At 45.9% G+C, this 57,671-nt stretch carries 42 protein-coding genes (2 of these 42 only partly in view); 16 read left to right on the plus strand and 26 right to left on the minus strand.

Annotation, left to right across the window (positions count from 1 at the left end; all coding sequences use genetic code 11):
• From SDE_RS09120 to SDE_RS09145, 6 genes are all read right to left on the minus strand, one after another.
• On the minus strand, positions 1–1,439 hold the 5' portion of the coding sequence (locus SDE_RS09120; protein ID WP_083762983.1) for a BatD family protein. The gene continues 334 nt to the left of window position 1, outside the view; the window shows 1,439 of its 1,773 coding nt (coding positions 1–1,439); it begins with the start codon at positions 1,437–1,439; its stop codon lies off the left edge, out of view.
• 7 nt (positions 1,440–1,446) lie between these two features.
• Positions 1,447–3,423, minus strand: a complete 1,977-nt coding sequence (locus SDE_RS09125) for a VWA domain-containing protein (protein ID WP_011468223.1) — start codon at positions 3,421–3,423, stop codon at positions 1,447–1,449.
• Positions 3,423–4,448, minus strand: coding sequence for a vWA domain-containing protein (locus tag SDE_RS09130; RefSeq protein WP_011468224.1), 1,026 nt, complete (start codon positions 4,446–4,448; stop codon positions 3,423–3,425). Before SDE_RS09130 ends, SDE_RS09125 begins: the two co-directional genes overlap by 1 nt.
• Positions 4,441–5,157, minus strand: coding sequence for a DUF4381 domain-containing protein (locus SDE_RS21285; protein WP_011468225.1), 717 nt, complete (start codon positions 5,155–5,157; stop codon positions 4,441–4,443). Before SDE_RS21285 ends, SDE_RS09130 begins: the two co-directional genes overlap by 8 nt.
• The gene (locus SDE_RS09140; RefSeq protein ID WP_011468226.1) at positions 5,154–6,140 is read right to left on the minus strand and encodes a DUF58 domain-containing protein; all 987 of its coding nucleotides are present in this window, start codon (positions 6,138–6,140) and stop codon (positions 5,154–5,156) included. Before SDE_RS09140 ends, SDE_RS21285 begins: the two co-directional genes overlap by 4 nt.
• A gap of 87 nt (positions 6,141–6,227) precedes the next feature.
• Complete coding sequence (locus tag SDE_RS09145; RefSeq protein WP_011468227.1) at positions 6,228–7,193, minus strand: AAA family ATPase; 966 nt, start codon at positions 7,191–7,193, stop codon at positions 6,228–6,230.
• A gap of 326 nt (positions 7,194–7,519) precedes the next feature.
• On the opposite strand from SDE_RS09145, the gene SDE_RS09150 reads away from it, so the two are divergent.
• The 3 genes from SDE_RS09150 (at position 7,520) to SDE_RS09160 (ending at position 13,852) form a co-directional block, all read left to right on the plus strand.
• Entirely contained in the window at positions 7,520–12,403 is a 4,884-nt protein-coding gene (locus SDE_RS09150) for an NAD-glutamate dehydrogenase (RefSeq protein ID WP_011468228.1), read from the plus strand.
• 103 nt (positions 12,404–12,506) lie between these two features.
• Entirely contained in the window at positions 12,507–12,740 is a 234-nt protein-coding gene (locus tag SDE_RS09155; RefSeq protein ID WP_011468229.1) for a DUF2835 domain-containing protein, read from the plus strand.
• Between the two features lie 92 nt (positions 12,741–12,832).
• The gene (locus tag SDE_RS09160) at positions 12,833–13,852 is read left to right on the plus strand and encodes a quinone-dependent dihydroorotate dehydrogenase (protein WP_011468230.1); all 1,020 of its coding nucleotides are present in this window, start codon (positions 12,833–12,835) and stop codon (positions 13,850–13,852) included.
• Between the two features lie 304 nt (positions 13,853–14,156).
• Here the strand turns inward: SDE_RS09160 and rmf are convergent, their stop codons facing one another.
• Positions 14,157–14,363 (minus strand): ribosome modulation factor, encoded by a 207-nt coding sequence (rmf, locus tag SDE_RS09165; RefSeq protein ID WP_011468231.1) that lies wholly within the window; start codon positions 14,361–14,363, stop codon positions 14,157–14,159.
• 1,033 nt (positions 14,364–15,396) lie between these two features.
• Between rmf and rlmKL the strand changes: the two genes are divergently transcribed.
• A complete protein-coding gene (gene rlmKL / locus SDE_RS09170) occupies positions 15,397–17,655 on the plus strand; it encodes a bifunctional 23S rRNA (guanine(2069)-N(7))-methyltransferase RlmK/23S rRNA (guanine(2445)-N(2))-methyltransferase RlmL (RefSeq protein ID WP_011468232.1) in 2,259 nt (752 codons plus the stop codon).
• A gap of 122 nt (positions 17,656–17,777) precedes the next feature.
• The gene (gene uvrB / locus SDE_RS09175; RefSeq protein ID WP_011468233.1) at positions 17,778–19,778 is read left to right on the plus strand and encodes an excinuclease ABC subunit UvrB; all 2,001 of its coding nucleotides are present in this window, start codon (positions 17,778–17,780) and stop codon (positions 19,776–19,778) included.
• A 63-nt stretch (positions 19,779–19,841) separates the two neighbouring features.
• Here uvrB and SDE_RS09180 read toward each other — a convergent pair whose 3' ends face one another.
• A complete protein-coding gene (locus tag SDE_RS09180) occupies positions 19,842–20,372 on the minus strand; it encodes a hypothetical protein (RefSeq protein WP_011468234.1) in 531 nt (176 codons plus the stop codon).
• A 255-nt stretch (positions 20,373–20,627) separates the two neighbouring features.
• Between SDE_RS09180 and SDE_RS09185 the strand changes: the two genes are divergently transcribed.
• From SDE_RS09185 to SDE_RS09205, 5 genes are all read left to right on the plus strand, one after another.
• On the plus strand, positions 20,628–23,501 hold the full coding sequence (locus tag SDE_RS09185) for a glycosyl hydrolase 115 family protein (protein ID WP_143710869.1): 2,874 nt from the start codon (positions 20,628–20,630) through the stop codon (positions 23,499–23,501).
• A gap of 281 nt (positions 23,502–23,782) precedes the next feature.
• Positions 23,783–24,874 carry an efflux RND transporter periplasmic adaptor subunit gene (locus SDE_RS09190; protein ID WP_011468236.1) on the plus strand — a complete coding sequence of 364 codons (1,092 nt, stop codon included), beginning with the start codon at positions 23,783–23,785 and terminating at the stop codon, positions 24,872–24,874.
• A 43-nt stretch (positions 24,875–24,917) separates the two neighbouring features.
• Positions 24,918–25,625, plus strand: a complete 708-nt coding sequence (locus SDE_RS09195) for an ABC transporter ATP-binding protein (protein WP_011468237.1) — start codon at positions 24,918–24,920, stop codon at positions 25,623–25,625.
• Between the two features lie 11 nt (positions 25,626–25,636).
• Positions 25,637–26,800, plus strand: a complete 1,164-nt coding sequence (locus tag SDE_RS09200; RefSeq protein WP_011468238.1) for an FtsX-like permease family protein — start codon at positions 25,637–25,639, stop codon at positions 26,798–26,800.
• Between the two features lie 3 nt (positions 26,801–26,803).
• Entirely contained in the window at positions 26,804–27,994 is a 1,191-nt protein-coding gene (locus SDE_RS09205) for an ABC transporter permease (protein WP_011468239.1), read from the plus strand.
• Positions 27,995–28,060: 66 nt separating this feature from the next.
• On the opposite strand, the gene SDE_RS09210 is transcribed toward SDE_RS09205, so the two are convergent.
• From SDE_RS09210 to SDE_RS09280, 15 genes are all read right to left on the minus strand, one after another.
• Positions 28,061–28,795, minus strand: coding sequence for a TerC family protein (locus tag SDE_RS09210; protein WP_011468240.1), 735 nt, complete (start codon positions 28,793–28,795; stop codon positions 28,061–28,063).
• Between the two features lie 113 nt (positions 28,796–28,908).
• Positions 28,909–29,778: an ion transporter gene (locus tag SDE_RS09215; RefSeq protein WP_011468241.1), complete on the minus strand. Its 870-nt coding sequence runs from the start codon at positions 29,776–29,778 to the stop codon at positions 28,909–28,911.
• On the minus strand, positions 29,775–31,169 hold the full coding sequence (nhaA, locus tag SDE_RS09220; protein WP_011468242.1) for a Na+/H+ antiporter NhaA: 1,395 nt from the start codon (positions 31,167–31,169) through the stop codon (positions 29,775–29,777). The genes SDE_RS09215 and nhaA overlap by 4 nt, the downstream gene beginning before the upstream one ends.
• Before the next feature lie 427 nt (positions 31,170–31,596).
• A complete protein-coding gene (locus SDE_RS09225) occupies positions 31,597–31,923 on the minus strand; it encodes a Dabb family protein (protein ID WP_011468243.1) in 327 nt (108 codons plus the stop codon).
• 100 nt (positions 31,924–32,023) lie between these two features.
• A complete protein-coding gene (locus SDE_RS09230; RefSeq protein ID WP_011468244.1) occupies positions 32,024–33,013 on the minus strand; it encodes an MBL fold metallo-hydrolase in 990 nt (329 codons plus the stop codon).
• Between the two features lie 101 nt (positions 33,014–33,114).
• A complete protein-coding gene (locus SDE_RS09235; RefSeq protein ID WP_011468245.1) occupies positions 33,115–33,747 on the minus strand; it encodes a DUF1287 domain-containing protein in 633 nt (210 codons plus the stop codon).
• Positions 33,748–34,010: 263 nt separating this feature from the next.
• Entirely contained in the window at positions 34,011–34,811 is an 801-nt protein-coding gene (locus SDE_RS09240; protein ID WP_011468246.1) for an arylamine N-acetyltransferase family protein, read from the minus strand.
• 145 nt (positions 34,812–34,956) lie between these two features.
• Positions 34,957–36,561, minus strand: coding sequence for an alpha-N-arabinofuranosidase (locus SDE_RS09245; RefSeq protein ID WP_011468247.1), 1,605 nt, complete (start codon positions 36,559–36,561; stop codon positions 34,957–34,959).
• Positions 36,562–36,686: 125 nt separating this feature from the next.
• Positions 36,687–37,370 carry a GntR family transcriptional regulator gene (locus SDE_RS09250; protein ID WP_011468248.1) on the minus strand — a complete coding sequence of 228 codons (684 nt, stop codon included), beginning with the start codon at positions 37,368–37,370 and terminating at the stop codon, positions 36,687–36,689.
• 315 nt (positions 37,371–37,685) lie between these two features.
• A complete protein-coding gene (locus SDE_RS09255; protein WP_226986483.1) occupies positions 37,686–38,372 on the minus strand; it encodes a phosphatase PAP2 family protein in 687 nt (228 codons plus the stop codon).
• Positions 38,359–40,797 (minus strand): glycosyltransferase family 39 protein, encoded by a 2,439-nt coding sequence (locus SDE_RS09260; protein WP_011468250.1) that lies wholly within the window; start codon positions 40,795–40,797, stop codon positions 38,359–38,361. Before SDE_RS09260 ends, SDE_RS09255 begins: the two co-directional genes overlap by 14 nt.
• 132 nt (positions 40,798–40,929) lie before the next feature.
• A complete protein-coding gene (locus SDE_RS09265) occupies positions 40,930–42,507 on the minus strand; it encodes an ArnT family glycosyltransferase (protein ID WP_011468251.1) in 1,578 nt (525 codons plus the stop codon).
• 2 nt (positions 42,508–42,509) lie between these two features.
• A complete protein-coding gene (locus tag SDE_RS09270) occupies positions 42,510–43,553 on the minus strand; it encodes a glycosyltransferase family 2 protein (protein ID WP_011468252.1) in 1,044 nt (347 codons plus the stop codon).
• Between the two features lie 20 nt (positions 43,554–43,573).
• The gene (locus SDE_RS09275; RefSeq protein WP_011468253.1) at positions 43,574–44,485 is read right to left on the minus strand and encodes a lysylphosphatidylglycerol synthase transmembrane domain-containing protein; all 912 of its coding nucleotides are present in this window, start codon (positions 44,483–44,485) and stop codon (positions 43,574–43,576) included.
• Between the two features lie 111 nt (positions 44,486–44,596).
• Positions 44,597–45,391, minus strand: coding sequence for a PP2C family protein-serine/threonine phosphatase (locus tag SDE_RS09280; RefSeq protein WP_011468254.1), 795 nt, complete (start codon positions 45,389–45,391; stop codon positions 44,597–44,599).
• A gap of 120 nt (positions 45,392–45,511) precedes the next feature.
• On the opposite strand from SDE_RS09280, the gene SDE_RS09285 reads away from it, so the two are divergent.
• From SDE_RS09285 to SDE_RS09295, 3 genes are all read left to right on the plus strand, one after another.
• Entirely contained in the window at positions 45,512–46,420 is a 909-nt protein-coding gene (locus SDE_RS09285; protein WP_011468255.1) for an FHA domain-containing protein, read from the plus strand.
• A 195-nt stretch (positions 46,421–46,615) separates the two neighbouring features.
• On the plus strand, positions 46,616–47,866 hold the full coding sequence (locus SDE_RS09290; RefSeq protein WP_011468256.1) for a DUF5610 domain-containing protein: 1,251 nt from the start codon (positions 46,616–46,618) through the stop codon (positions 47,864–47,866).
• A gap of 84 nt (positions 47,867–47,950) precedes the next feature.
• Positions 47,951–48,223 carry a glutaredoxin family protein gene (locus SDE_RS09295; RefSeq protein ID WP_011468257.1) on the plus strand — a complete coding sequence of 91 codons (273 nt, stop codon included), beginning with the start codon at positions 47,951–47,953 and terminating at the stop codon, positions 48,221–48,223.
• Position 48,224: 1 nt separating this feature from the next.
• Here SDE_RS09295 and SDE_RS09300 read toward each other — a convergent pair whose 3' ends face one another.
• Entirely contained in the window at positions 48,225–50,219 is a 1,995-nt protein-coding gene (locus SDE_RS09300; RefSeq protein ID WP_417750316.1) for a transglycosylase SLT domain-containing protein, read from the minus strand.
• Between the two features lie 198 nt (positions 50,220–50,417).
• Here SDE_RS09300 and SDE_RS09305 point away from each other — a divergent pair, with 198 nt between their 5' ends.
• Entirely contained in the window at positions 50,418–52,331 is a 1,914-nt protein-coding gene (locus SDE_RS09305; protein ID WP_011468259.1) for an ATP-binding cassette domain-containing protein, read from the plus strand.
• A 76-nt stretch (positions 52,332–52,407) separates the two neighbouring features.
• On the opposite strand, the gene SDE_RS09310 is transcribed toward SDE_RS09305, so the two are convergent.
• Entirely contained in the window at positions 52,408–52,857 is a 450-nt protein-coding gene (locus tag SDE_RS09310; RefSeq protein WP_011468260.1) for a universal stress protein, read from the minus strand.
• Positions 52,858–53,041: 184 nt separating this feature from the next.
• Between SDE_RS09310 and SDE_RS21290 the strand changes: the two genes are divergently transcribed.
• On the plus strand, positions 53,042–53,536 hold the full coding sequence (locus SDE_RS21290) for a hypothetical protein (RefSeq protein WP_011468261.1): 495 nt from the start codon (positions 53,042–53,044) through the stop codon (positions 53,534–53,536).
• Here SDE_RS21290 and SDE_RS09320 read toward each other — a convergent pair.
• Positions 53,526–54,320 (minus strand): hypothetical protein, encoded by a 795-nt coding sequence (locus SDE_RS09320; protein ID WP_049762611.1) that lies wholly within the window; start codon positions 54,318–54,320, stop codon positions 53,526–53,528. The two genes, SDE_RS21290 and SDE_RS09320, sit on opposite strands and share 11 nt — an antisense overlap.
• A gap of 647 nt (positions 54,321–54,967) precedes the next feature.
• Here SDE_RS09320 and topA point away from each other — a divergent pair.
• Positions 54,968–57,671, plus strand: the 5' portion of a protein-coding gene (gene topA / locus SDE_RS09325; RefSeq protein WP_011468263.1) for a type I DNA topoisomerase. It continues 8 nt past the right edge of the window; only the first 2,704 of its 2,712 coding nucleotides appear in the window; it begins with the start codon at positions 54,968–54,970; its stop codon lies off the right edge, out of view.

Consider the following 57,671-nt stretch of genomic DNA (forward strand, 5'->3'; position numbering starts at 1 on the left):
TTGGCTGTTGGAGTGTGTGCTGCTGGTGCTGGTGCTGTTGCCTTACGCCACAATACAAAAAATATAATGCTTACAATTGTTGCCAGTATTGCCCAGGCTTGCCAAAGGCGCAGCCACACCAAAGTTGCCCCCGTTGGCGCGCTTTGATTGGGTGTTAATAGTTCTTGCGATGCGATGGCTTTGTTGCGCTCTTCTTTTTCGAGAGCTGCTGAGCTTGCAATGGTGACTTTTTGCTCAGGTATTTCCGCATATTTTAGTTTATCTTCGTTGGTGTCCCACCAAGGGATACGCACCGCGGGTATTACTTGCTCGCCAGCTTGGTTCATAACCAAAGCCATGCTTTCAATTCTTTGGGATGTTATTCCTAATGCGCCTTTGTTTTCTGACGTGTTGGGCGCTTCGGGGTAAATGCTTATGGCGCTAGAGTTAGCGTTTTGCACAATTTGCGGTAATTGTGCGGCCATTAACCCTTTGCTTTTAAGCGCTAAGGTACGCGTGATGGGGTTGCCCGCAGTAAGATTCGAGGTGTTAGCGCTCCAGGTTTCGTCAAGTGTTAGTTCACTTGCTGGTAGCCAAGTTGCGCCAGCGGGAAAGCTTGCTGGCTGAGGTTTTACTACAATGGGCTTCTCTTCGGTGCGCAATCGCTTAAGTTCGTAGCGGCCCATGCCTTGGCTATAGCCACTTCGGGTACGTGCAGCGCGAATATTCCAATTTAATGCCGGTACACTAATCGAGCCGCTTGCTTGTGGGAATACAGCGTAATTGAATTCAACAACATTGTATGGGCGATTGTCGAGTTTAGTTTGGTATTGGGTGTTTTCAAGTTGCTCTAAAATAGCGTTTTCAATTTTCAAGTCGTCGACGTGTTGAAAGTCTATGTTGACTGAATAATATAAACGGTATTTAACAATAATTTGTTCTTGTACAAAAGCGGTTGATTTATCGACGATGGTTTCTATAAAAACGTCTTGTCCTGTTTGGCTGGGCTGATATACAGGTTTATTAACTTTTATTTCAATAGCATCGGAAATATTTCGGCCAATGCGGAAAGAGGGGATTAGTAGGGTGCCTTCACGTTTTGGCCGCATTACAAACGTCCACTCTTTGAACCCCGATAGCCGACCATTGACTATGGAATAAGAGTTATTCTCGTAATTAGAGACAATGTCGAATTCATTTCGCAATTCTGAAATATCGACATGGTCGTTGCGGTTACCCGTATAGCGGATAGTTAAGGTTAGCGTCTCGTCGGTTGATACATTGTTGCGATCAACTTCGGCGGTTAGCTCGCTAGCAAATGTGTTTATGCTGCTAAGCACTAGGGTTAACAGAGCGAATGCCTTTGTAGTTGCAGCAATAAATTTAAAAAACGTTGGCATAGTTTTACTCCAGTATGGTGCCGAAAGTACCGAGCTTAGTAAGTATATAAATGTATGCATTGCTATATCACCAGCGTTTTTTTGGATCGTCTTCAAGCGTAAATATTGACGGCTTACTATCGGCGCGGCGTTTACGGCTTTCAGAATAGAATTTATTGCGCAATAAACCCGAAGGGTCGTCGGGTACTTTGCGCAGCCATTGTTCAAGCGCTTGCTGTTCTTCACTTTGCTCTGCTGTCATTTGCATTAGCGCTTGTTGTTCTGCTTGTTGTTGTTCGTCAGTTTTTTCGCTTTGCTGCATTGCTTGCTGTTGTAGCGCTTGCTCAGCCTGTTCTTCGTTCTCAGCTTCATCACTTTCTCTGGGTTGTTGCTGAGCGTTTTGCTGCTGTTGGTTTTGCTCTTCGCTCTGTTGGCCGTACTTTTCTTCTAGGGCTTGTTGTTGCTCCTCAGAAAGGGCCTGCTCTTGTGATTGGCTAGGCTCGCCGGATTCGTCAGATTGCTGTGTGTTATCGCCGGATTGCTCACCTTGCTGATTTTCGCTTTGCTCTCCATTCTGTTCTCCGTTTTGCTCTCCTTGCTGTTGATTATCAGCGTTCTGTTGGTCTCCTTGTTCTCCGTCCTCGCCCTGTTCGCCATCCTCGCCATTTTGATTGTCTTGGCTTTGTTGTTGCTCCTTTAGCGCCTTTAATTTTTCAGCAATGGCTTTGTTGTGTTTGGCTTCGGCCAAATTCGGGTTTTGGCTTAGGGCTTCATCATAAGCGGCTATAGCTTCATCGTATTTTTCTAGCTGTGTTAACGCATTGGCGCGGTTGTATAAGTCGGTCGCTGTATTTTGGTTAAATAATTCTGCGGCTTGCTCGTAATTTTTTTGCTTGTATTCGCTTACAGCTTTCCACTGTGGGTCTTTAAACATTTTACTGGCGGTTTGAGCATCGCCATTTTCAAGCGCCCGTTGTGCTTGTTGATTTTTGTTTAACCATAAATCTTCCCAAATACCCGCTTGGGTTTGTTGAGTAGGTAGTGCAATGCATAGCAGGGCAAAGCTAAATAACCAGCCTCGTCTAAACCCCAGTGCTGCGAAGGGCAGAAGTAAAAAAACGAGGTAATAGCCACTTTCTTCCCATAGGTCGTATTCTTTAGTGGACTCTTTCGTTGCAGTGCGGTCGGCCGCGCTTAGCGAGGCTGCAATATTGTCTACATCGGCGTTGGTAGAGCTAAAGGGTATATAAATGCCCCCCATAGATATAGCTGCTTCACTCAGTTCATTATCATTGCGCTTGGTCATTATTATTTCGCCGCTGCGCGTTTTTGCAAAGCCTTGGTTACCGCTAAGCGGTATAGGCGCCCCTTGTTCAGACCCAAAGCCCCATACGGTTACGCGGTGTTGTGTAGGTTTAATTAGGTGCTCTAGGGTGTTGAACGCGGCTGGGTCTATGCCGTCGGTTACAAATATAATATCCCCTCGCGCTACGCCACCTTCTTTAAGAAGTTTAACGGCTAGTTCAAGCGCCATTTCGGGGTTGCTACCTTGTACCGGCATCATGTCTGGGGAGAGGCCGTTCAGTAGATTTTTTACTGTGCGTGCATCATCGGTAAGGGGGGTAACAATATGCGCTTCGCCTGCAAAGGCGATTAAGCCGCTCAACCCCGTTTGGCGTTTAGCAAATAAATCGATTAGTTTGTATTTTGCTCTAGCTGCGCGCGAAGGTTTCAAATCTTCAGCCAGCATAGAAGGTGATAAGTCCCACAGAATAACAACCGCAGATAAATCTTGTTTAAGCGGTTGGTTTATTTTTTTCCATGTGGGGCCTGCTAGAGCAATACTCGCTATAACCCATAAGGGGATAAGCGCAATAAGCGGATTTATGCCTCGAGTATTAGTTGGTTTATCTATAAGGTAGGGCAAAAGGTGTTGGGCTATTACGCCGTTCCAGTTGCCGCGGTTTAAGTTTGCGCGCAGCAGGTACACGCCAATCACTAGCGCTGGAATAATAGCGAGTAACCAATAGGGGCGAATAAAGTGGAAGTGCTGAAAACTATCCATTATTGGTTCACCTCGTGACGACTGGTGAAAAAAGTGGAAATCATAGGCGCTAACCCCAGTAAAAAACTAAGCAACAATGCACAAGCTAGCGGCCACATATACAGCGAGCTAATGGGCTTTAAGGTTTGCTGTTCTTGTTCTACGGGTTCTAGCTCGTCTAATAGTTGGTAGATTTGATTTAGCTCTTGCGGTGAGTGCGCTCTAAAGTAGCGGCCACCGGTTGTCTCTGCAATATAAGTAAGAGTGTCTTCATCTAAATCGCGCGATGGATTAATTTTTCGCTGGAAATTACCAAAAAAACCATCGCTTACAATCATCTCATTTGCGCCTACACCAATGGTGTAAACTTTTACGCCAGATTGCTTCGCAAGATCGGCTGCTTGCCTAGGGGATACTTCACCGGCGGTATTTTGGCCGTCTGTTAGCAGTATAACTACGCGGTTCTCGGCTGGCCTATCGCGCAGGCGTTTAATAGATAGCCCAATGGCATCGCCAATGGCTGTATTAGGGCCTGCGAAACCTATTTGCGATTCAACTAAAAGTTGCTTTACCGTTGTGCGATCAAAAGTAAGCGGGGACTGTAAGTAAGCTGAGGTGCCGAATAAAACTAAGCCAAGTCTGTCGCCAACACGGCGCTCTATAAAGTCGCCAACAATATGTTTAACCACAGCGATACGTGGAATTTGCTGGTTTTGAACAACCATGTCTTTGGTGTCCATACTGCCTGAAATATCTACAGCAACTAATAAATCTCGGCCGGTAGTTGGTAGGTGTACTTCTTCACCAATCCAAACGGGTTTTGCGGCAGCTGTTACCAACAGCAGCCATACACAAACCGCGAGTATACGAAAAAATATGTTTTGGCCTGCGCCAGGGGTGCTGGTGCCAAGCTGTAATGCCTGTACATTTTTATAAAACGGTACTTTTAGTGCACTGGTGCGTGTAGTTGCTTTTGGAATTAGCAAAGCAATTAACAAGGGGAGTGGCAGAATTAAAAATACAAGCGGATGCGCAAACTCAAACATGTTGGGCCTCCGTTGTGGTTATTGCGTTGGTTTTGGTTTGATTGTTTGAAAGTTGCTTCCAAGCGTGTGCCGTAAGCTGCGGGTGATGATTAATCCACTGCATGCAAAAATCGAATAGGTGATTTAAGTTTTTATTTGCAGCGCTGGTGCTGTTATTTTCACTTAGTGCTGAGGTGGGTTGATAACTAATTTCAAATATTGATTTATCTAACGAGGCCCATTGGTCGTGAGATTGTTTACCTAGCGTATTATTTAAGTTTTGGTACCATTTTTCGCCACACTGGCCAGAAATAGTTAAGCGGGCAATAGGGTAGGCGGCAAAATAGGCTTGCTTGGTAAGCACATTTAATTGCTGCAAAGCCTCCGAGGCTGTAATTTCACCGCGGTTATAGTCTTTTTGAAGGGCAGTTAAATAGCGTTTGGCTGTAGCCCTGTACTTGTTGCGTTTTTTCGCATTACGCCAAGCGAAAAAGCCAATAATGCCGCCGGTAATTGCGGCAAGTAAAAGCGCAATTAATAGCCACCAACCGGGTGCAAGCGGCCAGTAGCCTACCGGTTCTGGGGTGGCAACATCATGCAATTGCGACAGCAGTAGTTCTTTGGGGTTTTGCCCTTGTTGCATTGGCTGCGCGTTTTGCAGTTGAGCGGGCTGCTCAGCCGAGTTTTGTGGTACTGCCAGTTGCTTTAATGTTGGTGCTTGGTTTCTCATTTACTGCTCCGTTTACGACCAGACAGTAAAAATAAATCGTTGAGTGCGCGCTCTAGGTGGGTGGTTATATCCAGTTCCCTAAAGCTTGCGCCGCTTTGCCGCGCGCCGGTGCGCACTTGCTCTAAGTGATTGTTAAATTGCATATGGTAATGCTGAGCCGTTTGGCGATTGGTCGCGTTTAAATCTAAACGGTGCTCGCCGTCGCTTAAGGTAATGGCGCGATGGCGAGGCAAGTTCATCTCAAAAGGGTCGTACACCATACATAGGTTTACGTCTGTATGTTTAGATAAATGACGCAGTGCACGCTGCGCGGCATTGGTTGGGTCTGCCACGTTAAAATCGTGAAAATCGCTAATGACATAAATAGCGCTACCCGGCTTGGCAATTCTAGAAATATCTTCCAGTTGCTGGGTAATAGAGTGTGTAGCCCGTGTGCAAATAGGGGAGTTAAGTGCGTTGTTAAATACTTGCAGTTGATGCAAAAAGGCAAGCATGGCGTGCTTGCCGCGCTTAGGGCGTAAATCTTTTTGATCGTTATCACCAAAAATGAGTGCGCCAATTCGGTCGTTATTTGCCATGGCTCCCCAGCCAATGCAAGCGGCCAATTCTGCAGCGTATACCGATTTAAAAACAGATTGGGTGCCAAAGAACATAGAGGCGCGCTGGTCGACCACAATAAATACTGGGCGTTCACGTTCTTCTTGGAATAGTTTGGTGTGGGTTTTTTGGGTGCGCGCAGTCACTCGCCAATCTATGTTACGAATGTCGTCACCGGCGTGGTAGGGGCGAACTTCGGCAAACTCCATGCCCCTGCCGCGAAAGCGTGTGGCTAGGTCGCCATCAATGCTCGATTGTGTGCGTTTGCGAGCGTGCAGCTGTACACCGCTGCCAATGTGTCGTAATTGCAGCAGTCTATCTACGCTTACGTGTACTGCGCTGTCGCCAGCATACGTTTGTTGTTCAGTTAAATGGGGTTTAGCCATTATTTTAACCCGCTGTTTGTGCTGAATAAGTCGAAACTAAACGTGTTAACTTGCGTTAATGTGCTTAGTGTTGTTGCGTGTTGTGTCTTATGCAACGGGAACGCGTTGAAGCAGGTTGTCGATGATTTTATCTGCGTCTAAGCCTTCTGCTTCTGCTTCAAAGCTTAGTAACAAGCGGTGGCGGAATATATCGTGTAATACAGCGCGTACATCGTCTGGGCTAACATAGTCTCGGCCCGCTAACCATGCATGGGCGCGCGAACATCGATCTAAGCTGATAGTGGCGCGCGGGCTTACACCAAATTCAATCCATTTAGCTAAATCTGGGCCGTAGGCATCTGGGTTTCGCGTGGCGTTTACCAGTTGCACTATGTATTCCTCTACAGGCTCGGCCATGTGTACAGTCAATGCTGCTTGGCGCGCCTCGAAAATGGTCGCTTGCGACACTTCTGCAACAGGGGCATCTGGAATGCTGGTTGCGCTGGCTTCGTTGCGGCTTAGCCTTAATATTTCACGCTCTGCCGCTACGTCTGGGAAGCCAACTCGCACGTGCATTAGAAAACGGTCTAACTGGGCTTCAGGTAGTGGGTAAGTGCCTTCTTGTTCGATGGGGTTTTGGGTGGCCATTACTAAAAACAAGTCTGGAAGCGCATAGGTTGATTTACCCACACTTATTTGTCGCTCGGCCATGGCTTCTAACAATGCAGACTGTACCTTGGCTGGAGCACGGTTAATTTCGTCGGCAAGTACCAAATTATGGAAGATAGGCCCGCGTTGAAATTCGAAAGTGCCGTTTTCTGGGCGGTAAATATCGGTACCTGTTACATCTGAGGGGAGCAGGTCGGGCGTAAACTGAACTCGGTGGAAGTCGCCCTCCATACCTTCAGATAAGGTTTTGATTGCCTTCGTTTTAGCAAGGCCTGGTGCGCCTTCTACAAGAATATGGCCATCTGCAATTAATGCTATCAACAATCGGTCTACCAGCTCGGGTTGGCCCACAATTTGGCTGCTAAGCCATTGTTTTAATTGTTGAATTTCAGTTAATGCAGACATTCACGTATTCCTCTTTAAGGCGTTGCTAAAAAATTATTAGGGTTGAAATTATGCCAAAACCGGTGCCGAAACCGCAGATATTGGGCGGTTAAAAATTGGGCATAATTAACGTGCTGTATATTTATTGAGCTTTGCGGGCTTGCTAGCCCCTAAAAATCACCACTCGTTAAGTGATATTTGGCGCCACTATCAAGACCACAGATATTCTGTCTTAGTTCCATTTTTTTACTATGCTTATGTAAGGCCGATACTTTAAATATCAATGGCTTGCGGAGAAAAGCGTATCTAATTTCGGAACGCAGCCGCTATTCATTTTGGAAATAACTATGATTGCCAATTTTGACACGCTTGGGCTTATTGAAATCCTACAGGAAAACGCAGAGCATCACTTTAAAGATGGAGCGCCACCAGCGTTTAGAACGTTTGTTAGTTTATTTCTTAAACACTACCCACTTGATGCTTGGCAATCTAGGCCGGTTACAGATTTATTCGGTTGCTGTTTTGGCTTGTGGCACTACCTACAAACGTCGGTTGTTAACGGCGAGGCGAGGGTGGCGGTATTTAACCCAAACCTAGAAGAGCATCGCTGGGAGTGTGGCCGCACAGTCGTCATGGTTTTACAGCAAGATATGCCTTTTTTAGTGGATTCACTAAGGTTAGAGCTACAGCGTCAAGGGGCACAAATTCACACCATAAAAAGCACCGTGTTAGGTGTACATAGGTGCGAAGATGGCAGTGTTGATAAGCTAGTCGCTGATACTTCGGTAAGCTCTTCATCGAATACCCAAAATGGCGAAGTGCAATACTCCAAAGAAGCGCTTATTTACATTGAAATTAGCCTTCGCCCAACAGAGGCAGAGCACACTCGGCTTATAAATGCTTTAAATATTGTCTTACGCGATATTAAGCGAGTGGTAGACGATTACAAGCCAGTACTGGGTAAGCTCGAACAGGTTAAAGAAAACTTAACAGCCGCAAACGTACCCAATGAGAATGTGGCGTTTTTACAGTGGCTAGCGAACGGTCATTTTTCATTTTTGGGCTACCGTGAATTCGACTATGCCGCCACAGATGGCAAGTCGGGTTTGGTTGAGCGTGTGGATGAGCGCCTAGGTATATTTAAAAAAATTGCAACAGAGCAAAATTTTGTTGCTGAAGAAAACTTTGCTACGGGTACCGACCAGTTTTATACCCGCGATGATGTGATTTGTTTTTCTAAGTATTCAACGCGCTCTAATGTACATCGCGGGGTATACCCTGATTACATAGTAATTAAAAAATACAGTTCCCAGGGCGAAGTGGTGGGAGAGTACCGCTTTTTAGGTTTGTTTACCTATAGCGTATATACCTTATCGCCCTTAGAGATACCGTTAGTGCGCAACAAGGTGCAGGCGGTTGTTGAATATTCTGGGTTAGACCCTGCTAGTCATAGCGGTAAAAATCTTCGCCGTGTTATTGAAAATTTTCCGCGAGATGAGCTATTTCAAAGTGATCAAAAAACATTAAACGAAAGTATTGTTGCTGTAGCAGATATTAATGAGCGCCACGTAGTGCGTTTGCTAATGCGAAAAGACCCATTTGGGCACTTTGTGAATTGTTTGGTTTATGTGCCTAGAGAGGTATACACCACCCGTATTCGAGAAAAAATAGAAGCGATTATAGGCGAACACTTACAATCTGGCGATTGTGATTCTACGACGTATTTTTCTGAATCTGTACTGGCTCGTGCGCACATAGTGTTCAAAATTGATAAGGCGCAATGCCCGCTTCTGAATGTTGAAAAAATTGAATCCGAAATTGTAGCGATTACGCGCAATTGGGATGATGGCCTGCTATCTTTGTTAGTAGAGAAGTACGGCGAATCTAACGGTGTTGCGCTAAACCAAGTTTACAAAAATGCTTTTTCGCCTGGCTACCAAGAAAACTTCAATGCGCGGGCTGCCGCACACGATATCGACTTGGCCGAATCGTTAGAAACCTCTGCCAGTATCGCAATGAACTTTTACCAAACTGTGGGCGACGAGGAAAATACAATACGGTTTCGCGTAATGCGCATGGAAAACCCGATCGAGTTATCGGATGTGATTCCAATAATTGAAAACCTTGGCTTACGCGTGTTAGGAGAGAGGCCCTACAAAATATTACGCCAAGGCAAACCTATGGTGTGGTTGCACGATTTCGAGCTTAAGTACGGGCTGTCGAATAGCGTTGATGTACACTCGGTAAGGAATTTGTTTGAGCAAGCATTCTTGGCGGTTTGGAATAAAGCCACTGAAAGCGATGACTTTAATCGCTTAGTGTTAGGGGCGAGAATAAATTGGCGAGAAGTGAATTTATTGCGCGTATACGCCGCATATATGAAACAAACAGGGTTTAACTCAAGTCAAGACTATATAGCAAACACATTGGCCAGCCATTTAGATGTTACCCGTAATTTGGTGGCGCTGTTTAAAGCCTACTTTGACCCAAGGCTACACAAGCAAGATAAAAAAGATGATCAACGTATTAAGCGCTTAACCGACAACATTCTAGAGCAGTTAGATGCGGTGAGTAACTTAAACGAAGACCGTGTGTTGCGCAGATACTTAGAAATGTTTGAAGGGAGTTTGCGCACTAACTTCTTCCAAAAAGATGAGCAGGGCAACCCTAAGCCTTATGTTGCTGTTAAGTTTAGCCCGCGCAAAATACAGGGTATTCCCGAGCCTCGCCCTTTATACGAAATATTTATGTATTCGCCTCGCGTTGAGGGTGTACACCTGCGCGGTGGAAAAGTAGCTCGCGGTGGTTTGCGCTGGTCGGATAGGTTGCAGGATTATCGCACCGAAGTGCTGGGGCTTGTGAAGGCTCAGCAAGTTAAAAATGCAGTGATTGTACCTAATGGGGCTAAGGGCGGTTTTGTTGCTAAAAAGCTTACCTCTAGTATGTCGCGCGATGAATTTATGGCGGAGGGAATTGCCTCTTATCAAACCTTTATTCGCGCCTTGTTAGATATAACCGATAACGTACACGGTGAAGAAATTACTTCGCCAGTTAACGTCGTTAAACGCGATGAAGATGACCCTTATTTAGTGGTCGCGGCCGATAAAGGCACTGCAACGTTTTCGGATATCGCGAACGAAATATCCCTAGAGTACGGCCATTGGCTGGGCGACGCCTTTGCTTCTGGCGGCAGCCAAGGCTACGACCACAAGGGTATGGGGATAACGGCGCGCGGCGCGTGGATTTCGGTGCAGCGCCACTTTAGAGAGCGTGGTATAGATATACAAAAAGAAGATTTTACCGCAATAGGCATTGGCGATATGGCCGGCGATGTTTTCGGCAACGGCATGCTGCTGTCGGAACATATTTGCTTGGTGGCCGCATTTAACCATATGCATATATTTATCGACCCAACACCCAATGCCGCAACAAGTTTTGCCGAGCGCAAACGGTTATTCGAAACCCCTAGAACCAATTGGGCCGATTACAATACAGAGCTTATTTCTAAAGGGGGCGGGGTGTTTTCTCGCGATGCTAAATCGTTAAAAATCACCTCGGAAATGAAAAAAGTCTTCGATATAGCCGAAGATACCTTAACGCCCACAGAACTAATAACGGCTTTGTTAAAAGCGCCAGTAGATTTACTTTGGAATGGCGGCATAGGCACCTATGTTAAAGCAGCAAGCGAAAGCCATGCGCAAATTGGTGATAAAGCCAACGATGCTTTACGGGTGGATGGAGCGCAGCTGCGCTGTAAAGTGTTTGGCGAGGGCGGTAACTTAGGTATGTCGCAGCTGGGCAGGGTGGAGTTTTGCTTAAATGGTGGAGCTTGTAATACCGATTTTATTGATAATGCAGCAGGCGTTGATTGCTCTGACCACGAAGTTAATATCAAAATATTGCTAGATAAATTAGTGCGCGAGGGCGACCTCACTCAAAAACAACGCAATGCTACACTCGAATCCATGACCGATCAGGTGGCGGATCTTGTATTACAAAACAACTATCGGCAAACGCAGGCCATAAGTCTTGCGCGTTTTCAGGTTGGCAACCGCGTAAATGAATATCGCCGCTTTATTACTTATTTAGAGGCAAAAGGTAAGTTAAATAGAAAGTTAGAGTTTTTGCCAACTGATGAGCAAATAGTTGAACGCCACGGGCATAACCAGCAACTTACGCGGCCAGAGCTAAGTGTGCTTATCTCGTACGCCAAAGTAGTATTAAAAGAGGCGTTGATAGCAACAGATATATCCAAAGATGAATACGTTGCAGCAGAGGTAGAAACAGCCTTTCCACAGTTGCTACGCGAAAAATATAAGCAGGAAGTGTATCAGCACAAGTTATTACCTGAAATTGTAGGTACCCAAATAGCGAACGATCTTATTAATAATTTGGGTATAACTGCAGGTCACAGGCTGCTAGAAACAACAGGCGCAAATATTTCGGAAATTGCCAAGGCGTATATTGTGTCTCGCGATGTGTTTCAGTTTAACGCTTTTCTTGAATATATTAAGTCGTTAGATAATAAGGTAACGGCTGAATTTCAAGCGGAACTGTTAGGTAAAATGGTGCGCAGGGTACGCCGCGGTACGCGCTGGTTTTTACGCAACCGCAGGGCGGGCATTAACGCACGCAAAGAAATAGAAATATTTAAAACGGGAATAGAAGCAATAAACGATTTAACCGAAGATGTTGTAGATGGCCGAGCAAGGGCGGATTGGGCTGCTCGCTACCAACGTTTGGTAGATAGAGATGTGCCAGCAGTGTGGGCCAAGCGTTTAGCTATGCCAGATAACTTGTTTTCTGGCTTAGGTGTTGTGGAGGCTACTATCGTTGCGAATGTAGATAACCAGCAGGTGACAGAAGTATTTTATTTATTGCTCGATCGGCTCAGTCTAAACTGGTTTGCATCACAGCTGTCAGATGTAAAAGTGGAAACCTATTGGCAGGCGCTGGCTAGGGAATCGTATATAGATGATTTAGAAGCCCAGTTGCGCAAGCTAATAATAAGCCTTGTGCGCCTTAAAGAGTCGCGAAGCTGGGACGAAACAATCAGCCTTTGGGAAGTTGCAAACAAGGACTTGATCGAAAGGTGGCGCTCTATGGTTACAGAGGTGGAGGGCACATCATCCACCGATTACGCCATGTTTGCCGTGGCGCTGCGCGAATTAATTGATTTAGCGCAGGCTACAGATCACTGCCAAAAGCTGGAATCAATTGCTAATGGCTAGTTTCTAGTTACCAGTGGCCTAGAAGCTAAGGGGCAGAGGAGCTAGGGCTTAGATCATATGGCCGCCAAGGCCAATTGGTGGGCGTTTTAGGGTGTAATGACCTTTGAATACACAAAATAATAGTCGATTAATTGTAGATTTAACCCTATCGGCAGAGAAGTACCAGCTAATGTACGCCGGTGCGGCCAAACATGTTTTGGCCTACACCCGCGATGGCCGCTCTATTCGGTTTCCTGCTCACATACTGCGCCCCTTTGTTACTCGCGATGGGGTGCAGGGTTCGTTTGTAATCGAATTTGACCAAAACAACCGGTTTGTGGGCATAAATCGTCTCTAGTTTGGGTTTTAAGCCAATACCGCCGTGAACTCACACAAGGCTTTCGGTATACTTCGCGCCATTCTTTTCTCTCCCTACTATAGCGAGATGCCATGTATTCCTTTATTCGAAACTGCTTATTCAAACTAGACGCTGAAGTCTCCCACGAATTGTCTCTAGATTGGCTTGGGGCTTTCGAACGGCTGCATATGCTAAAGCCGTTTGCCCTCAAAGTGACGCCTAGCCCCATTAACGTAATGGGTATCGATTTTCCAAACCGTGTGGGTTTAGCTGCAGGGTTAGATAAAAACGGCGATTTTGTGAATGCCCTAGGCCAGTTGGGGTTTGGTTTTGTTGAAATTGGTACAATTACCCCATTAGCTCAGTCCGGTAACCCTAAGCCTCGCTTATTTAGGCTACCCGAGCACCAAGCCATTATTAATCGCATGGGGTTTAACAATAAAGGGGTGGATCACCTAGTCGCGCAGGTGCAAAAACGCCGTTATCCAGGCGTGCTGGGCATTAATATTGGTAAAAACAAGATTACCCCAGAAGAAAACGCGCTAGACGATTACGTAAAGTGTATGGATAAAGTGTATGCACACGCCGATTACATCACGGTAAACATCTCATCTCCAAACACTCCAGGGCTTAGAAACTTGCAGTTTGGCGAAACACTTGCCAATTTGATTGCAGGCATAAAGCAGGCGCAAGATCGCTTAGCGCAAACCCACGACAAATATGTGCCAGTAGCTGTAAAAATTGCGCCAGATATGACTGCAGAAGAAATTCATTCTGTGGCAGATACCCTAGTAAACGGCAACATTGATGGCGTAATTGCCACAAACACTACCATTAGCCGCGAGGCGGTACAAGGGCATATTAATGCCGATGAGGCAGGTGGTTTAAGTGGTTTACCTGTGCGGGATAAATCTACCGAAGTTATCGCAACGCTGTCGGCCCATTTGCAGGGTGCAATGCCGATTATCGGCGTAGGTGGCATAGTAGAAGGTGCAGATGCGCAGGCTAAAATAGCGGCAGGCGCCAGCTTAGTACAAATATACAGTGGGTTTATTTACAAGGGGCCAAAATTAATAGCGGAGGCGGCCGACGCCATAGCGTCGGCGGGTTAGAACGCCTCCTGACTGGCTCGTAGATTGCGAGCCTTTTGCCCTCGTTACCGAGGATTGGGTCGATTCCATTCACGGCCTTGTACCATTAAAAGCTTGTGTGTTTACCGCAAACACTCGCAAAGCTTTACTTTAAGTTGAGCACCAGCAGCTTGGCTTTAGCCAAGTGGGATGTCAGCTTTTAGTACAGCGGAGAATGTGTCTCCAACCGTAGTCTCGTCCCTGGGTTAAGGGTTGCGCCGCTTGAGAGGAGAGACAGGCAAGCTGGCGCTGGCCAACGAGTTGGCCAATAGGTGTTGGTAGGCTACTAAGAAATATTGGAGATTCTCTGGACTTGCGCCAGTGTATTAAAGCCGTTCCAGTGATCTTCGCGGCCTTCACGCCATCCGGTTAACCATGATTGTTTAATCTCACCTGTTGAGTGAGGGCACAAGCTGCGCGATCTACCCTCTACACCGGCTTGGTAGCCGCGGGTAAAAGCTCTGCTTGTATGGTCTCGTTTTTGGCGTTTCATAGATGTGGTACCTCGCGATTAAGCGTCTTAATGTAAAAATGATTTTGGTCAAATTAGCACAGCGTTCTACCGGCTCCTTTAAACATGTAGGTTCCAAATTGATAGCAGCTGTATAAATACACGATGAATACATGCTAAATACACGGCGCTTATCAATTAACGTTAAATCGAATTTACTTTTGGGTTTAAAGTTTATCTACGCCTGTAACTTGTACCTTGTAACTTAACTGTAACCGTTACATTAGCACGTGGTTAAAAGCGGTAAATAGGTCTTAAACGTATAGCGCTTGCCTCCATAAGTGAATGTAAAAAATAATTGCTCGGTAACCAGCTAAAAGTTAGCGGTTAAGTAGCAATAAATTTAAAAAGCAAATATTTTGGTATTTGATTAGCAACTTTAAATTACTCAGATATTGGTTTTGAATTACAAACGAATTAAAACCAGTAGCAATAAGTAAGGCACCTCCAGCTTGTTAATTAGCCATAAAGGCTGAATGTGATGAGTTGATTTTATCCGCCACCGCGCCACCGCAAACAGCAGGTGCTGAATGCGGGGCGAAATGGTTTAAAGTTACAAAGTGGCGCTTAACATAAAAAACCAACTATAGTTTTCTACTGTTAACCGCGGGTTTACACATGCACAAAGTAATGCAAGTACTAAATTGAGTATTGATGTAAAGTAAGCCTTCACAGGCTGGTTATACACACGTTCTAAGATTTTAAAGTGGGTACGGGCGAAATGCCCAATATAGCCTCCAGTTTAAAACTTTAATCTTAGAACCCCACATGCAAAAGATGTTAAAACGAAAAAACGTTTAATATTAAGTGCTTGGGGCCGCCTGCGTGCCGCCGGACTAAGCCGGTAAACCCGAAGGAACCGTCACCCCAAGTAAAGAGCTACATGGCTCTTTTTAAAAGCGCTGAACACTCAGCGGACTTTCAGTGTCCCAGAGCTGAACCAAAAAGTGAAACAATTAATATTTATAGCCAGTCGGCTGTATATGCGATCAGAGAATATAGCGTGCAATCAGTTATGCCTACAGAAACAAACCAAAACACAACCCAATACGACCTTTTTGTAAGTTGCTCACAAGGGTGGGAAGGCCTGCTGCAAACCGAGCTAGAACAACTAGCCGTAGGCGACGTTAAACCAGGCCATGCGGGTGTATATGTAAGCGCTACGTTAGAGCAAATGTATAAAATATGTTTGTGGACGCGTCTGGCTACCAAAGTGTTGCTGCCTTTAGATTCTGGCCCAATCGAAACGGGTGACGATGTGCACACCGTTGCCTCTAAAGTTGACTGGCCAAGCCTAATGAAACCCGGTGCAAGTTTAAAAGTAGATTTTATTGGCACTAACGATGCGGTAAGAAATACGCAGTTTGGTGCGCAACGGGTAAAAGATGCAGTAGTAGATAGCATTCGCCATGCTGGTGGTGAACGGCCCAATGTAGAAAAAATGCAACCAGATGTGCGAATACATGCACGGCTGCATCGCGACGAACTGCATATTAGTATCGATCTTTCTGGCGATAGTTTGCATCGTCGTGGGTATCGCCAAAAACAGGGCGGTGCACCGTTAAAAGAAAATCTTGCCGCGGCTTTATTGTTGCGCGCTGGTTGGCCAACAATTGCAGAGCAGGGTGGTGCACTGCTAGACCCTATGTGCGGGTCTGGTACGTTGCTAATAGAAGGCGCGCTTATTGCGTATAGCATTGCGCCAGGCCTTAGCCGAGATAAGTTCGGTTTTGAATGTTGGACGGGGCACAATGCAGATACATGGGCCCAGGTAGTAAACGATGCAAAAGCTATTCGCGATAAAAACTTGCAAGAAAAAAGCTTCGATATTTTTGGTTACGACAGCGACTACTATGTTACCAAAGCGGCAGAAATGAACTGCGAAGCGCTAGGCCTGCAAAACGTCATACATATTGCGAATAAACCTGTAGAGGAATTAAAACAACCCACACATAAAGTATTGGTACCAGGCTTGGTTATTGTTAACCCCCCTTATGGTGAGCGCTTAGGCGAAGTGAACGAGTTGCGTACAACTTACCAAATACTCGCACACCAAGTTAAGCAACAATTTGAAGGCTGGACATTCGCCGTATTTACCAGTAACCCAGAGCTTGCCAAAGAAACCCGTTTGCGAGCCAACAAGAAAAACAAATTTAAAAACGGAGCATTACCTGCCGAATTGTTTGTTTACAGCGTGTTGTCTGCAGATGATGCCAAACTGCGTAAAGATAAACTTACTCAAGCAGTACAAACCGACGAAGATGGGCAAGTAGAAAACGCAAGTGGGGCGTGGGTGCGCAAAAACCTTTGCGATAAGCCTTTAACCGAAGCGGCTACTATGGTTGCCAATCGTATTAAAAAGAATTTAAAACGATTAAAGAAAAGTGTGAAGCAAAATGATTGGCATGGTTACCGCGTGTACGATGCCGATATGCCTGAGTATTCCGCCGCGATAGACCTGTATAACGATCAGGTGCATATACAAGAATACGCCGCGCCGAAAACTATCGATGCAGATAAAGCCGAAGCGCGATTCGAAACCTTAAAACATGGTGCCGCTGTTGCATTGCAGGCGCCCGATAACAAACTGTTTGTAAAAACAAGAAAGCGCAACAAAGGCAAAGCTCAATACGAAAAGCAAACCGATACTCAAGGGTTTGATGCCGAGCGCTGCATTCAAGTGCAAGAGGGTAATGCAAAACTGTGGGTAAACCTGCAAGATTATTTAGATACCGGCCTGTTTTTAGATCACCGCCCGCTGCGCATGCGTATACATAAAGAGGCTACCGGTAAGCGCTTTTTAAACTTGTTTTGCTACACCGCCACTGCCAGCGTGCAGGCGGCACTGGGTGGCGCAACCGAGTCGGTAAGCGTGGATATGTCCAACACCTATTTAGAGTGGGCGGACAACAATTTTAGATTGAATAATGTACATTTAGCGCGACACCGTTTGGTGCGAGCAGATTGCTTTGATTGGTTAAATAAATGTCGCGAAGGGTTCGACCTAATAATGTTAGACCCCCCTACATTTTCTAACTCGAAAAAAATGAGTGATGTGCTCGATATTCAAAAAGATCAAGTGCGTTTAATTTCGCGTTGTATGGATATTTTAAACCCCGGTGGTACCTTGTATTTTTCTACCAACTTTAGGCAGTTTAAACTAGATGAACAAATAAGCACGCGTTACGTGGTAGAAAACATTTCGGCTGCAACCATCGATGAAGACTTTAAGGGCAACCCTAAAATCCATTACTGCTGGAAAATACAACATTAGCGATTTATAGCTGCTAATCGCTAGCGACTAACTGCCAGTTGGAACTAGCTGGCGATCAGCGCTTAGCTATTCGAACTTAGTTATTAGCCGTTGATATTTAGTAATTAAAAAACTGAAAAAATATGTCAAAACTTTTTAAAGTTAAAAGTAAGTACACTCCCGCAGGCGATCAGCCCACAGCGATTGAGGGCTTGGTTAAAGGTATAGAAGCGGGGCTAGCGCACCAAACATTACTTGGTGTAACAGGCTCAGGTAAAACTTTTACTATTGCCAATGTTATAGAGCGCATAGATAGGCCCACGCTTGTTATGGCGCACAACAAAACCTTGGCGGCACAGTTATACGGGGAGTTTAAAGACTTCTTCCCAGATAATGCTGTTGAATATTTTGTATCTTATTACGACTACTACCAGCCAGAGGCTTATGTTCCGTCTTCGGATACATTTATCGATAAAGATGCCTCGGTTAACGATCATATAGAACAAATGCGCTTATCGGCTACCAAAGCCTTAATGGAGCGTAAAGATGCCATTGTAGTGGCCACTGTGTCTGCCATTTACGGTTTGGGCGACCCAGAATCGTATTTGAAAATGATTTTGCATTTAAATCGTGGCGATACCATTGATCAGCGCCAAATTTTGCGTCGGTTAGCCGAAATGCAATACACCCGCAATGATATCGACTTTCAGCGCGGTACGTATCGTGTGCGCGGTGATGTAATTGATATTTTTCCCGCAGATTCAGAGCTAGAAGCGTTAAGAGTAGAGCTGTTCGATGAAGAAGTGGATAACCTTTCTATATTCGACCCCCTTACCGGTGAAGTTTTCCGCAAGGTGCCGCGTTTTACGGTATACCCCAAAAGCCATTACGTGACGCCGCGCAATAAAATTATCGACGCTATTGATGAAATAAAAGAAGAGTTAGCCGAGCGCTTACAGCAGTTGCGCGAAAACGATAAATTGGTGGAGGCGCAGCGCTTAGAGCAGCGTACCCGCTACGATTTAGAAATGATGCAAGAACTGGGTTACTGCAATGGCATAGAAAACTATTCCCGTTATTTGTCGGGTCGTGACTCTGGTGAGCCGCCACCCACTTTATTCGATTACCTACCTGCAGAAGCCTTATTGGTAATTGATGAATCTCACGTAACCGTGCCGCAAATTGGCGCCATGTACAAAGGCGACCGCTCGCGTAAAGAAACCTTGGTGGAATATGGGTTTAGATTGCCCTCGGCGCTAGATAACCGCCCAATGCGTTTTGATGAGTGGGAAGCGCGTGCACCACAAATGATTTTTGTGTCGGCCACACCCGGCAAGTACGAAGCAGAGCATCAAGGCCAAGTGGTGGAGCAGGTTGTACGACCAACAGGCTTGTTAGACCCCATCATCGAAGTGCGCCCCGCTACTAGTCAGGTGGATGACGCCATGTCTGAAATCACCAAGCGTGTAGCGTTGGAAGAGCGGGTATTAATTACCGTGCTTACCAAACGTATGGCAGAAGATTTAACTGATTACCTGCAGGAGCACGGTGTTCGTGTGCGCTACTTGCATTCAGATATCGACACCGTAGAACGGGTAGAAATTATCCGCGATTTACGTATTGGCGAATTTGATGTGCTGGTAGGTATCAACCTTTTGCGAGAAGGTTTAGATATGCCCGAAGTGTCTTTAGTGGCTATTTTTGACGCTGATAAAGAGGGTTTCCTTCGCTCCGATCGTTCACTTATTCAAACCATTGGTCGCGCTGCACGTAACGTAAACGGCAAGGCGATACTTTACGCCGAACGCATAACGGACTCTATGCGCAGAGCTATAGATGAAACCGAGCGTCGCCGCCAAAAACAAATAGACCACAACGAAAAGCATGGCATAACGCCAATAGGCATAACTAAAAGTATTGCCGATATTATGGAAGGGGCGAGGGCGCCAGGTTCGAAAAGTAGTAGCCGCAAGCGCGTAGCCGATAAAACGAAAGATTACGAAGTGGATATGAACAGCAGCAAAGATATTTGGAAAACAATCCAAGTAATGGAGAAAGATATGTTCCAGGCAGCCAAAGATTTAGAGTTCGAAAAAGCTGCCCAACTGCGCGATAAAATCAATTCACTTAAAGCAAAAATATAAGCCACACCAAAAACCAACTAGGGCTTAATGGATGTAGCCCTAGTTGCAGTCAGTTTATACCACCTATAGCGCCGCTCGTTTATGAGCACTTCTAGAAAGCGGAGGCAAAAAAGTGGTTAGCCCCCAGTATTGCAAAGTGCCTGTTACCACAAAGGTTGTAAAAATATCCGCAAAAGAGTGGTATTGCTGGTACACCATAAGGGCAAAATAACAGGCGCTGATTACCGCAACAGCTAATGCGGCTATCACCTCCCACTTCGATTTCACGCCTTTTACAAGGTTAATGTGCCGCGCCGTAAACAAAAGGGCGGTAATCAATATTGTTAACCCACCTGCAACCGCCGTGTGAGTGCTGTAATCCATCTGCCATTTTGGCCAAATGTTTAATGTTTTATCCAATGCCATACCGCCGTAGCTTACAAAAGCCACCCACAGCACGCTTGCCACTGTTCGCCATACGCAGGCCAGTGCCCACCTTTGCTGCCACCACAAGCGGGCAACGCATGCTAGGGCCAATATAAGCAGCAACGGTGTGTAGGCGTCTGCTATGGCATCTAACTGGTGGTAATAGGGGTTGGGTAGAGTTTCATTCATTTACTTATATTTCTCGCAGCTTCTTGTATACTAGTGGTCTAAATGACTGTATGGTTTTAGTGCGACTGTATGCTTGCAGTGCAACATACAGCGTTTATGGGCCTAAGAATAACAAAAGCTATGGGTCTAAACTATTGCAACCTCTACAACATTATTAACTTCAAGCGCTATTAGCGTTTTTGCTGAGGGTAATCGAATTTTATGCTGCGAGTTCACGTGTTCATTAAAACCACCTATCTTTTAAAGCGGTTTGCTATGTGCTGGCTAATCGCGCTTAGTTTGCTAACCAGTAATGCTGTATTAGCGCTAGGGGATGCAGGTTATATAAGTTTTAAAGCGAATGGCGGTGTGCGGTTAGCAGACGAGGAGCACCTGGCAAGCTTACTTGTAGATACCAACGATTATAAGGGGCTACAAAGGGCAGCGGCAGACTTGCAAACAGATATGCAGCGCGTAACCGGTAAGCTACCTACGTTGCACTCGCAGCTTAAAGATGCCGGTAGGCACGCTGTGATCATTGGGTCTGTAGGGCGCAGTGGGTTAATACAATTGCTTGTAGAGCAGAATAAATTGAATGTGGCAGACATAGAAGGGCAGTGGGAAGCCTACAAACTAGTGGTGGTGGATAAACCCTTCCCCAATATAGAAAAAGCGTTAGTTATTGCAGGCAGTGACATGCGAGGTGCCATTTTTGGGGTATACGATTTATCGCAGCAAATTGGCGTTTCGCCTTGGTATTGGTGGGCAGATGTGCCCGTTCAACCGCAAAGCAAGCTATACGTGCGTGGTGATACCCACATAGTTGAGCAGCCCAAGGTGCAGTACCGCGGTATATTTTTAAACGACGAAGCACCCGCACTTACCAATTGGGTGCACGCCAACTACGGCAACTATAACAGCCAATTTTACACGCAGGTTTTTGAGCTACTGTTACGGCTAAAGGCGAATTTTTTATGGCCTGCAATGTGGAACAACAGCTTTAGTGTGGATGACCCTTTAAACCCGGTACTTGCCAATGAATATGGCATAGTGATGAGTACTTCGCACCACGAGCCCATGATGCGCGCCCATAAAGAGTGGCACGGAATGGGCCGCTGGGATTTCACCACCAATGCAGATGCGCTAAAACAGTTTTGGCGCGAAGGTGTAGAGCGCAACAGCCCCTACGAAAACATTATAACCATGGCCATGCGCGGTGATGGCGACGAAGCCATGTCTGAAGATGCCAATGTGGAATTGCTAGAGCAAATAGTCGAAGCACAGCGCAATATTATTGCAGAGGTATTTGAACCCAAGGGTAAACAAGTTACCGAAGTACCACAGGTGTGGTGCCTATACAAAGAAGTGCAAGATTACTATGAAAAAGGCATGCGAGTGCCCGACGATATAACGCTTTTATGGGCAGATGATAATTGGGGCAACATTCGCCGCCTGCCCACCGCCGAAGAGCGTAAGCGCAGTGGTGGAGCGGGTGTGTATTATCATTTCGATTACGTAGGCGGGCCGCGCTCGTACCGTTGGATTAACACCACGCCACTTGCAAAAATTTGGGAGCAAATGCACCTAGCGTACAAATACGAAGCAAATAAAATATGGATAGTTAACGTGGGTGATTTAAAACCCATGGAAGCGCCCATAGAATACTTTTTAGAAATGGCGTGGAACCCCGAGCAATGGCCAAAAGAGCGTATTACCCAATTTGCTGAGCTTTGGGCAGAGCGTGAATTTGGGCCAACCTACGCTAAAGAAATAGCCCAACTGGTACAGGATTACACCCAGCACAATGGCCGCCGTAAACCTGAATTACAAGAGGCCAAGACATATAGCCTATTGAATTACGATGAAGCTGCGCGCATAGAGCAACAGCTTACCGATATGGAAAGCCGCGCAGAAACTCTCTTTAACAAAATACCTGCTAACCAGCGCGATGCCTATTACCAATTGGTAATGCACCCAGTGTTAGCAAGCGCTACAGTCACCAAAATGTATATTGCTCAGGCACGCAACCGGCTTTACGCAAAGCAGGGTAGGCCTATTGCTAATAGTTACGGCCAGCAAGTAAAGGAACTATTTGAAAAAGATGCTGCGTTAACAAAACGGTACCACTCTATAAATAATGGCAAGTGGAATCACTTTATGTCGCAGCCACATATTGGCTACACCCACTGGAACAATCCAGAAGACAATATAATGCCGGTTGTGTCTGTGGTGTCCAAAGGTAATAACGCAGATATGGGCGTTGCCGTAGAAGGCATGGAACCGGCTTGGCCCACGCAAGATGTAGCTTTTGCATTGCCAACGTTCACCCCTTACGGTAAACAAACAAAAATACTCACGGTATTTAATAAGGGCGTGAAGCCGCTAAAGTTTTCCGTTAGCTCTGGTGCTGCGTGGTTAAAGGTATCGGCAAGTTCGGGTGAAATTACTCACCAAGAAATGCAAATACAGGTGAGCATCGATTGGGCGAAGTTACCTTTGGGGATTCATGAGTCGAATGTAACAATTAAAGGCCCAAGTTGGGTGGCGGCAAACATTAAAGTAACAGCTAATAAGCCCGCTAAGGTTATACCGCTTAAAAAATTAACGGGTTTTGTAGAAGCAGACGGCTACATTAGCTTCGACGCCGCGGCGACAACACATTCAAAAGCGGTAGACGGCTTTGAGTGGCAAGAAATACCAGCCCACGGGCGCACCCATTCTTCTATGTCTGTTTACCCCATTCGCGATGCATCGTTTGCCGCCCCTGCAAACGCCAGCGCTAATACCGCGCCACAAATGCACTACTCCATTACACTGCTAACTGCAGGCGAGGTAACCGTAGAAGGGCTATTTGCCCCAACGTGGCCAATCCATCCAGAGCGAGGCTTGCGCTATGCCATTGCCTTCGACGATCAGCCCCCTCAAATTGTAGATGTGTTAGCCGGTAATTCGCATAAGGTTTGGCAAGAATCTGTACGCACCGGCGTTCGCCGCGCGAGTTCGAAGCACACCCTTACAGCCGGTACCCACACGATGAAGGTGTGGGCGATTGACCCAGCTGTTACAGTACAAAAATGGATTATTGATACCGGCGAGCTAAAACCAAGCTACCTAGGCCCAACCCCCAGCCCTAGAGGCGGTAAGCACTAGCGGAGGTGTGCCGTTAGGTTAATGTTTATTTTTAAAGGCGCCATTGGCGCCTTTATCGTTTAAGTGCACACGTACCGCTTAACAACCGTATTTACCATTGGTTACTACCACCTACCTTTACTCACAAAAGTTATGACTTTTGTCACTGTTTACTGCATCCTAAAATCACTAAAGTGTAATCATATTAGCTGAGAGATAACAGAGAGCAGCGACTAGAATAGAAGCAATCTCGAAACCTGAAGTGTACCTTTAAAGAATCGCCACCAAAGAGAAGGACCCCAATGACAGGCCAAAGTGAAGCGCAACCTAGTAAAAGTGAACTTTTACAGCAGTTAAAAATAGATAAGCAGGCACCCGCGCCAGCCGGTTTTAGTGGCAAACAATTAATAGCTACAGGTGTTGTGTGTGCGTTACTAGCTGGTGGGTTAACGTATTTATTAGCGCCAACAAGTCCTTCCGCAGTAAACCCAAAAAGCACTAGCGCAATATCGCTGGCGCAAGCTTCTGGAAATACAGTAAAAGATTCCGCTGTAAACACCGGTAAAAGCGGTAGCGAAAAGAGTGGTTCCTCGTCAAAAAGTATTTACGCCGATAAAACAGAAGTGCTTAACGCTTCGGGTTACGTAACGCCGCGTTTAATTGCCACTGTGTCTGCAGAGACAATGGGCCTAATTAAAAGCGTGCAGGTAGAAGAGGGCATGAAAGTAGAAAAAGGCCAAGTATTGGCAACGCTCGACGATGCTGTGGCGCAAGTTAACCTTAAGTTGGCGCAAGCCCAGCTTAATGCGCAGTTAGCGCGATTAGAATCCATGCAAACCGACTTAGACGAATCGAACCGTGTTCTAAAACGTGTTAAGCAAATGGCATTAAGCGGCTTTTCTAGCGATGCCGAAATTACCCGCGCGCAAACCAATGTAGACAAGCTCAGCTCTGGCTTAACCAGTGCAATAGCAGATGTAGAAGTAGCACGTATGCAATATGCAGCGCAAAAAGAGCGGGTAGACGACCACATAATTCGCGCCCCGTTTTCTGGTGTCGTCACCGTTAAAAATGCTCAGCCTGGCGAGATAGTATCGCCAAGTGCGGCGGGTGGTTATACGCGTACCGGTATTTGCACCATTGTAGATATGGATTCACTCGAAATAGAAGTGGATGTAAACGAAGCGTTTATTCGCAAAGTTGTAGCCGATCAGCCGGTTATAGCTAATTTAGATGCCTATCCAAATTGGGATATCCCCGCGCGCGTAATAGCCATTATTCCAGCAGCAGATAGAGCAAAAGCCACAGTGCGCGTACGTATCCGTATAGATGAAAAAGACGAACGCATCCTACCGGATATGGGCGTAAAAGTTACTTTATTCGAAAAAGATTAAATTCCTAACATCCTACTATCACCTTCAAGGGAAGAGGCCAGCTATGACTGAAGCACTAATAGAAATAAATAATGTAGAAAAAAGCTTTGTGCGCGGAAAGGAGAAAATCACCATATTTAACGGTTTAAATATGACTATTAACAAGGGCGATTTTGTGTCTATGATGGGGCCATCTGGCTCGGGTAAAACTACCCTACTTAATATGTTAGGCGCTGTCGATAAGCCTACCGGCGGCGAAATTAAATTTGCAGGCAGCCCCATTCAAGGCTTGTCTGAGGGGCAGTTATCTAAATGGCGAGCAGCCCACGTAGGGTTTATTTTTCAGTTTTATAACCTAATGCCCATGTTAACGGCTGCTAAAAATGTCGAGCTGCCATTACTGTTAAAAAATCTATCTGCTGCCCAGCGCAAAAAAAGCGTGGAAGCGGCATTGCAATTAGTGGGCTTGGCCGAACGCGCTAAGCACAAACCTTCCGAGCTATCTGGTGGTCAGCAGCAGCGTGTAGCTATTGCGCGTGCAATAGTATCCGACCCCGAATTGCTACTTTGTGACGAACCAACCGGTGACCTAGACCGCGCAACAGCAACAGAAATTTTAGAAATTCTACAGTTGCTAAATAAAGATTTCGGCAAAACCATTGTAATGGTTACCCACGACCCCGAAGCCGCTAAATTCGCTACTACGCAATTACACTTAGATAAAGGCGAATTTGTAACCGATAGTGCGCTAGCAAGCCGTGCGCACGCATAAGGGGGCTAACCGTGAGCGATTTATATTTGGTGTTTAAAAACTTAACGCGCAATAAATTGCGGCTAATACTCAGCTGCTTTGCCATATTTATTGCTTTCTTGTTGTTTGGGGTGCTTGGCTCGGTGCAAAAGGTATTTGATAGCGGCGAAGAGGCTTCGTCAGATACGCGCCTAATGGTAGTAAACAAAATTAACTTTACACAGCCGCTGCCAATTGCATACGTAAATAAAATTAAAGCCATAGAAGGCGTGGCAAGCGTGACCTATGCAAACTGGTTTGGTGGTTATTACAAAGAGCAAAAAAATATGGTGCCTACCTTCGCGGTAGATCAAGATACCTATTTTGAAGTGTATAACAACTTTGTTGTTGACCCCGCACAATTGCAAGAATGGCAAAATACCCGTACGGGGTTGATGGTAGGTCGAGTTACCGCTAACCAGTGGGGCTGGAAGGTAGGCGATAAAATAAGCTTGTCGTCTAATATTTTCTCGCAAAAAACGGGCGGCCAAACATGGGAATTTAATATTGTAGGTATTTTTGATGGTGAAAACCCTCAGGTAGATACCTCTGGTGCGCTGTTGCACTATAAATATTTTATAGAAACCCAAACGTTTGGCAGTGATTGGGTAGGGTGGATTCCGCTCAATACTACCGAAGCAGCACTTAACGATTCAGTTGCTAGTGCCATTGACGAGCAATTTGCTAATTCCCCCGCCGAAACTAAAACCAGCACCGAAGCGCAGTTTGCCAAGGCCTTTATAGAGCAGTTAGGCAATATAGGGTTTATCCTAACCTCTGTAGTCTCTGCGGCATTTTTTACTATTTTAATGATTGTGGCCAACACCATGGCGTTGGCTGTTAGCGAACGTACTAACGAAATTGCAGTGTTAAAAACCCTTGGGTTTAGTGCTAAACGTATATTTGGCCAAGTGCTTAGCGAAAGTTTGTTACTAAGTATTATTGGTGGGTTGTTTGGTTTAGGTTTGGCGGCGCTTTTGGTAACCGGTGCAGCGCAGGCACCGCAGCTAAAAAGCTTTTTACCTACGCTAATGTTCCCTACAGAAATTTGGTTAAAAGGCTTTGCCTATATGTTGTTACTTGGGTTCGTTACTGGGTTCTTCCCAGCTTATAACGCGATGAAACTGAAAACCATTGATGCATTAAATAGGAGCTAAACCATGGGATCGGTCATTAAACAAATTAATGCAGTAATAGTAATGAGCCTAAATAGCTTGCCACAAAGGTTGTGGATGTCGCTTGCTACTTTATTGGCGGTTGCCATTGTGGTGGCGGTGCTGCTGGCTTTTTTAGCTATGGGCAATGGGTTTAAAAAGACCCTAGAGAGCACCGGCGCCGAAGATATAGTAATAATGATGCGCGAAGGGGCATCAGCCGAGCTAAACAGCGTATTGATGCGCGACCAGGCCAATTTAATTGAAGAGGCACCGGGTGTGCTAAACGATGAGCAGGGCGCAATTGTATCGGGTGAAACCTATGTGATTGTTGATGGTAAAAAACGTTCAAGTGGCACCGATGCCAATATTCCTTTGCGTGGAGTATCTAGCCGCGCGGTAGATATTCGCGATAACTTCAGCATTGTAAGTGGGCGTATGTTCGAGCCAGGCAAAAACGAGATAGTAGTAGGTAGCAGCATATTATCGGAGTTTGCTGGCTTTGAACTTGGCAGCGAAGTAAAACTTGGCAACGCTAAATGGAAGGTGGTCGGTATTTTCGATACTGGCGGCTCGGTATTTTCAAGCGAACTATGGACAGATATACGTGTAGTACAAAGCCAATTTAATCGCGGTAGCAGTGTACAAATTGTACGTGCCAAGCTTGAGTCCCCAGAGGCTATTGAGCAAGTAAAAGCGTATATAGCCGCAGATGCGCGTTTAAATTTAGATGTGCAATCAGAGAAAACCTACTATGGCGAGCAAGCAAAAAATGTTGGCGGTGTAATAAACTATATTGGCTGGCCACTTTCTATTGCTATGGCGCTGGGTGCGTTGGCAGGTGCGTTAAATACTATGTACACGTCGGTAGCGCAACGATCAGTAGAAATAGCTACTTTGCGCGCTATTGGCTTTGGCAGTTTATCGTCTTTTTTAGGTACCTTATTCGAGTCGGTAGTACTCTCTATTCTCGGTGGTGTGCTCGGTACCTTTGCCGCATTCTTGTTTTTCGACGGTATGACAACCTCTACCTTAGGCAGTAGTTTTACTCAAATAGTTTTTAGCTTTGAAATAAGCAGCGACGCACTAATAGACGGTGTTAGCTTAGCGCTAATAATAGGTTTAGTAGGCGGCTTTTTCCCAGCGCTACGTGCAGCAAGGTTACCGGTAATTCTAGCATTTTCATCGCAGGGCTAGATCGTATACATTAGTTTTCTAACAATAAAAAGGGTGACTTAGTGGTCACCCTTTTTATGCGCAGTACTATTGGCTAACCTTCCCACCAATGCTTTTCTTTTGACACTCTATCGCCTTGCTATTTTCTTGCTTGTTCGCTTTCTGACGAGCTCTTCTCGATAGAATATTTAGCATTTCTACTAGTGCAGAAAAACTCGTTGCTGCATAAATATATCCTTTAGGTACATGGAACCCGAAGCCATCCGCAATGAGTGTGGTGCCTATCAACATCAAAAAGCCAAGGGCAAGCATAACGATAGTTGGGTTGGCATTTATAAAGTTTGCGAGCGGCGTTGCGGCAAGCATCATTGTAACCACAGCAAAAATTACAGCGACAAACATAATAGGGATGTGATTGGTCATGCCCACTGCAGTAATAATACTATCTATAGAGAATACTGCATCTAAAATTAAAATTTGCACAATTATGCCCGAAAAGCTCGTGGCTATAACCGAAGGGTTGAGTTTATCTGGCCCAGGGTCTGGGTCGACATAGTGGTGGATTTCTTTGGTGGCTTTCCATACTAAAAATAGCCCGCCAGCTATTAATATTAGATCGCGCCAAGAGAATGAGTGGCTGAATACAGTGATAACAGGCTCAACCAGTTTGACTATAAAGGCAACGGACCCCAGTAAAAGCAGGCGCAGAACTAAAGCAGCGCCAATGCCTATTTGCCTAGCTTTGGGCCTTATTGCTTCAGGCAGTTTGTTGGTTAATATGGAGATAAATATAAGGTTGTCTATGCCTAAAACAACTTCCATTACAATAAGAGTGATTAGCGCTACCCAAGCTGTAGGGTCGCGAGTAAGGCGAATATGTAATCCACGTTTTTAGTTTTACCTTTTTATTTATTAAGTATGGGTTTGGGTCCCATTTATTTGGGAGCCAAGCTTTGATTATCTCTGGTTTCTAGTAACAGTTGTTTAATAACTTTTAATTCTGCACGCAATTGCACTACCTCTTCGTGTAGGCTCGATTCTATATGCTCTTGAGATTCGTGAATAATTGTTGCGGTTTCTTCGCGCTCTTCACTGGTGTAGCGTTGCATTGCATTCACAATAATCGCAATAAATAGGTTCAGCATGGTAAAGGTGGCAATGAGAATAAACGGAATAAAAAATGCCCACGCATAGGGAAACTGCTCCATAACCGGTCGAGAAATGCCCATAGACCAGCTTTCTAGAGTCATTATTTGGAACAGGGTATAAAGCGAGCGACCTAGGGTGCCAAACCATTCTGGGTAGGCAGCCGAAAAAAAGTGCGTGGCCATTACTGCAGTTACGTAATAAAAAATAAGCAATACAAATGCAATAGAGCTTAACCCTGGTATTGCCGAAAGCAGCGCGCCCACTACCCGTTGCATAGATGGAATCATGGTGAGTAAGCGCAATACCCGTAGCACACGCAGTGCACGCACAATGGCGAACGGCCCAGTGGCAGGCACCAGCGCAATAAATACCACGCAAAAGTCGAACACACTCCACGGGTCGCGCCAAAACTTAAGGCGATATACATACAGGCGGACAATTATTTCTAGAACAAACACGGTAAGAATTATGTTGTCTATTATGGCAATTGCATCGCCGTAGTTGGCCATTAAGTTTGTGGATGTCTCCATCCCCAGCAAAATGGCGTTAATTACAATTAAAGTAACTATAAAACCCTGAAAAGAGTGTGACTCTATCAATTGTTTAAGCGATTGACTCCAATTGGTAGAGCTAGAAATATAATTACCAGAACTCACAAACTCGATCCTATACGTGATTTTTCGCCGCCTAGTTTATGCAGCCATAAATAGCCAGCAACGCCTGCTACTAGCGATGAAAGTAAAATACCCAGTTTTGCCTGAATGATCATTTCGGGTTGCGATACAAAGGCGAGCTCAGCAATAAAGATAGACATAGTAAAGCCGATACTGCCCAGCATAGATGCGCCAATAATGTGTTTCATACTTGTATCGTTTGGCAGTGAGCAAAGGCCAAAGCGTATGGCTAGCCACGAAGCGCCAGTAATACCTACAAATTTACCGAACAGCAGGCCAAATACCACACCTAGGGTTATTGGGTGATTAAATAGTTGAAAGGCATTGCCAAAGTCGATGGTTACGCCCGCATTAAATATTGCGAATACGGGTAGAATAAAAAATGCAACCGGCTTGTGAAAAGAGTGCTCTAGGCGTTGTAATGGCGTTTGTACACCAACTACACCGTTTTCTAGGGTTTGAACTAAGCCGCTTAAGTGTTCATTCCTTAGTATACTTTCATCTTCTTCACAGCCTTTTCTAAACTTGTAAAGTATATCTTGCACACGATTGCTAAAAGTAAGTGTATTGAATTTTGGTTTTGCCGGAATAGTAAATGCGGTAATTACACCGGCTAGGGTGGCGTGTACGCCCGACTTTAAGAACACAAACCACAGGATTAGGCCAACGAAAAAGTACACGCTGGGTTTACGAATACCAATCATGTTAAAAAATATGAGCAAGCAAGTTAGTAGTGCGCCGGCGATTAGAAAGCTCCATGCAAGATCTTGCGTGTAAAAAACGGCAATAACTACCACTGCACCCAAGTCGTCTACAATGGCCAGTGCCACTAAGAATGTGATGAGCGCTTTAGGCACACGGCTAGCCAAAAGTGCAATCACGCCAAGGGCAAAAGCAATGTCCGTCGCCATGGGTATACCCCAGCCGCGAAAAGTTTCGTCGTTAAGGTTTAACGACATATAACATATGGCGGGTATAACCATGCCGCCAATCGCCGCAACTATGGGCAATACCGCTTTGCGGATTTCAGCCAGCTCCCCAACGAGCATCTCACGTTTTAGCTCCAGGCCAACAACAAAGAAAAATAATGCCATTAAGCCGTCGTTAACCCAGTGGTGCAGGCTTTTCTCTATACGCCAATCACCAAGGTTTAAACCTAGGGGTACATGCAATGCATGCAGGTAATGGTGAGCAAGCGGGCTGTTTGCCAGTGCTAATGCTATTAGCGCAGCCATCATAAGAATAAGGCCGCCTGTGGTTGTTCTGTTTACAAAGCGTTCGAAGGGCGTGAGAATCTTATTGAACTTCTTTTCCCATCGGGGCATGGGGTTTTGCTCGTTAGGAATGAACTTTTTAGGCGTTTCATTGCTCACTTTTTGATCCTTGTTTGCTTGGGGGCTATGTTAAATATTTTCGCTCAGCGCGTAGTTTGGGGCGCCAGTATTATTTTAAAAGGCTTACTGTGTGTAAGCCCGAAGCCTGCATTTAACGCGAAATTTACATTTAATAGGCCAAGATTTAAAGAGGTAAGAGTAGAGAACTACAAGCTTATTAAAGCCTAGGATAGAGTTAGCCGTTTTGGCAAATGTGTTTAACCATTTAGCTACTGTAAATAGTAGTTAGGTGTTGATAAGGAGTATTTGTTAGCAGAAACGGCGGTACGCGGGTGTGAAAGGCCTGTAACACTCAATGATTGGCTGATTGTATAGGGTAAGTGGCAGGAGGGATATAGTAATACTAGGGGGCGTTAGGTGCGGCGGTGTTATACAACATGTGCTTCTAGGTAAATAAGCGCACTTGTTAAAGTGCACTTATCGAATCGCATACCTTAACGCGTTGCCAAAGGTGCTTGCACTTATCAACAAATGCTAAGTGTGTTGGGTGAATTTGGTAGGCATCTTGGTCTTCTGTGTTATCAAACTGCAATACAAGTGAAACTTGGTAGCTGCTATCAATCACGTCGCGCTCCAGGGTAGAGGCCGGTACGCCAATATGAATCGCTTTTATTAAGTCGATATCTGCTAAACCCTGCAGCCCCTCAATTAACTGTGCTTTGTCATGTTCGGTGTGTTCTTCTTTTAGCCAGAAGTACACCATGTGGAGTAGTTTGTGGGTATTGCTGTGCATTTATCTGCTCCTAAAATTAAGTATGCTAGCTTTGCTATGGTATATAGTAGGTAAATCCTCAAGCGGCCGGCAAGTGCTAGGCCACTTAGGGAGGGGCTGATTAATGGTGGGCGCCGTGGCTATTGTCGTTGTGTTTGTGTTCGCTGTGATTGTGACCGCCATGGCTATGGTGGTTGTGCTCTTCGTCGTTTTTTTTCTTACTTAGGCTTGTATATAGCGTACGGGTCATTTTCTCTGTGGTTATAAAGCCCCAGTTCCATTTGTTGTGATATTTTTTTAGCGGGTTTTTCACTACAACGTCTTCTTCTGAGAGGCCTTGTTTAATGAGGTCCAGCATGATTTTTCTCGCATCTTCCAGCATATCTATAGACGCTTTTAGGTCTTCGCGGTTTGCCAAGGGGCCATGGCCAGGAATTAGTTGAGTGGTGGCGTTACACATACCGTAAATACGTTTTTGTGCTGCAATGTAACCCGCAACAGTGCCACCGCTATTTAGGTCGATAAACGGAAACATGCCATTAAAAAAGGCGTCGCCAGTATGGATAACGTTGGCAGATGTAAAGTGTATTACAGTGTCGCCATCGGTATGCGCGCGACCCACATGAAACAAGTGCGCGGGCTGGTCGTTTAAATGAAAATTCATATGGTGGGTAAACGTAATAACTGGCAACGCATCTTTGGGTGCGTCAACCATACCGTTTTGGCCCTGTACGCCTTTTTCTAGCATACGTTTACGCATGTTTTCGTGGGCCACTATGTGGGTGGCGCCAGCGCCAAATGCGGCATTATTACCCGTGTGGTCGCCGTGCACATGCGTGTTAATTAAAAAATCTACCGGTGCGCCAGCCACTTCTTTAATTTTTGCATTCAAGGTATCTAAAAGCGGTGGCATGCTGTCGTCAATCATAATTACACCGTCGTCGCCTACCGAAAGCGCAATGTTACCGCCGGCAAAACCACCCACGCCCTGAATCATATACAGGCCTTTGGCTAACTCTTTACTTTCAAACAATATTTTTTGTTCTTCAGCAAAGGTAAAACTGCTAACAGTTAGGCTAAGCGCAAAAGCGCCAATGGCAAGCTTGTTCATGGTATCTCCTTACTGGGTAGTATTACGCTAATGGTAAGCAAATAAGGTTGCGTTTTTACTTCCATCAATGTGTATAAATTATTTATTTTAATTGCTGTAAATTATTCTGTTTTGGCCGGTAGGTAGCGGTAATGCCCTGTAATGGTATAGGCAAAAAGTGCGTCATTTCGCTTGGGGCCAAAGCCAATATTATGTACAACTAAGGGTACACCCGATGAGGCGTGTTTAACATCGCTTACAACGCCAATATGCGGCAAATTACCTGGCAGCATCCACGATACTATATCCCCTGGTAAATAATCTTCTGGATCGGTTGTTATGGGTAAACTTGTACCATTGCGTTCGAAAAACGCTTGTAAATTGGGTACACGTCGGTGGTCTATATTTGTATCTGGCCGGGTTAAGCCCCAAATGCGTTTAGAGGGGTATGCATCAAAATTCGCTTTAATATCTTCGTGTACCAATTGCTGTAAATCTATACCTACAGCCCTGTATGTGCGAATTACCACATCCGTACACACGCCTGTATTTTTAGGCACATCACCCATAGGGTAGGGAATAGATACATACCGCCCAGTGTAAACCACAAAATGCTCAGTACGTTTATTGGCGGCACTGGCAATATCTTGGCCTGTTAGGGCAATAGCTTGCAGCGATATTCCAATCGCTCCACCCACAGCAACCGTTAAGCCTATTGCGTTTATAAACCGCTTAATTGGATTAGTAAAACCCATATCCCTCTCCATGCTTTGTTTAGTTTTATTATCTTAGGTAAATATACACAAACTGGGAGGTTATTTGTATTTATCGATGCACGTGTACCAAGCGGTGGGTAATGCTAGGCCTACGAAAGGTATGCTGCAAGGGTGGGCACAGCCAATCTGAGGCGATAGCTTGAGGTGTTTGAATGTGGAGGATATAAAGAATAACTCTAACAATCCCTATTTAAGGTGCGCCCCAAATGCAATGGTGGACACTGCCCACTATTTCCGGTGTATTACAAACTTTGGTATATCTTTTCTACATCACTCGCTTGTGGCTGCAGCAAAAAGTGTTCTTTTAAAATGCTATTAAGCTGGGTAGCGGTTTGGATTGTGGTGGTTGTTTCTTTGCCGTTTTGGTAGTGGCGTAATTCTTTATTAACGAGTGAGTAATATTCGCCGTATAGGCGCCGGCCTGCTACTAGGTTGCATGCGAAGGTGGCATTGGGGTGTTTGTGCGAATAGAAGTGGCCAATTTCGCAGTCTGCATTTGTGTAGTGGCCTAGGTCGAAATGGTAGAGGTTAAAATAGCCTCCTGGTTTTTTAATTTGCAGGCAATAGTCATTGTTTTTGTATTTGACTATGCGATAGCAAAAATCGCCTTGGTCTTGTTCGGTGTTTAATTCTAATAACATTGGGTGGCGTGGGCCTTGTACGCCAAAACCTACATCAATTAAATAGCGCTGCTCATTTATGGTTACTAAGGTAATACGGTGGGTTCGCGGGGCTTCTATATCTTTATTCATTACTACTTTTGCTAACAGTAGCTCTACTTTAAAGCCAATATTTTGCAGTACATGATACGCAAGTTTATTTTGCTCAAAGCAGTAGCCGCCCAGCTTCTTGCGCAATATTTTTTCTGCAATAACTTCTATAGCCAAGGGGATTTCTTGCTTAAGTAAAACAGCAAGGTTATTAAAACTAAAAAATGCTATGTGGTTACTTTGAATATTTTGCAGCAACTGCAACGTGGGTTTGGCCGTTACGGGTAAACCTAAAGCGTTTAGGTAGCTTGTTGTGGTTGGGCCTAAATGCATGACGCTCTTCCTTGCAGGGGGCTGCGAATTGAAGAGCTAATTAACCAGTGTGGTTTGCTAATGTCAATGTATTTGGTGAGTTTTTAGGGGTATCTAGAAAGGATACTCTAGCGCGTGTAAGCGCTAGAGTAGGGTGGTAGGTGGCTTATTTATTAAGCTGTAAAACAACTACGGCTTTAGCGGGTAGCTTAACGGTAAGGGTTTTGCCGTTTTTGCTAATGCTGTAGTCGCTTTGGTTAAGTGCGCGTGGCTGCACATTGTTTGGCTTGTCGAAGGTGTTATGCGCATCCATTTTTTGGCTGGTAAGTAATTCACCAGTAATGGTTTTTACCTTGATGCCTTGTAGTGCAATGCTCACTTCTTCCGCTTCGTTTGGGTTAAGGTTAACAAGTGAAACTACAATATTGCCATTTGGGGTTTTAGCTGCCGAGGCCGAGAACCCTGGTACGGTAGTTTTATGTGCGCTGTAGTCGCGCTGGCCTTTTATATCTAACGGTATATGGGTAGCATCTTGAAATGGTATGTACATCTTAAAAACGTGATACGTGGGTGTGAGCAACATTTTTTCGTTGTCGGTCAGTATCATTGCCTGTAGTACGTTTACCATTTGGGCGATGTTCGCCATGTGTAAGCGGTCGGCATAGTTGTGGAATATATTTAAGTTTACTGCTGCTACTATGGCGTCGCGCACGGTATTTTGTTGGTATAAAAAGCCGGGGTTTGTACCGGGCTCTGCATCGTACCACGTACCCCATTCATCTAAATACAACCCTATATTGCCTTCGGGGTTATTCTTTTTAAGAATACCCGTTTGAGTTGCAAGGTAGCTGTCTATTTTCAATGTGCGCTCAAGGGTAAGAATCCATTCTTTTTCATCAAAGCCTGTAGCCGCACCTTTTATGCTCCAGTCGCTGGTGGGTAAGGTGTAGTAGTGGTGGCTTATACCATCTATATTATTTTTGAGCTTACTTAGTGGCGTTGTCCAAGTTTCGTCATCATCATACGAGCCGCTTGCAACTAACTTCGGGCGCTTAGCGCCAGTGGCTTTAACAAAAGTGGAAAAATGACGATATAAATTGGTGTAGTACTCGGGCGTTAAGTTGCCACCGCAACCCCAAGATTCATTACCCACACCCCAAAAGGCCACTTCCCAAGGCTCTTCGCGGCCATTTTTTTTGCGCTCTGCCACTACAGTAGAGTTGGAGTTGGAAACAATATATTCCAGCCATTCGGCCATTTCTTGTGGTGAGCCAGTGCCTAGGTTACCTGCCACATAGGCTTCGGTATTAAGTAGCTCAACTAATTCGAAGAATTCGTGAGTACCAAAGGTATTGGGTTCTTCCACACCGCCCCAGTGGGTATTTACGCGGATAGGGCGTTGCTCACGTGGGCCAATGCCATCACGCCAGCGATATTCGTCGGCAAAGCAGCCACCGGGCCATCTTATAACAGGTACTTGTAGCTCTTGCAGGGCTTTGATTACATCGTTACGAAAGCCGTTTTTGTTGGGTATTGGGGAGTCTTCGCCCACCCATATGCCGCCGTATATGCCGCTGCCAAGGTGCTCTGCGAATTGGCCGTAGATATATTTACTTATGGTTTCGCCTGTGTTTTGTGGGTTTAGGCTAACTTTCACATCGGCCCAGCTTGTTAGCGGGGCAACTATAGCGGCTACGGTAAGGGCAACTTTTTTGAGGTGGTTTGTTGTTTTATTAGTTGTTTTCACACTTAGGGTTGAAGCTGGGTTCATAAATACACCATTTTGTTATTTAATATGATAATTGGTGGAGAGGGTATTTGAACCTAATAGCGAGGTAGAAGCAAGGGGGAGTAGGGGTTTTTAGCGCCGCAGGAGCCCCAGCGGCGGAATAGAATTTAATCTATAAAGTATTCTGGGTGCTCGGCAGGTATAACTGTAAGTATTTTATATACCTCGCGCATATGCGTAGACATAGCCTCTTGGGCTTTGTTGGCGTCACCAGCTTTAATGGCTTTAACAATGGCTTTGTGCTGTGCTAGCACGCGTTTAAATTGCCCGGCTTCTTGAAGGCTTAGATTTCTTACCCTATCCATATGGGCTTTTTCTGCTTCAATTAAGCTGCCAACACGCGCGTACTGTGTGTGCTGCGCAAGCATTTGATGGAACTCATCATCGAGCTTTTGAAAGGTGATGGAATCGTCTTCATCGGCAGCTTTGGATTGCGCTTCAATAATTGCTTGGCAAGCTTCTACTAATTCTTCGGTAACGTTAGATGCTAAATCGGCTGCTACAGCGACTTCTAAGGCTTCGCGTATAAACCTAGCCTCGAGAATTTTTTGCGTACTGAACTTGGTTACATATGTACCGCGTTGGGGTAACACCTCTACAAAACCTATGTTCGATAATTTAATTAGCGCTTCACGAACGGGGGTTCGGCTAACACCAAACTGCTCTGCTAGGCTGGTTTCTGCAATCATTTGGCCCGGGCGTAATTCCATGCTTACGATGGCGTCGCGCAGGTATTCGAATATTTGGCCTGAAGCGGGGCGGTCGTAATTAATTTTAGTATTTTTGATCATTGCAAATCCAAAGTAGTTCTACAGTTGCAGCCTATGTTGCGACTTTTCATTGAGTATAAAAAATTACTCATCAAGGCTTAGTCAAATTGACAATAATGCGTTGCGGAGTTTGATGTGTTTTAGCCGGTTTTCTGTATGAGTTTTCAATTTGATGAAAGCGGTTACAAACTGGGCGTTTTAGCGTAAAGCGGCATTTTATACCCTGTTTAGGGCTAGAAAACAACGTGCCGTATCGCTTGGGGTATTATTTGAAATGGGGGGTAATTGCTGATTTGGGGGCGCAAAAGTATCGCCCCGTTAAGTTGTAACAAGATGTTAGGAGGTTTGTTTTTTGTTTTGAACTGGCGAAAGCCCTAAAAAGTATGCGATTAACGCGTAGGTAAAGTAAGTAAACCAACCCGCGAAAATTACATCACTTAAAAAGTGGCCACCTTGAATTATGCGGGTAAAACCAACAATTGCGCCCATAGTAAAACCGGCAATAAGCCATTGTTTGCGTCGCCCCAGCCATGCAAAGGCTAACCAGTAAAAGCCAATAGCAGCGTGGCCACTCACAAAAGAGCAGTTCTTTTTGCATTCGCCAGAGTAGTGAAACACCGGTGTCCAGGTAAATTCGCCACCAAACTCTTGAATATGTACGGGGCGTGGCCTGCCCAGTGAATTATCTTTAAGTATGGTGTTTACCAAAATACCCGGCCCAAGTATTAACGAAAGCAATAAAAATACTGTGGCTTTGCGTTTTACTGGTTGTTTGCGCACGCTAAAAAACACAATGGCAGCTATAAAACCAAGCAGGTATAAAAAGTGGACTCGGGCAAAAAACCAGTAAATAGCACGTACTATTGGGTAGTCGTTTGCATAGAAGCGCCCATTTTCATAAAAAGCAGAAGCGACTATTAAATCCAGTTGTGGCCACGCTAAGAATACTACTACGCAGGCCAAAAATGCCCAGGTTTCGGGGCGGCGTAAAAGCGTGTTAAACAATGTATTAATTTGCATCATCAACCTCGCTTTGTGCACTAGCTGGGTAACCGTTAAAGCCCACAAGTAGGTACACATAAACCTTCATTGGCATATCTGCGTAGGGGGCGGCGTTAATTTCGGTAAGCTTTGTTACTTTGTTAAAACTATTAGCCGTTTCTTGGGGTAGTGGTGCGCGGGTAGCAAAAATAAATTGTTGATTGCTAAACGCTGGCCCTTGCCACTCACGCAGGTTAACTTTTAGGTCGTAATAGTCACGAATATTATTTTGGTTTGGATTCCAGCGAGCAAACTCGAAACTACCCGGGGCGGCGTAGTAGCCTAAATAGGCCAAAATATCTCTGGATTCGCTCGCGAGCTTAGCGCTTGGGTATTGCGCTAGTATGGGCTTTAACTGTGCGCCCAATTCATTCCAACCTGCCACACGGTGGTAGGGGTCGTTCTTTTTACTTGGTGTTATATCTAACGCATTAAGCATTTGTGGGAAATGGAAAAAAGCCGATAGCAAAAGTAAATGCGCAACCGCGCCACGCGCGAGCCATGTTTTACTAAGAGCATTGCCAGAGCCTGCTTGGTATTGCAGTTGGTTGGCTCGGCACAGTACAGCAACAAGCAGCGAGCCGCCAATCATCCAAGGGCCAGCCCAATTGGCAAACGCTCTAGAAATAAATGCCTGCAGTGAAATAGCAACCAAAATAGTAAAAGTTGTAAATACCAAGGCCTGCCAATACTCCGTTTTTATAACGGCGGTTGTGCTGGCTTTGCCTAGCCATAATCTTAGGCCTAAATAGCTCCATACTGGCCCAAATATAAGCAGTTGTGTTGCCAGAAAAACAAATAGTGAGCTAAAGCTAACGGTATTCTCGGAGGCCTGAGAAATTTCTTGCGTGTGATGTAGTGCTACCCAGCCATTGGTCATGTTCCAATAAATATTTAAGCCAAATACGCAACCGGCAACTATAGCGGCAGCCCACGGGCCAGCCGTTAATAGGCGAGGGCGAGTGTTTGCGTTAAACAGTAGGAATAAAAATAACCCCAAGGGCAGGGCGCCCATGGTGTATTTACTTAGCATGCCTGCGCCGGTAGCTAAGCCCAAAAGCACCCAGTGGCTTAACTTATTGGTTTCTAATGCGATAAAAAATACATATAGCGCAGCAGACCAAAAGAAAAACATGGGGGCATCGGTTGTAATAAAAACGCTGTTAAACCCCACCATTGGGATACATAAAAATATAATGCCGGCAATTAAACCTGCCCAGCTATCTACAAGTTTTTGCGCGGTTTTATAGATGAAAATGGCTGCACCGGCATACAAAATTGCGGCCATACTTTTAACCGCAAATATAGAGTCACCTAGAATGGATGTGCTGATAATAATCGCCCACGCTACCATTGGCGGTTTGGAGTAGTAGCCAAAATCTGGGTTGAGCGCCCAATGATAATAGTAAGCTTCGTCGTAGAATAAGCCCAAGTGGGGTTGGAATATAACCGCTAAGCGATAAACAGTTAGCAGGCCGAGCAAGCTGTAAAACCAAACCGACGCGGAGGTGTTGCTTAGTTTTATGTTGTTGGCTGCTAGTGCTTTGGCTCCGGGGCATGCAATGTAATGTTTAAACGTTCGCCACAGTGTAACTATGGAGGCTACATACAAGACGGGTAGTGTTAGGCGGTAATCGTTTTTCTCTACAAGCAATAATACGCAAGCTGTTACCAGTAAAAATAAAATAAACCCATGGCTATATTTATTAATGGCTCTTGGCGTTTTGTTGGCAATATAAATACCGGCTAATGCACATAAAATACCTAAGCCACTACCAACAAGTGTATCTACTGGCCAGTGCACGCCAACTAATACGCGGCTAAGTGCTGCGCAAGCGGCTGCTACAAAAAAGAGCCAGCGCATTTTTACACTGTTTAAATAGTGAAAAAACAGTGTGGCTGCTAAAAAAGCGGTAAGTGAATGGCCAGAAGGGAAGCTGTGATTGGTATAGCCTTTACCCACTAAGTTGAATAAATCGGTGGTAAATACTGCGGGTGGGCGCAGGGCATCGAAGTAATCTTTAGAAACGTTCGATACTATGCCGCCGATAATTGCAGCTAAAAATATACCCCAATGCGCTTGAATATTACGCGGCAAAAATAAAAGGGCTAAACAAAGCACAAAAACGCCATCGCCCCAAACGGTTATTAGTTGCAGTACAAAGGAGGGTAAGAAGCGCCCCCAGTTGTTAATCGCAAGAAACCCAGCGTGATGCCCATTGGTAAAATATACGATAGCTGCAATGGTAAATAATACAACGGCTAGGCCCGCTACTAAGCTATGGGCTTTACTAAAGCCTACTGGTTGGGCAATACGTGCGCTTGCAATTAGCGCTTGATAGTTTTGCCATGCAGCGCAAAGCGATGTGCGTATAGTGGTAATAGATAAAGCCGAATTGTTTGTCATTGTACTAAAGCACTATTTATTGGGGCTAAGGTTTAAAGAAGCTAATATTAAAAGAAGCTGGCATTTTAAAAAGCTAACCAGTAAAGCCCGTACTATCGAATGGTGCCAATATGCTACGGGCTGCGAGGTAAGCTACTGTTGGGACTGGCTGGCACTAAACAGTACAAGGCCACCAGACTGGTGGAGTTTAGTGAGCTCGATATTTTTAGCTTGGGTATCTTCGCGTAGGCGTTCAACGCGATCTACACGTGTCATTACCCATTCGCCTGCTTCGGGTGCGCGCAGTGGTGTGATTTTTTCGCGATACACACTAAATGAGGGCATATGCATGCGGTAGGCAACAACCTGCGTGTTAGTATTTTGCTTGTCAATAAAACTAATCATGTGGTGGATGGGTGCTTGTTGTAACCCAGAGATTATTTTTACCAATACCGTGAATACAAAAATATTTATCACTACGCCACTTAACACCAAGCGTTGCCATGTGGCTAAGCGAGGCAATAGGGCTAAGCCAATCACAATGGCCAGTGCCGCTGCTGCTAGCCATGTATAAGCAGGAAAGTACACCTCGCTGAAGCGCGAAAGAGTGGCTTCGTCAAAGCGCGTGCTTTCTGGGTTGGATTCAGGGATAAGCCAAGGGAGAGCGGTGAATAGTGCCATTGCTAAAATGGGGGCGATGGTCGTTAGTCGCCAACGGCTAAATATTACCGATTGCCGCGCAAACAGAATAAACAGAGGTACGCAGCCGTTAAGGATGTAGTGGGGGAGCTGTGTTTTAGAAAAAGAAAACAGGCAGAAAACCACTGCAAACCAAAGAATTAAAAAGCGGTTTAAATTGTCCTGCCACAGCGCTTTAGCTTTTTGTACCACTCTAGGAATTAAGCCGCTGAGGGGTAATAAAATTAAAGGTAGGGCGAAAACAAAGTACAGCAACGAGCCGCCGTGGTTTTCGCGGGTAGACGAAAACCGTTTTAAGTTGTGCTCTACAATAAAGCCGTAGAAAAACCCTGTGCCTTGCTCAATAGAAACCGCAATAACCCACGGTAATACCGTAGCAATACAAATAACCCAGCCAATTGGGTTGAAGTATGCTTTGTAAAGCTGTGCGCGCTCTTTACTTACAATAAGGTACAGCACCGACACCACTAATGGCACAGCCACAGCAATCGGCCCTTTGGCGAGCATGCCTAGGCCCATCCACAGGTATGCACGGTAAAGGTAAGCGGGTTTTTGTTGGTTGAAGTATCGCCAAATATCAAAAAAGGTAAGCGATAAAAAGAGGTTAAGTGTTGCATCGGCAATGGCGCTTCGCGCAATAAGCGCAACCCAAAGGCAGTTAACTAAAAATAGAGTGGCAATGGTACCGCGTGTGCGCCCAATAAATTGCACGCAAAATTGATAAAACGCCCAAGCCCATAGGCTGGCCATAAGTACCGAAGGCAGCCTAAAAGCCCATTCGTTAAACCCAAATAGCGATACAGTAGTAGCTTGTATCCAATAGAATAAAATGGGTTTGTCGTAACGCGGCTCGCCATCGAGATAAGTGGCAGAATAAATACCGCTTTCGAGCATTTCGCGGGTAGCTTCTGTAAAGGCGCCCTCATCTAAATCGAAAAGGGGCACCCAACCCAGGCCCAAAAAAAAGCTAAGCGCTATGCATAGCCCTATAAACGCCGGTGACAGCGTGAACGCTTTTAGTTGCCGAATCACTATTACACGTTTTCCTGTTTGGTCGCGTCTTCTTGTTTAGCTATTTTCTCAGCTGCTTTTTGCTCTTGAATTTGTGCTGAGTATTCGCACGTTAGCGGCTTGCGTACTGTGTAAGATTTAACGTTAGTGGTTTGGAAGAATATTCGGCTTAGAATTTCTGAAAGCACACCAGTCGTTAAAAACTGTAACGACGCAATAATGAGTAAGCTGGCAATGAGTAACATAGGTCTATTGCCAATATCTTGGCCGAATACAAACTTAAGCAAACCTAGGTAAGTAAGCATCAAACCGCCAATACCACCTACCCATAAACCAATTGAGCCAAAAAAGTGGCCGGGGCGCGCGCGGAACTTTAAGAAGAAGAATACCGATACTAAATCGATAATAACGCGGAAAGTACGCGAAATACCGTATTTGGATTCACCGGCCATACGCGCTCTATGGTTTACAACAGTTTGGCCAATTCTGTGTGGTGGACATACGGTTGCCATCCATACAGGAATAAAACGGTGCATTTCGCCGTATAAGCGAATTTGCTTTAGCACATCTGCGCGGTAAACCTTTAGGCTGCAACCGTAATCGTCAAGCATAACGCCAGAAACGCGTTGAATAAGTTTGTTTGCCAAGCGCGAAGGTAGTTTGCGCGATACCATGTGGTCTTGGCGGTTTTTGCGCCAGCCCTGCAATAGGTCTAAATCGCGCTCAATAAGCTCTTTTACTATGCGCGGTATATCGGCTGGGTCGTTTTGGAGGTCCCCATCCATAGTGGCAATAAGGTCGCCACAAGCTTCGTCAATACCGGCCTGCATGGCAGCGGTTTGACCAAAGTTACGCTGCAGCTCAACGTGGAGGAATTTGTCGCCATATTGCTTAACGCAGCGGTTTAGCTCGGCGGCGGTTTGGTCGCGGCTGCCATCATTAACAATGACTACATCCCAGTCGCCATCATAGTTGGCCATGCTTTCAGAAATGGCTTCAAAAAGTGGGGCGATGTTTTCCTGCTCGTTATAAACAGGAACAACGATACTAATACTGGGTAGTGACATGTCTATTTGCTAACCTTTAATTAAGAATGCGAAGTGGGTGGTGTGGCGCGCGATCGCAAGCCAATAAACCCAGAAATGCCCGCAAGCATGTTAATGATAAAAATAAATACGTGTACATTTACGGCGATAAGCACAAGTTGCTGCGCATTGTACCCTAATGGTAACAGCGGTAGGCTAAAAGCTGCCTGAAAAGTGCCCGCATTTGCCAACCCCGTTAAGGGGGATAAGGCGCTGCCGTCGGCTATGATAGTGGCTATCCACGCATGGTCAATGGGCAAGTTACCTAGTGTGGCGGCAAGCATTGCCAGTGCGAATAGCTTTATTATCCATATGGCAATGGTATAGGCGTACAACCGCAGCCAATTGGGGTGGCTGGCGAATAGTGGTTTTGCGAAGGCTATTTTAGGTACGCGGTGGCTAATGGCGCGCAGCAAATAAATAAATACCGGTAAGCCAGCTACTAATACAATGGGGGCAATCCACGCTGCGCCTTCTAAAAACAAGCCACCCGCAAAAAAGCACAATAGGCAAAGTAACACGTGGGCATCAAATAAACGTATTAGTACTAATGTTGCCGTGGAGTATTTAATATCCACGTCTAGCTGCTGTTTACTCAGCACCGGCAGGGCGGCTTCGCCTAAGCGCATGGGCAATAAAAAACTAACGGTATTGTGAACGAGGCTAACACTTAGCACGCGAGCGAGCGGCTGAGGGCAAACAAGGCTATAGGCAAAATGCACTCGCATAGCTCTTATTACATGGCTGGCAATAATCATTAGGCTAGCCATTACCACTAAGCTGCCTGGCAGGCGCAGCCACTGCTCGGTTAAGTCGCTCATTTGATAGTGGGCAGCCAGCCAAACAAACAGCGCTACAACAAAGCCTATAGCAATAATTGCTTTTAGAATAATGGTTAGAATAGAACGAGACATTGGCTAAGCTAAGGGCTGGCTAAAAGTAGGCGCGTTTATACCATAGTTGCATTAAGGGTGACAGCAAAGCCCGCGAATTTGCATGGTTAAAGCGCTGAATTGGTGCGCAAATTATCGGAATTGCCTGAAAGCCTCAGCTACAGCGGCACCGGTGGAGGATATCCATTGTTGTAGTTGGGTGGGGGCGCACAGGGTTACAACGGTAATATTATCTCTGCCGCCAGATTGCAGGGCGGCATCTACAAGTGCGCGTGTGGCCGCTTGTGGGGTGTTGGTCATGCTTAGCAGGTCGCGTATTTTCTCATCGCTGACAGTATCGGTTAGGCCGTCACTACATAGCACCAGCATTTCGTCTTTTTGCCATGTGCCGGTAATACTATCTACTTTAACTTTTTTTAAGTCCTGCGAGCCTAAGCACTGGGTAATAATGTTGCGCTCTGGATGGTTTGCCATGTCTTGTTTATCTATGGCCCCAGAATCTACAAGCATTTGTACGTAGGAGTGGTCGCGGGTGAGCTGAGTGAGTGTTTGTGAGGAGGGGGCCCACAGGTAGGCGCGGCTATCGCCAACCCATGCAATATGATACTGCTGGGCACGTGAAGTGGCAGCAACAACGGTAGAGCCCATGCCTTCGCCACCAATGCCGCGTTCGGCGCTTTTTATAATGGCTTCATGAGCAGCTTGCACTGCATCGGCAAGTGGTACACCCTGTTGTGTGGATTGGAATATGGTATCGCGGGTTATTGCGCTCGCAACTTCGCCTGCCGCGTGCCCACCCATGCCATCGGCGACTAGCCATAGGCCTTGAGTGGGGCTGCACAGATAGCAGTCTTCGTTGTTTGATCTGTGCCGACCAACGTCGGTAACAGCGCTATACCTTAAAAAGTGCATAACCTCTTTGTGCATTCAATCCATTTATTTCAGTCGAGCGTAAACTAATTTAGTGCTTATGTCTCGACTTGTTACAGTAAAGTTGTGTATTTTTGCTTTGATACGTGAACAACGCCTCGGGGGGCGAAAAACTCAATGCTTCAATTAAATGATAGGTCAGGAAACAAGCGTCCACTATGGTTAGTAGACAGCGAATATCGTATAGGTGCGGGCGCCGAATGCGAGCTAAAGCTAGATGTTCCCGGCCTGGCGAATCACGAGGCTTCCCTCACTATTGCGGGGGACACGGTTTCGCTAGCCACTAAAAACACCAATAGTTTAATTAAAGTGAATGGTGAAAGTGTAAAGGGCATTGTGCCTTTAGCGCATGGCGATGCAATTCAAGTGGGTGGTTTAATCTTCGATTTAATCGACCCAAAGCAGCGCAAGGTAGAACCCGTGGTGAAGGTTTCTACTAATACCCACCTTTGGCGTTTGCAGCCTTTAAATTCAGCGCTAAGCAGCAGGGAATTTGCTATTGAAACCACTGCTGTTTTAGGCCGATCTAAAGAGTGTGATATTACTTTGGGTGTGTCGCATTTGTCTCGCCGCCACGCCGAATTGCGTGTAACCCCAGCTGGCCTAGAAGTTATAGATTTAAACTCTTCTAACGGCACCTATGTAAATGGTTCGAAAGTTAGCAAGGCGGTGCTGAAAGCTGGCGATGAGCTAAGTTTTGATACCTTGCGTTTTCAAGTTGTGTCGCCAGCGTCTGAAGCGGTAGGTAAAAGCTCGCAAGAGGATGACTTGGATAAAACCACAATGCGACCGGCTATATCCAATGAAGAGTTAAGCAAGTCCCTTGATGGTGGCAAAAAGCCGGCAGGCCAAGATTCTGCTGCGCCGGTAAAGCGAGCAGTCGATAAACCGCTTAAAAAAGTGTCTCCCACCGAGGCAGTTGCCAGCCAGTCTAGTGAGGAAAGTTCTTCTAATGGCAAGTATCTGATAATAGCGGCCGCACTCGTTGTGGCCGTAGCCGGCGCTTGGTTTATGCTAAAAGGGTAGTTCTTGCATCGGCTTTCTTAGGCTGTATTATTGCGCGGTGATGCGTTTGTGCGCCGCGCCATCCTTTCTTATTTCGGTTGTTTCATATCTAACGCTTCTTATGCGTACATTAATTCATGCTTTTTAATTCTTGAAGTTTTTCGTTAATCGGCCGATTGCCTTGTATACGCGTAATTTAATTGAGGGTAGGCTGAGATGATTAACTTTCCAGGACAAGGATACATAGCAACAGGTTTTCATAACAAAAACAATGAGATAAATGCTGATGCTAATGTAGAGTCACGGCGCCATATACGCCTAGATGCGTTTGTAGAGCGCAGTAACGGCAGTCGTTTAACAGTATCTGCCCAATATGAATCGTCTGTAACACGCGATAATTTCACGCGGGCAAGCGAGACCAGCAATGTTTACGCTCAACCCAAAGTGCAATCTGTTACGAATAACAGCGGGCCAACCTTGGCTGCGAGTAATATTTTAGGCTTTATCGCTCAGCGATTAGGGCTTGATGCAGCAGAGGGTGACGATACCGAAGCGTTACAGAGCAGGCTGCAAGCAGGTTTAGATGGGTTTCTTAAGGGCTATGGCGAAGCAAGAGAGCAGCTATTGGCGCTCGGCCAGTTAAATGGCGATGTGTTGGACGCGGTGGATAAAACCTTCAAAGATGTATTAACAGGCATAGCTGATTTAGCGCAGGAATATGGCTTGGAAAACCCTGCAGCCGACTTACTTGCCGAGATAAAAACCAATGAAGAAGAGCTGAATGTTGATGCCGTCGCGCAAACCGTCAACGCTTCTAATCTTTCTCTAAGCGCTGAAATGCTGCAAGCCAGAACCTTTGAATTTGAAGTAAAAACAGCAGAAGGCGATATTGTATTAATCCGTGCGCTAGCGGAGCAAAGCGGCAGCTACAGCACCAATGCAGATGGCAAATCAATAAGTGCCAGTAGCAGCACGGTGAATCAGTTTAGCTTTTCTGTAGAGGGCGAGCTAAACAGCGATGAAATAACTGCGCTAAATGACCTTTTAGGCAAAGTGAGTGACTTGTCTGCTACGTTCTACAGTGGCAACTTAGAAGGCGCGTTTGAGCAAGCTTTAAGCTTAGGTTATGACGATGAGCAAATAGCGTCATTCTCGCTAAACCTTACAATGTCTACCTTTACGCGAGTGGATGACAGCTACGGCAAGGTCGCACGGCAAGGCGAGCGTCCACAACCACAAGAGCAAAGCGCGAATAAAGTAGAAATGATGGATGCCAAGGTGGCTCGCATGGCAGCCTTTATTCAGCAGCTAGAAAAAATACGCTTAGAGGGTGAATCATTGGGGATAGCTCATTCTGCGCTGGGTTCGTTATTGGATAAATCTGTTGGGCAAGAGCATTCGGCTGTGCGCCAGCATGCGGAACGATTTTTATCTGCGTTGCAAAACATAAACCCAGTTAAGGGCTAGTTTCTTTTCTATGACTACTGCGTTTAATCAGTAGTCATACCTCTTGGGGTATAATTATCGGCTTCATTGTTCAAGGTTGCCGTTATGCCCGTTTACCACTTCACGCTTTTTTCAACACTCGGTTGCCATCTATGCGAGGTGGCGCAAAGTGTTTTGGTGCATGCTGCTTGCATTGATGAAGCCTCCATTGGCGTTTGCGACATAGCCACAGATGACGAGCTAATAAAGCTATATGGCGAGAGCATACCAGTGCTACAGCATAATAATTCTGGGCTAGAGCTTAAATGGCCGTTTGACGAAGATACTTTACAGGAATTTATGAGAGGGCTGCCCGAGGCTGGCTCGGGCGAGCAGTAGATTAGTTGATAGGCTTGTAGTCGCCCAGTTCAAATTCATTGAACATAGCGCTTGGGCGGCCCAATCTGTAGCCGTAGATAACCGAAAAGGCTAAAACGTTTTGCACGTAGCCGCGGGTTTCTTTAAACGGAATAGTTTCTATCCAAATATCGTATGGAATACCTGAATCGTGCTCGCGCAACCAGCGGTTAACGCGGTGTGGGCCGGCATTGTAGGCGGCAGCGGCAAGAATTCGGTTGCCGTTATATTTTTGCAGTAACTCGCTTAAATAGTGGCTACCTAGCAAAATATTGTGTTCTGGTTTAAATAAATCTGCCGTGGAATGCTTAATGCCAGACTTCTGAGCAGTTTCACGCGCTGTTGCAGGCATTAGCTGCATTAAACCGCGTGCATCGCTGTGGGAGCGAGCAGTTTCGGCAAAAGCGCTTTCTTGCCTTGCCACTGCAAATATAAGTGTTGGCTCTAAATCTACTGCGCTGGCTACTTCGTTAATTTGTTCGAGGTAGGCAAGGGGGAAGCGAATGTCAACCTGATCCCACTGCTGGCTGTAAATCATAGATTTAATAGCCTGATTGTGCCAACCCCACTTGCGGGCGAGGTCGCCAGCGGCAAGTATTTCTGCCTCGTTCAGCTGCGCTAAGGCAAAATACCACTCTGCATTAGCTTCTCTTAGGCTGTCGTTTAGCCAAAGCTCTTTGGCGCGCTGAATAGCACTTAGCTGCTCTACACGGCTTTGCGTATTGGGGTCTATATTGTCGTTGCGCTGTCTCAGGCTGTAGGGCTGCTTAGTCGCGTCGGCGGCTATAAACCCGTAAAAGCTGCGTGAGCCAGATAATTGCTGGTAAATATCGGCGCTGGTGCCCATTGGCCCCGTTTCAATCCCAAGCTCATCTTGCGCGCGTGCTCGCCAATACAGCCAGCGTTCTTCCTGTTGTAGTTCGGGTGTTGCAAGATTTACCCACTGGTTAACTTTTTGCCAATCTTGCTGTTTAAGCGCCTCGCGTAAAAGTGCTTCCATAACGCTTGCATCGCGCAGCTCGTTAGAATGGCTAATCCACTTCTCTACTAAGTCGCTATGGCCCTTATAGGCTAAGCGTTTTACTAGGTACAGCTTGGTATCAACTGCTTGCTCTTGGCTAAACAAATGCTGCGCTTCGTAGCGCTCCCACTGCTTAACGGCATCTTTAGGGTTGGAGCGCGCGTAGCGTTTTATACCGTAGGCAATGATGTCGTTCATTGGTTGGCTTTGTTCGCGAAATAGCTTGGTGGTGCGAATGCTGTAAGGGTAGCCGTGTACCTTGTCGAATAGGTCAGCGTAAGCTTTGTATTCGGTGCTCATGTAGCGGGTCACATAGCGCGCAAGACTGCGCTTATTGTTGTTCATGGCTTCGGTGAAGCGTGTCCAAGCAACGGCATCGGTAATGCCGCCTTGTTTTTTCCACGCGGAGAAAAGCGGGTCGCAGGCGTCGGGTAATGATTTGCCTACTGCCCAAATGCCCGCAACGTCGCTATAGGCCGTTTTGTCGCCGGTTTGGATGCGTGCGTACAGGTTGTAGCATTCTAGCTCAACCATGCCGAGCCCTGGCTGGTAGTAGTGTAAATACTCGTCCCACTTTTGCTTTATAGCAAGTGTGTAAAGCCATTGTTGTGCCAAGCGTTTGCTCAAAAAGCTGGCTTTATGTTCTGCTAAAAACGAGTCTACCTTTGCGGTGGGCAACGTATGTAATTGGTTCTTTAGTAAGGCGTAATCGAGGTAGGGCAGCAACGCATAGCCTTGTGCTAGTGCATAGTGTTTCTCGAACAATGCCATATCGTCTTTGGCAAGGTAGGTTTTTGCGAGTTGGTAGTGATAGCGCTGATCTGTAATAGATAGCGTATTTGAAGCTAGTTCTCGTGTATCATTCACGTCCGTTGCAACTAGGGCAAAGGCGTGGCCAGAAATAACGAGGCCAGATACGCATAAAATGTTAGTTAGTAAACGACTCACTGCTGTCATCAACACTGCAACCATAATGTTAGGTTAGAAATCTCCGCTGAAAATTTAGCAACCACCATGTCTCTATACATTGTTGATGAAATTTAACTTTAGCGCTAGCCGTTGTGACAAATAAAATGAAATTTAGTGCCTAACTAGCGGAAAAATAGAAGGTTTTTCTAATTTTTCCGCATAAAAAGGTATAAAAACGAGGTAGTAATGCCACTTTTAAAGTTAGACAAGTACCAGCTCCATTATGGCGAGCAGGCCATCTTCGACGATTTGAGTTTGAATTTGGAGCCGGGCGATCGTCTGTGCATCATTGGGCGCAATGGCGTTGGCAAATCCACGCTGCTTAAATGTATCCAAGGGGATATAGATCCAGATTCTGGCCAGCGCTGGTTAAATACCGGCGTAAAGGTTGCCAGCTTATCGCAAGATTTACCCGAGGCAGGCGATTTAACTGTATTTGAAATGATTGCGCAAGCCATGCCAGAGCTAGGCGCTGATCTTGCGCAATTTGCCAAACTTGTACAGCAACCAGATACCGATTTAGAGCTATTGGAGCGCGTGCAACACCGCATAGAAGCGGCCGATGGCTGGCGTTTTCAGAACAAAATAGAGCAGGTGATTACCCGTTTAGACCTAGATGGCGAGGCGAAAATGAGCGCGCTGTCGGGTGGCTGGCGCAGGCGAGTCGCTTTAGCGCAGGCGCTTGTTGTAGAGCCAGATGTACTTTTGCTCGATGAGCCTACCAACCACTTGGATATCGCCGCAATTCGTTGGTTAGAAGAGCAACTGCTGAGTTTTGCCGGCGCGTTGGTGTTTATTACGCACGATAGGGCGTTCTTGCGCGCATTGAGTAACAAAATAGGCGAATTAGATCGCGGCCAGCTTTCGACGTGGGATGGCGATTACGATTCATTTTTAACCTATCGCGAAGAAATGCTCGCGGTTGAAGAAAAACACAATGCCTTATTTGACAAGCGCTTAGCGCAAGAAGAGGTATGGATTCGTCAGGGCATTAAAGCGCGCAGAACGCGCAACGAAGGTCGCGTTAGGGCATTAAAAGCCATGCGTGAAGAGCGAGCCCGTCGCCGCAACCAAATGGGCGAGGCCAAAATAGAGCACAACGTGGATGGCATTTCGGGCAAGTTAGTGGCCGAAGTGAAACACGTCAAATTCTCTTGGCAGGATAAACCCATCATCAATGATTTTTCTTGCACCATTGTTCGCGGCGATAAAATTGGTCTTATCGGCCCCAACGGCATTGGTAAAAGTACGCTCTTAAAGCTACTGCTAGGTGACATACAGCCGCAAGCCGGTGAAGTGAAAATGGGTACCAAGCTTACTGTGGCCTATTTCGACCAGTTACGTGACCAGCTTCATTTAGAGAAAAGTGCAATCGATAATATCGCCGAAGGCCGTGATTCCATCGAAATTAACGGTAAATCTCGTCATATTATTAGCTATTTACAAGACTTTCTTTTTAGCGGCGAACGCGCTCGCACACCAATTAAAGCGTTGTCGGGTGGTGAGCGAAACCGGGTGCTGTTGGCCAAGCTCTTCAGCAAGCCTAGCAACCTATTGGTAATGGATGAGCCAACCAACGACCTCGACGTAGAAACCCTAGAGCTACTCGAAAGCCTGTTGATGGATTATCAAGGCACCTTGCTACTGGTAAGTCACGATAGGGAATTTTTAGATAACGTAGTGACAAGCTCCATTGCGTTTGAAGGCAACGGCAAGCTACTGGAATATGTAGGTGGTTATACCGATTGGCTGCATCAAGGTGGCAAGTGGCCAGACGGGGCTGAGCAGGCTCGCGCAGAAGCTGAGGCGCCTAAAAAAGAAGCTGCAAGCCCTAAGCCTGCAGTATCTAAGCCGGCAACACCCAAGCCTGCGGCTAAAAAATTAAGCTACAAGCTGCAACTAGAGCTAGATAAGCTACCTGCCGAACTGGAAGAGCTAGAAGAAAAAGTCGAAGCACTACAAACGCAGGTGGGCGACCCAGCGTTTTATACTAAAGACCCAGCAGAATCGGCTAAAACCCTAGAAGAGTTGGCTAAACTGGAAGCCTTTCTGCAAGCGCGCTATGCCCGCTGGGAAGAGCTTGAGGCAATGAAAGAATAGGTTTGTAAACCTGTACTAGAGGCCACGTTAATTATGCGGCCTCTAGTGTTTTCGCTGTATGCTAGTCACCAATAAGCTATTCACCAACGCGAACGGCTAACACGTCTGTTTTGGCGCCGTGCAATACGCCGTTCGCGGTGGAGCCAAGCAATAGGGCAAAACCGTGCCTGCCGTGACTGCCCACCACAATTAAGTCGGCGCTGTGTTCTTCTGCGTAACGGTGAAGTTCGCCTGCGGTGTTGCCCACAAGTATGGCCATATTAGCGGGGGTAAGCTCAAGCTCATCGGCTATTTTATCTAAGCGTGCTTGCGCCTGCTGCTCCATTACAACCTGTGCTTCGGTTAGGTCCATAGGTACGTCGCCGCCATAGGCAAAGGCTAGGGGCTCAACTACGTGCGCAAGGCTAACTTGGGCGTTACATGCTTTTGCGAGTTTGATGGCTTTACTAAGAATGGCGGTTGAATCTTCTGATAAATCTAAGCCAACCAAAAGGTGAGAATAAGTACCAACGAGTGCATTACTCATGATGTGCTCCTTTCTAATAGTGAGTGAAGCGTATAACAATGGTATGCCTACTCACACCGTAGTTGCAATCGTTTGGTGCGTCAAACCGAGCCATTCGCGGTAATTTACATAGGTGTTATTGCTTTAATCAGATGTTCCTACAGTAATTATTAGTTCTTAAATCTATTTTATATAAGGAAAGAATATGTGGATTGCGATTGGCGTAATAGCGCTATCGGTCATTATGCTAGTTGGCCCAATTATGATGGTGAAACCCACCCCCGGGCAGCGAGCACTAAGTGAATTGCGCAGTGCTGCGCAAAAGAAAGGGCTGCGAGTATCGATGGTGCCCAACCCAATTGGCTCGGACCCTGCGTTTTTGGCTAACTATGGTCTTGCGAGATTAGATAGCGGCGAGGGCAAGCCCATAAGGCCTTGGAAGCTCGTACGCAAAGGGTTTGAGCACGAAATGCATTTTTGTGGCCAGTGGGATTGGGCCGACGAAAATCAGGCTTTGCCTAATATTGCCGCGCAATTACCCGAATTGCTGCAAGCCCTGCCTGCGAGTGTGTGTGCCGTGGAAAGAAATAGGCTAGGGGCGGGAATAGTGTGGAGCGAGCAGCGCAAAGGTCAAGAAACAGACGATGTTCTCGAGCTGTTTTTGCATACCTTGCAAGTGCTAAACAAGGTTAAGGATTAGGCTGGCTATGCTCTTGAATTAGCTTGGCGGCAGCCTCTGCATCTTCTGGCCGAATTAGGTCGGCGGAATCGGCGGAAGGGTTGTGTTGGGTTTCTGGCATAAGGTCTTTTGACAGTGTTTTACGCTTGTTGCCCATTATTTCGCTTAGCTCTTTTATCATTCTGTGCCTGCGCTCTTCATTGATGCTGCCTTTAATCAGCACTTGCTGGGCCTTGCGGTAAAAGGCATAGGCTTTAAGTACGTCACCGCGGTTAACCGCTTTGTGCCCCTCCACAACATGGGTAATGACTACAACCATTAGGCTGGCCCACGCCAATTCGTTTATAAACGCCTCCATTTCTACTATTTCCAATTTACCCGCAACTTGGCGTTTGCGAATAATCATGGCGGCTTCATTTAGCAGGTATTTAGTTCGGGCTATTGCTGCATCACTAGGCTGAGCTCTATAGGTGGCGTGAGACTGAGTGGCGTCCATCAAATCTTCAATTCGCTGTTCTGTGCTGATGCGTGTGGACTCGCAAAAGGGGTTGTTGGGCTCGAGTTTATCTATGGTGTTTAGCACCTCTAGCATTTCATCAAGAATAGTTTTCGGGATGGCGAGCGACTCCACAAGTGACTCCAAGCTCGACGCCATTTCGTCTAATTCGCCAACGCGACGCTTCAGTTGAGCCACTTTTTGGTTAATAACCCTCGAGCGCATTTGCTGCTGATTTACGAAGCTTACGGTGAGTAAGGCCCCTATAACGAGCATCAAAAAAATCAAAATAGTGCCTGGGTCAGACATAAAACATGGGCTCATTCAGGTCAAAGTGGATAAATTAACAAAACTGCATTATTTGCTGGCATCTATAGTTAAATTTTAGCTCATATAACTGAACTTGTTAGGCGGTTAACCGATGTTGGCCGGTTGCAAAGGTGAAAATGGCTCTAATTTACGTTATTAAGTAGTAGAAACAAGCGGTTAGCAACTTTACTTAAAGCTCATTATAGGGCAGTTGGAAGCTTTTCTTGACGTACAAAATAGTACTAATTTGCCTTTGTTTAACGTTTGTTGCGGGCATATTTAAGAGCGAAGAACTAGCATTTTATCGAGCAAATAATACGTGGTTGGTCGGCGATTGAGTGCACGTTTCTGAAATGACAGAAGTTTGCTTGCTTGACCTTGCGCGTGTTAACACTTATATATGCGCTCCGTTAATGTTTGACAGAGTGCCATTTCAGGGCCAACCTCATTTATATTCGTTTTGGGCTAGCGCCAAACCTATAAAAATGAAATAGTAAAAAAGGCGGGTTAAATACTTGTACAAATAATAGCCTGCCTGCAACGTATACATTTATATAATTCGCACGTTATGCGTTTATACAAATGGAACTCCAGTCAAATCTAAGCTGTTATGTCTAGGATGAAAATCCAATATTTAGAAGGCGTCTATGGAAAAGTCATTAGTAATTGTGGAATCGCCGGCCAAGGCTAAAACAATTAACAAGTATCTTGGCAATAAGTTCGTAGTGAAATCCAGCGTAGGCCATATACGCGATTTACCTACTAGCGGTGGAGCTAAGTCTACGGTTGATCCCAAAGAACGCGCTAAGCAAGCTGCGTTGACTAGAAAGATGTCGCCCGAAGAAAAAGCGATTCATCGAGAAAAGAAATCACGCGAACAACTTATAAACCGTATGGGAATTAACCCAGAAAAAAACTGGGAAGCCCGTTACGAGATTCTGCCTGGCAAAGAAAAAGTTGTAGAAGAACTAAAAAAACTGGCTGAAGAAGCCGACACCATCTACCTCGCAACGGATTTGGATCGCGAGGGAGAGGCCATTGCATGGCACTTGCAAGAAACTATTGGTGGTGACCCAGATCGCTACCGCCGAGTTGTGTTTAACGAAATTACCAAAACGGCTATCCAAAAAGCGTTTGAAAAACCCAGCATGCTCGACCTAAATCGAGTGAATGCACAGCAGGCGCGGCGCTTTTTAGATAGGGTTGTGGGTTACATGGTTTCCCCGTTGTTGTGGGAAAAAATTGCACGCGGCTTATCGGCCGGCCGAGTACAGTCTGTTGCTGTTCGATTAGTTGCCGAGCGCGAGCGAGAAATTCGAGCGTTTATTCCAGAAGAATATTGGGACATAGCCGCGCAGTTGGATACACCGAAGGGTGAGCGCGCTGGCTTCGATGTAAAAAAATATCAAGGTAATGTCTTCCGCCCAGTTAACGAAAAAGAAGCCATGGAGGCTGTTGAGCGCTTAAAAGCGAGCGCGTTTAAAGTTACCTCCCGCGAAGACAAACCCACACAATCTAAACCTACTGCCCCTTTTATTACTTCTACATTACAGCAGGCTGCATCCACTAGACTTAGTTTTGGTGTAAAAAAGACCATGATGATGGCGCAGCGTTTGTACGAAGCTGGGCATATCACATACATGCGTACCGACTCTACTAACTTAAGTGCAGAAGCGGTTGAAACCTGTAGAGGGTTTATTCTAGATACGTTTGGTGAAAAATATTTACCCGAAGCCCCCATTTCATACTCAAGCAAAGAGGGCGCGCAAGAGGCGCACGAAGCGATACGTCCATCGGATGTAACGCGTCGCCCAGATAGCCTGACAGACATGGAGCGCGATGCTCAGCGGCTTTATACGCTAATTTGGAACCAATTTGTTGCGTGCCAGATGACTCCGGCACAATTCACCAGCTCGAACATTGTGGTGACAGCCTCAGATTACGAATTGCGAGCCAGAGGCCGCGTTATTCGTTTCGATGGCTTTTTACGGGTAATGCCAGCCATTGCTAAAAAAGATGAAGATAAAATTTTACCCGACGTAAAAGTGGGTGAAACTCTTAATCTTCATCAGCTTGACCCAAGTCAGCATTTTACCAAGCCAACGGCGCGTTACACCGAAGCCAGCTTGGTAAAAGAGTTAGAAAAGCAGGGGATAGGTCGTCCATCCACATACGCGGCCATTATTTCTACCATTCAAGATCGCGGTTACGTACATGTTGAAAACCGTCGGTTCTATGCCGATAAAATGGGCGACATTGTTACCGAGCGCTTAACGGAAAGCTTTAGCGACCTAATGGATTACAGCTTTACCGCGAAAATGGAAGAGTCTCTAGACGTAGTGGCCGAAGGTAAAAAAGATTGGCTATCGCTGCTAAATAATTTTTACGACGACTTCATGCAGAAGTTGGACGCGGCTAAAGCGGCAGATACCGGCATGCGTCGCAACGAGCCAGTTGAAACCAATATTGAATGCACGAATTGCGGCCGCAACATGCAAATCCGCACTGGTACCACTGGTGTATTTTTGGGTTGCTCTGGCTACAACTTACCGCCCAAAGAACGCTGTAAGAACACCATGAACTTGGTGGCTGGCGAAGAAGCGGTAAACATTGACGAAGATGATGAGGCAGAATCCAAGCAGCTGCGTCAAAAACGCCGATGCAAAATTTGTAATACTGCAATGGATAGCTACTTACTGGATGAAACCAGAAAGCTGCACATTTGTGGTAATAACCCAGATTGTTCTGGCTACGAAGTAGAGGCCGGTAGCTTTAAAATTAAAGGTTACGAAGGCCCGGTTATTGAATGCGATAAGTGCGGCCAAGACATGCAGTTAAAGTCGGGTCGATTTGGTAAATACTTTGGCTGCACAAGCGAAAGCTGCAGCAATACTAGAAAGCTATTGCGTAACGGTGAAGCTGCGCCGCCCAAAATGGACCCAGTAAAAATGCCAGAGCTTAAATGCGAGAAGGTAGACGATACCTACGTATTGCGCGATGGTGCTTCGGGCATTTTCTTGGCTGCGAGTCAGTTTCCTAAAAACAGAGAAACGCGAGCGCCACTAGTAAAAGAGCTGTTGCCACACAAAGACGAAATAGACCCCAAGTACGACTTTTTGATGAAGGCACCACTGCAGGATAATAACGGCTTGGATACTATTGTTCGCTACAGCCGTAAAACCAAAGAGCAGTATGTGCAAACCGAAGTAGACGGTAAGGCCACAGGCTGGAAAGCGTTTTACGAGGGTGGTAAATGGGTGATTAGCGATGAGCAAAAACCTAAAAAACCCGCTAAAAAAGCAGCTACAAAAACGAAAGCTAAGCCGAAAGCAAAAGCCAAGGCTAAAAAAG

Source organism: Saccharophagus degradans 2-40, from assembly GCF_000013665.1.
GTDB lineage: Bacteria > Pseudomonadota > Gammaproteobacteria > Pseudomonadales > Cellvibrionaceae > Saccharophagus > Saccharophagus degradans.

What these genes read in the sequence shown, in the direction of transcription:
- SDE_RS21290 (WP_011468261.1), top strand. Translation starts at nt 53,042, where the DNA reads ATGTGGATTGCGATTGGCGTAATAGCGCTATCGGTCATTATGCTAGTT.
- SDE_RS09245 (WP_011468247.1), bottom strand. Translation starts at nt 36,561, where the DNA reads ATGAACCCAGCTTCAACCCTAAGTGTGAAAACAACTAATAAAACAACA.
- SDE_RS21285 (WP_011468225.1), bottom strand. Translation starts at nt 5,157, where the DNA reads ATGAGAAACCAAGCACCAACATTAAAGCAACTGGCAGTACCACAAAAC.
- SDE_RS09295 (WP_011468257.1), top strand. Translation starts at nt 47,951, where the DNA reads ATGCCCGTTTACCACTTCACGCTTTTTTCAACACTCGGTTGCCATCTA.
- SDE_RS09130 (WP_011468224.1), bottom strand. Translation starts at nt 4,448, where the DNA reads ATGTTTGAGTTTGCGCATCCGCTTGTATTTTTAATTCTGCCACTCCCC.
- uvrB (WP_011468233.1), top strand. Translation starts at nt 17,778, where the DNA reads ATGTCAAAACTTTTTAAAGTTAAAAGTAAGTACACTCCCGCAGGCGAT.
- SDE_RS09300 (WP_417750316.1), bottom strand. Translation starts at nt 50,219, where the DNA reads ATGACAGCAGTGAGTCGTTTACTAACTAACATTTTATGCGTATCTGGC.
- SDE_RS09140 (WP_011468226.1), bottom strand. Translation starts at nt 6,140, where the DNA reads ATGGCTAAACCCCATTTAACTGAACAACAAACGTATGCTGGCGACAGC.
- rlmKL (WP_011468232.1), top strand. Translation starts at nt 15,397, where the DNA reads ATGCCTACAGAAACAAACCAAAACACAACCCAATACGACCTTTTTGTA.
- SDE_RS09240 (WP_011468246.1), bottom strand. Translation starts at nt 34,811, where the DNA reads ATGCATTTAGGCCCAACCACAACAAGCTACCTAAACGCTTTAGGTTTA.
- SDE_RS09255 (WP_226986483.1), bottom strand. Translation starts at nt 38,372, where the DNA reads ATGATGCAAATTAATACATTGTTTAACACGCTTTTACGCCGCCCCGAA.
- SDE_RS09320 (WP_049762611.1), bottom strand. Translation starts at nt 54,320, where the DNA reads ATGTCTGACCCAGGCACTATTTTGATTTTTTTGATGCTCGTTATAGGG.
- SDE_RS09260 (WP_011468250.1), bottom strand. Translation starts at nt 40,797, where the DNA reads ATGACAAACAATTCGGCTTTATCTATTACCACTATACGCACATCGCTT.
- SDE_RS09150 (WP_011468228.1), top strand. Translation starts at nt 7,520, where the DNA reads ATGATTGCCAATTTTGACACGCTTGGGCTTATTGAAATCCTACAGGAA.
- SDE_RS09310 (WP_011468260.1), bottom strand. Translation starts at nt 52,857, where the DNA reads ATGAGTAATGCACTCGTTGGTACTTATTCTCACCTTTTGGTTGGCTTA.
- SDE_RS09285 (WP_011468255.1), top strand. Translation starts at nt 45,512, where the DNA reads ATGCTTCAATTAAATGATAGGTCAGGAAACAAGCGTCCACTATGGTTA.
- rmf (WP_011468231.1), bottom strand. Translation starts at nt 14,363, where the DNA reads ATGAAACGCCAAAAACGAGACCATACAAGCAGAGCTTTTACCCGCGGC.
- SDE_RS09280 (WP_011468254.1), bottom strand. Translation starts at nt 45,391, where the DNA reads ATGCACAAAGAGGTTATGCACTTTTTAAGGTATAGCGCTGTTACCGAC.
- SDE_RS09145 (WP_011468227.1), bottom strand. Translation starts at nt 7,193, where the DNA reads ATGTCTGCATTAACTGAAATTCAACAATTAAAACAATGGCTTAGCAGC.
- SDE_RS09225 (WP_011468243.1), bottom strand. Translation starts at nt 31,923, where the DNA reads ATGCACAGCAATACCCACAAACTACTCCACATGGTGTACTTCTGGCTA.
- SDE_RS09270 (WP_011468252.1), bottom strand. Translation starts at nt 43,553, where the DNA reads ATGTCACTACCCAGTATTAGTATCGTTGTTCCTGTTTATAACGAGCAG.
- SDE_RS09160 (WP_011468230.1), top strand. Translation starts at nt 12,833, where the DNA reads ATGTATTCCTTTATTCGAAACTGCTTATTCAAACTAGACGCTGAAGTC.
- SDE_RS09205 (WP_011468239.1), top strand. Translation starts at nt 26,804, where the DNA reads ATGGGATCGGTCATTAAACAAATTAATGCAGTAATAGTAATGAGCCTA.
- SDE_RS09210 (WP_011468240.1), bottom strand. Translation starts at nt 28,795, where the DNA reads ATGGAAGTTGTTTTAGGCATAGACAACCTTATATTTATCTCCATATTA.
- SDE_RS09195 (WP_011468237.1), top strand. Translation starts at nt 24,918, where the DNA reads ATGACTGAAGCACTAATAGAAATAAATAATGTAGAAAAAAGCTTTGTG.
- SDE_RS09180 (WP_011468234.1), bottom strand. Translation starts at nt 20,372, where the DNA reads ATGAATGAAACTCTACCCAACCCCTATTACCACCAGTTAGATGCCATA.
- SDE_RS09125 (WP_011468223.1), bottom strand. Translation starts at nt 3,423, where the DNA reads ATGGATAGTTTTCAGCACTTCCACTTTATTCGCCCCTATTGGTTACTC.
- SDE_RS09185 (WP_143710869.1), top strand. Translation starts at nt 20,628, where the DNA reads ATGTGCTGGCTAATCGCGCTTAGTTTGCTAACCAGTAATGCTGTATTA.
- SDE_RS09230 (WP_011468244.1), bottom strand. Translation starts at nt 33,013, where the DNA reads ATGAACAAGCTTGCCATTGGCGCTTTTGCGCTTAGCCTAACTGTTAGC.
- SDE_RS09250 (WP_011468248.1), bottom strand. Translation starts at nt 37,370, where the DNA reads ATGATCAAAAATACTAAAATTAATTACGACCGCCCCGCTTCAGGCCAA.
- SDE_RS09275 (WP_011468253.1), bottom strand. Translation starts at nt 44,485, where the DNA reads ATGTCTCGTTCTATTCTAACCATTATTCTAAAAGCAATTATTGCTATA.
- SDE_RS09290 (WP_011468256.1), top strand. Translation starts at nt 46,616, where the DNA reads ATGATTAACTTTCCAGGACAAGGATACATAGCAACAGGTTTTCATAAC.
- SDE_RS09235 (WP_011468245.1), bottom strand. Translation starts at nt 33,747, where the DNA reads ATGGGTTTTACTAATCCAATTAAGCGGTTTATAAACGCAATAGGCTTA.
- SDE_RS09190 (WP_011468236.1), top strand. Translation starts at nt 23,783, where the DNA reads ATGACAGGCCAAAGTGAAGCGCAACCTAGTAAAAGTGAACTTTTACAG.
- SDE_RS09305 (WP_011468259.1), top strand. Translation starts at nt 50,418, where the DNA reads ATGCCACTTTTAAAGTTAGACAAGTACCAGCTCCATTATGGCGAGCAG.